The organism is Nonomuraea sp. KM88 (assembly GCF_052245635.1).
In the GTDB taxonomy this organism is placed as follows: Bacteria; Actinomycetota; Actinomycetes; order Streptosporangiales; family Streptosporangiaceae; genus Nonomuraea.
Genome location: NZ_JBQQCC010000006.1, coordinates 395,004 through 448,492, shown reverse-complemented (window position 1 = coordinate 448,492; position 53,489 = coordinate 395,004). Strand labels below are relative to the sequence as shown.

General features: G+C 69.8%; 63 protein-coding genes (2 of these 63 cut by a window edge). 45 read left to right on the top strand and 18 right to left on the bottom strand.

The features are described from left to right. The 21 genes from ACTWPV_RS21480 to truA form a co-directional block, all read left to right on the top strand. Nucleotides 1-123, top strand: partial view of a type Z 30S ribosomal protein S14 gene (locus ACTWPV_RS21480; RefSeq protein WP_132337023.1) — the 3' portion only. Its footprint begins 63 nt before the window's first position; only the last 123 of its 186 coding nucleotides appear in the window; the start codon falls outside the window, past its left edge; the stop codon is at nt 121-123. A 208-nt stretch (nt 124-331) separates the two neighbouring features. Continuing rightward, complete coding sequence (gene rpsH / locus ACTWPV_RS21475) at nt 332-730, top strand: 30S ribosomal protein S8 (protein WP_132509675.1); 399 nt, start codon at nt 332-334, stop codon at nt 728-730. Nucleotides 731-746: 16 nt separating this feature from the next. Beyond that, on the top strand, nt 747-1,289 hold the full coding sequence (gene rplF, locus ACTWPV_RS21470; RefSeq protein WP_347646478.1) for a 50S ribosomal protein L6: 543 nt from the start codon (nt 747-749) through the stop codon (nt 1,287-1,289). Between the two features lie 2 nt (nt 1,290-1,291). Beyond that, nucleotides 1,292-1,675, top strand: coding sequence for a 50S ribosomal protein L18 (rplR, locus tag ACTWPV_RS21465; RefSeq protein WP_132599495.1), 384 nt, complete (start codon nt 1,292-1,294; stop codon nt 1,673-1,675). A gap of 49 nt (nt 1,676-1,724) precedes the next feature. Then, nucleotides 1,725-2,354 carry a 30S ribosomal protein S5 gene (gene rpsE / locus ACTWPV_RS21460; RefSeq protein WP_132632155.1) on the top strand — a complete coding sequence of 210 codons (630 nt, stop codon included), beginning with the start codon at nt 1,725-1,727 and terminating at the stop codon, nt 2,352-2,354. A 2-nt stretch (nt 2,355-2,356) separates the two neighbouring features. Then, nucleotides 2,357-2,539 carry a 50S ribosomal protein L30 gene (rpmD, locus tag ACTWPV_RS21455; protein WP_080043226.1) on the top strand — a complete coding sequence of 61 codons (183 nt, stop codon included), beginning with the start codon at nt 2,357-2,359 and terminating at the stop codon, nt 2,537-2,539. Nucleotide 2,540: 1 nt separating this feature from the next. Further along, nucleotides 2,541-3,008, top strand: a complete 468-nt coding sequence (gene rplO / locus ACTWPV_RS21450) for a 50S ribosomal protein L15 (RefSeq protein ID WP_132509680.1) — start codon at nt 2,541-2,543, stop codon at nt 3,006-3,008. 169 nt (nt 3,009-3,177) lie between these two features. Then, entirely contained in the window at nt 3,178-4,482 is a 1,305-nt protein-coding gene (gene secY / locus ACTWPV_RS21445; protein WP_347646480.1) for a preprotein translocase subunit SecY, read from the top strand. After that, on the top strand, nt 4,482-5,132 hold the full coding sequence (locus tag ACTWPV_RS21440; RefSeq protein ID WP_347646481.1) for an adenylate kinase: 651 nt from the start codon (nt 4,482-4,484) through the stop codon (nt 5,130-5,132). The genes secY and ACTWPV_RS21440 overlap by 1 nt, the downstream gene beginning before the upstream one ends. 112 nt (nt 5,133-5,244) lie before the next feature. Further along, entirely contained in the window at nt 5,245-6,054 is an 810-nt protein-coding gene (map, locus tag ACTWPV_RS21435; protein WP_347646483.1) for a type I methionyl aminopeptidase, read from the top strand. 14 nt (nt 6,055-6,068) lie between these two features. Beyond that, nucleotides 6,069-6,494: a DUF1707 SHOCT-like domain-containing protein gene (locus ACTWPV_RS21430; protein ID WP_347646484.1), complete on the top strand. Its 426-nt coding sequence runs from the start codon at nt 6,069-6,071 to the stop codon at nt 6,492-6,494. A 90-nt stretch (nt 6,495-6,584) separates the two neighbouring features. Then, nucleotides 6,585-6,986, top strand: coding sequence for a VOC family protein (locus tag ACTWPV_RS21425; protein ID WP_443153141.1), 402 nt, complete (start codon nt 6,585-6,587; stop codon nt 6,984-6,986). Between the two features lie 85 nt (nt 6,987-7,071). Next, nucleotides 7,072-7,257, top strand: coding sequence for a DUF4236 domain-containing protein (locus ACTWPV_RS21420; protein ID WP_347646486.1), 186 nt, complete (start codon nt 7,072-7,074; stop codon nt 7,255-7,257). A 338-nt stretch (nt 7,258-7,595) separates the two neighbouring features. Further along, nucleotides 7,596-7,817: a translation initiation factor IF-1 gene (gene infA, locus ACTWPV_RS21415; protein WP_030451477.1), complete on the top strand. Its 222-nt coding sequence runs from the start codon at nt 7,596-7,598 to the stop codon at nt 7,815-7,817. Between the two features lie 24 nt (nt 7,818-7,841). Then, nucleotides 7,842-7,955 (top strand): 50S ribosomal protein L36, encoded by a 114-nt coding sequence (gene rpmJ / locus ACTWPV_RS21410; protein ID WP_003956441.1) that lies wholly within the window; start codon nt 7,842-7,844, stop codon nt 7,953-7,955. A gap of 221 nt (nt 7,956-8,176) precedes the next feature. Continuing rightward, nucleotides 8,177-8,557, top strand: a complete 381-nt coding sequence (gene rpsM / locus ACTWPV_RS21405) for a 30S ribosomal protein S13 (protein WP_132617274.1) — start codon at nt 8,177-8,179, stop codon at nt 8,555-8,557. 45 nt (nt 8,558-8,602) lie between these two features. After that, nucleotides 8,603-9,007 (top strand): 30S ribosomal protein S11, encoded by a 405-nt coding sequence (gene rpsK, locus ACTWPV_RS21400; RefSeq protein ID WP_132337049.1) that lies wholly within the window; start codon nt 8,603-8,605, stop codon nt 9,005-9,007. Nucleotides 9,008-9,028: 21 nt separating this feature from the next. Continuing rightward, nucleotides 9,029-9,655 (top strand): 30S ribosomal protein S4, encoded by a 627-nt coding sequence (gene rpsD, locus ACTWPV_RS21395; protein WP_132509686.1) that lies wholly within the window; start codon nt 9,029-9,031, stop codon nt 9,653-9,655. Nucleotides 9,656-9,788: 133 nt separating this feature from the next. After that, nucleotides 9,789-10,805 carry a DNA-directed RNA polymerase subunit alpha gene (locus tag ACTWPV_RS21390; RefSeq protein ID WP_132337053.1) on the top strand — a complete coding sequence of 339 codons (1,017 nt, stop codon included), beginning with the start codon at nt 9,789-9,791 and terminating at the stop codon, nt 10,803-10,805. Between the two features lie 180 nt (nt 10,806-10,985). After that, nucleotides 10,986-11,525 (top strand): 50S ribosomal protein L17, encoded by a 540-nt coding sequence (rplQ, locus tag ACTWPV_RS21385; RefSeq protein ID WP_443153140.1) that lies wholly within the window; start codon nt 10,986-10,988, stop codon nt 11,523-11,525. A 76-nt stretch (nt 11,526-11,601) separates the two neighbouring features. After that, complete coding sequence (truA, locus tag ACTWPV_RS21380) at nt 11,602-12,486, top strand: tRNA pseudouridine(38-40) synthase TruA (protein WP_443153139.1); 885 nt, start codon at nt 11,602-11,604, stop codon at nt 12,484-12,486. Here the strand turns inward: truA and ACTWPV_RS21375 are convergent. The 3 genes from ACTWPV_RS21375 to ACTWPV_RS21365 all read right to left on the bottom strand — a co-directional run bounded on the left by ACTWPV_RS21375 (nt 12,451) and on the right by ACTWPV_RS21365 (nt 16,346). Then, nucleotides 12,451-14,631, bottom strand: a complete 2,181-nt coding sequence (locus ACTWPV_RS21375; protein WP_443153138.1) for a hypothetical protein — start codon at nt 14,629-14,631, stop codon at nt 12,451-12,453. The two genes, truA and ACTWPV_RS21375, sit on opposite strands and share 36 nt — an antisense overlap. A 101-nt stretch (nt 14,632-14,732) precedes the next feature. Next, a complete protein-coding gene (locus ACTWPV_RS21370) occupies nt 14,733-15,638 on the bottom strand; it encodes a hypothetical protein (RefSeq protein ID WP_347646490.1) in 906 nt (301 codons plus the stop codon). Between the two features lie 24 nt (nt 15,639-15,662). Further along, nucleotides 15,663-16,346: a CAP domain-containing protein gene (locus ACTWPV_RS21365; RefSeq protein ID WP_443153137.1), complete on the bottom strand. Its 684-nt coding sequence runs from the start codon at nt 16,344-16,346 to the stop codon at nt 15,663-15,665. Between the two features lie 386 nt (nt 16,347-16,732). Here ACTWPV_RS21365 and rplM point away from each other — a divergent pair, with 386 nt between their 5' ends. The 3 genes from rplM to glmM all read left to right on the top strand — a co-directional run bounded on the left by rplM (nt 16,733) and on the right by glmM (nt 19,136). Further along, nucleotides 16,733-17,176: a 50S ribosomal protein L13 gene (gene rplM, locus ACTWPV_RS21360; RefSeq protein WP_132334437.1), complete on the top strand. Its 444-nt coding sequence runs from the start codon at nt 16,733-16,735 to the stop codon at nt 17,174-17,176. A 75-nt stretch (nt 17,177-17,251) separates the two neighbouring features. Further along, nucleotides 17,252-17,776, top strand: coding sequence for a 30S ribosomal protein S9 (rpsI, locus tag ACTWPV_RS21355; protein ID WP_347646492.1), 525 nt, complete (start codon nt 17,252-17,254; stop codon nt 17,774-17,776). Nucleotide 17,777: 1 nt separating this feature from the next. Next, nucleotides 17,778-19,136 carry a phosphoglucosamine mutase gene (glmM, locus tag ACTWPV_RS21350; RefSeq protein ID WP_443153136.1) on the top strand — a complete coding sequence of 453 codons (1,359 nt, stop codon included), beginning with the start codon at nt 17,778-17,780 and terminating at the stop codon, nt 19,134-19,136. Nucleotides 19,137-19,300: 164 nt separating this feature from the next. Here the strand turns inward: glmM and ACTWPV_RS21345 are convergent, their stop codons facing one another. The 6 genes from ACTWPV_RS21345 to coaA form a co-directional block, all read right to left on the bottom strand. Further along, on the bottom strand, nt 19,301-20,017 hold the full coding sequence (locus ACTWPV_RS21345; RefSeq protein ID WP_347646494.1) for an ABC transporter permease subunit: 717 nt from the start codon (nt 20,015-20,017) through the stop codon (nt 19,301-19,303). Then, nucleotides 20,017-20,931, bottom strand: a complete 915-nt coding sequence (locus tag ACTWPV_RS21340; protein WP_443153135.1) for an ABC transporter ATP-binding protein — start codon at nt 20,929-20,931, stop codon at nt 20,017-20,019. The genes ACTWPV_RS21345 and ACTWPV_RS21340 overlap by 1 nt, the downstream gene beginning before the upstream one ends. After that, nucleotides 20,928-21,785, bottom strand: coding sequence for an ABC transporter permease (locus ACTWPV_RS21335; RefSeq protein ID WP_347646496.1), 858 nt, complete (start codon nt 21,783-21,785; stop codon nt 20,928-20,930). Before ACTWPV_RS21335 ends, ACTWPV_RS21340 begins: the two co-directional genes overlap by 4 nt. Then, nucleotides 21,778-22,686, bottom strand: a complete 909-nt coding sequence (locus ACTWPV_RS21330) for an ABC transporter ATP-binding protein (protein WP_347646497.1) — start codon at nt 22,684-22,686, stop codon at nt 21,778-21,780. Before ACTWPV_RS21330 ends, ACTWPV_RS21335 begins: the two co-directional genes overlap by 8 nt. Nucleotides 22,687-22,725: 39 nt before the next feature. After that, on the bottom strand, nt 22,726-23,652 hold the full coding sequence (locus ACTWPV_RS21325) for a DUF389 domain-containing protein (protein WP_443153134.1): 927 nt from the start codon (nt 23,650-23,652) through the stop codon (nt 22,726-22,728). Between the two features lie 169 nt (nt 23,653-23,821). Then, complete coding sequence (coaA, locus tag ACTWPV_RS21320) at nt 23,822-24,724, bottom strand: type I pantothenate kinase (RefSeq protein ID WP_443153151.1); 903 nt, start codon at nt 24,722-24,724, stop codon at nt 23,822-23,824. A 160-nt stretch (nt 24,725-24,884) separates the two neighbouring features. Between coaA and ACTWPV_RS21315 the strand changes: the two genes are divergently transcribed. The 12 genes from ACTWPV_RS21315 to tsaD all read left to right on the top strand — a co-directional run bounded on the left by ACTWPV_RS21315 (nt 24,885) and on the right by tsaD (nt 35,435). Continuing rightward, complete coding sequence (locus tag ACTWPV_RS21315; RefSeq protein WP_443153133.1) at nt 24,885-26,297, top strand: PhoX family protein; 1,413 nt, start codon at nt 24,885-24,887, stop codon at nt 26,295-26,297. A gap of 10 nt (nt 26,298-26,307) precedes the next feature. Continuing rightward, on the top strand, nt 26,308-26,658 hold the full coding sequence (locus tag ACTWPV_RS21310; protein ID WP_347616766.1) for a holo-ACP synthase: 351 nt from the start codon (nt 26,308-26,310) through the stop codon (nt 26,656-26,658). A gap of 9 nt (nt 26,659-26,667) precedes the next feature. After that, a complete protein-coding gene (locus ACTWPV_RS21305) occupies nt 26,668-28,194 on the top strand; it encodes an NAD(P)H-hydrate dehydratase (RefSeq protein ID WP_443153132.1) in 1,527 nt (508 codons plus the stop codon). Between the two features lie 29 nt (nt 28,195-28,223). Continuing rightward, nucleotides 28,224-29,372, top strand: a complete 1,149-nt coding sequence (gene alr, locus ACTWPV_RS21300; RefSeq protein WP_443153150.1) for an alanine racemase — start codon at nt 28,224-28,226, stop codon at nt 29,370-29,372. Nucleotides 29,373-29,392: 20 nt separating this feature from the next. Beyond that, nucleotides 29,393-30,442, top strand: a complete 1,050-nt coding sequence (locus tag ACTWPV_RS21295; RefSeq protein WP_443153131.1) for an alpha/beta fold hydrolase — start codon at nt 29,393-29,395, stop codon at nt 30,440-30,442. Continuing rightward, nucleotides 30,442-30,900 carry a tRNA (adenosine(37)-N6)-threonylcarbamoyltransferase complex ATPase subunit type 1 TsaE gene (gene tsaE / locus ACTWPV_RS21290; RefSeq protein WP_443153130.1) on the top strand — a complete coding sequence of 153 codons (459 nt, stop codon included), beginning with the start codon at nt 30,442-30,444 and terminating at the stop codon, nt 30,898-30,900. The genes ACTWPV_RS21295 and tsaE overlap by 1 nt, the downstream gene beginning before the upstream one ends. Nucleotides 30,901-31,067: 167 nt before the next feature. Beyond that, entirely contained in the window at nt 31,068-31,742 is a 675-nt protein-coding gene (locus tag ACTWPV_RS21285) for a hypothetical protein (protein ID WP_347646504.1), read from the top strand. 3 nt (nt 31,743-31,745) lie between these two features. Next, on the top strand, nt 31,746-32,282 hold the full coding sequence (locus ACTWPV_RS21280) for a class F sortase (RefSeq protein WP_347646505.1): 537 nt from the start codon (nt 31,746-31,748) through the stop codon (nt 32,280-32,282). A gap of 32 nt (nt 32,283-32,314) precedes the next feature. Further along, nucleotides 32,315-33,241, top strand: coding sequence for an aminoglycoside phosphotransferase family protein (locus tag ACTWPV_RS21275; protein ID WP_347646506.1), 927 nt, complete (start codon nt 32,315-32,317; stop codon nt 33,239-33,241). A gap of 79 nt (nt 33,242-33,320) precedes the next feature. Continuing rightward, nucleotides 33,321-33,968 carry a tRNA (adenosine(37)-N6)-threonylcarbamoyltransferase complex dimerization subunit type 1 TsaB gene (gene tsaB, locus ACTWPV_RS21270; protein ID WP_443153129.1) on the top strand — a complete coding sequence of 216 codons (648 nt, stop codon included), beginning with the start codon at nt 33,321-33,323 and terminating at the stop codon, nt 33,966-33,968. 11 nt (nt 33,969-33,979) lie between these two features. Continuing rightward, nucleotides 33,980-34,411 (top strand): ribosomal protein S18-alanine N-acetyltransferase, encoded by a 432-nt coding sequence (gene rimI, locus ACTWPV_RS21265; RefSeq protein WP_443153149.1) that lies wholly within the window; start codon nt 33,980-33,982, stop codon nt 34,409-34,411. Then, entirely contained in the window at nt 34,404-35,435 is a 1,032-nt protein-coding gene (gene tsaD, locus ACTWPV_RS21260; protein WP_347646508.1) for a tRNA (adenosine(37)-N6)-threonylcarbamoyltransferase complex transferase subunit TsaD, read from the top strand. The genes rimI and tsaD overlap by 8 nt, the downstream gene beginning before the upstream one ends. A gap of 35 nt (nt 35,436-35,470) precedes the next feature. On the opposite strand, the gene ACTWPV_RS21255 is transcribed toward tsaD, so the two are convergent. Together ACTWPV_RS21255 and ACTWPV_RS21250 are read right to left on the bottom strand one after the other, a co-directional pair. Further along, complete coding sequence (locus tag ACTWPV_RS21255; RefSeq protein ID WP_443153128.1) at nt 35,471-37,282, bottom strand: hypothetical protein; 1,812 nt, start codon at nt 37,280-37,282, stop codon at nt 35,471-35,473. A 254-nt stretch (nt 37,283-37,536) separates the two neighbouring features. After that, nucleotides 37,537-38,715 (bottom strand): class I SAM-dependent methyltransferase, encoded by a 1,179-nt coding sequence (locus ACTWPV_RS21250; protein ID WP_443153127.1) that lies wholly within the window; start codon nt 38,713-38,715, stop codon nt 37,537-37,539. A gap of 402 nt (nt 38,716-39,117) precedes the next feature. Between ACTWPV_RS21250 and groES the strand changes: the two genes are divergently transcribed. The 3 genes from groES to ACTWPV_RS21235 all read left to right on the top strand — a co-directional run bounded on the left by groES (nt 39,118) and on the right by ACTWPV_RS21235 (nt 42,301). Then, entirely contained in the window at nt 39,118-39,429 is a 312-nt protein-coding gene (gene groES, locus ACTWPV_RS21245) for a co-chaperone GroES (RefSeq protein ID WP_043623565.1), read from the top strand. Between the two features lie 71 nt (nt 39,430-39,500). After that, nucleotides 39,501-41,120 carry a chaperonin GroEL gene (gene groL / locus ACTWPV_RS21240; protein ID WP_347646511.1) on the top strand — a complete coding sequence of 540 codons (1,620 nt, stop codon included), beginning with the start codon at nt 39,501-39,503 and terminating at the stop codon, nt 41,118-41,120. A 545-nt stretch (nt 41,121-41,665) separates the two neighbouring features. After that, nucleotides 41,666-42,301: a sigma-70 family RNA polymerase sigma factor gene (locus ACTWPV_RS21235; protein WP_132334441.1), complete on the top strand. Its 636-nt coding sequence runs from the start codon at nt 41,666-41,668 to the stop codon at nt 42,299-42,301. 109 nt (nt 42,302-42,410) lie between these two features. Here ACTWPV_RS21235 and ACTWPV_RS21230 read toward each other — a convergent pair whose 3' ends face one another. Both ACTWPV_RS21230 and ACTWPV_RS21225 read right to left on the bottom strand, forming a co-directional pair. Beyond that, on the bottom strand, nt 42,411-42,788 hold the full coding sequence (locus ACTWPV_RS21230) for a DUF5319 domain-containing protein (RefSeq protein WP_090930411.1): 378 nt from the start codon (nt 42,786-42,788) through the stop codon (nt 42,411-42,413). Nucleotides 42,789-42,827: 39 nt separating this feature from the next. After that, nucleotides 42,828-43,838, bottom strand: a complete 1,011-nt coding sequence (locus ACTWPV_RS21225) for a helix-turn-helix transcriptional regulator (RefSeq protein ID WP_347646512.1) — start codon at nt 43,836-43,838, stop codon at nt 42,828-42,830. A 474-nt stretch (nt 43,839-44,312) separates the two neighbouring features. Here ACTWPV_RS21225 and guaB point away from each other — a divergent pair, with 474 nt between their 5' ends. The 4 genes from guaB (at nt 44,313) to ACTWPV_RS21205 (ending at nt 48,449) form a co-directional block, all read left to right on the top strand. Further along, nucleotides 44,313-45,794 (top strand): IMP dehydrogenase, encoded by a 1,482-nt coding sequence (gene guaB, locus ACTWPV_RS21220; protein WP_347646513.1) that lies wholly within the window; start codon nt 44,313-44,315, stop codon nt 45,792-45,794. 16 nt (nt 45,795-45,810) lie between these two features. Continuing rightward, a complete protein-coding gene (locus ACTWPV_RS21215) occupies nt 45,811-46,920 on the top strand; it encodes a GuaB3 family IMP dehydrogenase-related protein (RefSeq protein WP_443153148.1) in 1,110 nt (369 codons plus the stop codon). Nucleotides 46,921-47,094: 174 nt separating this feature from the next. Next, nucleotides 47,095-47,238, top strand: a complete 144-nt coding sequence (locus ACTWPV_RS21210) for a hypothetical protein (RefSeq protein ID WP_443153126.1) — start codon at nt 47,095-47,097, stop codon at nt 47,236-47,238. Then, complete coding sequence (locus tag ACTWPV_RS21205) at nt 47,235-48,449, top strand: RNA polymerase sigma factor (protein ID WP_443153125.1); 1,215 nt, start codon at nt 47,235-47,237, stop codon at nt 48,447-48,449. Before ACTWPV_RS21210 ends, ACTWPV_RS21205 begins: the two co-directional genes overlap by 4 nt. 23 nt (nt 48,450-48,472) lie before the next feature. On the opposite strand, the gene ACTWPV_RS21200 is transcribed toward ACTWPV_RS21205, so the two are convergent. Then, nucleotides 48,473-49,039 carry a dihydrofolate reductase family protein gene (locus ACTWPV_RS21200; protein WP_443153124.1) on the bottom strand — a complete coding sequence of 189 codons (567 nt, stop codon included), beginning with the start codon at nt 49,037-49,039 and terminating at the stop codon, nt 48,473-48,475. Nucleotides 49,040-49,108: 69 nt separating this feature from the next. On the opposite strand from ACTWPV_RS21200, the gene ACTWPV_RS21195 reads away from it, so the two are divergent. Further along, the gene (locus tag ACTWPV_RS21195; RefSeq protein WP_443153123.1) at nt 49,109-49,681 is read left to right on the top strand and encodes a TetR/AcrR family transcriptional regulator; all 573 of its coding nucleotides are present in this window, start codon (nt 49,109-49,111) and stop codon (nt 49,679-49,681) included. Nucleotides 49,682-49,690: 9 nt separating this feature from the next. Continuing rightward, nucleotides 49,691-50,476, top strand: coding sequence for a phosphotransferase family protein (locus tag ACTWPV_RS21190; RefSeq protein ID WP_443153122.1), 786 nt, complete (start codon nt 49,691-49,693; stop codon nt 50,474-50,476). A 7-nt stretch (nt 50,477-50,483) separates the two neighbouring features. Here the strand turns inward: ACTWPV_RS21190 and ACTWPV_RS21185 are convergent, their stop codons facing one another. The 4 genes in view from ACTWPV_RS21185 to ACTWPV_RS21170 are tightly spaced (at most 13 nt apart) and all read right to left on the bottom strand, a layout consistent with a single transcriptional unit that may run on beyond the window. Further along, complete coding sequence (locus tag ACTWPV_RS21185; RefSeq protein WP_443153121.1) at nt 50,484-51,308, bottom strand: class II fructose-bisphosphate aldolase; 825 nt, start codon at nt 51,306-51,308, stop codon at nt 50,484-50,486. 13 nt (nt 51,309-51,321) lie between these two features. Continuing rightward, the gene (locus ACTWPV_RS21180) at nt 51,322-52,251 is read right to left on the bottom strand and encodes a 1-phosphofructokinase family hexose kinase (protein ID WP_443153120.1); all 930 of its coding nucleotides are present in this window, start codon (nt 52,249-52,251) and stop codon (nt 51,322-51,324) included. After that, complete coding sequence (nagA, locus tag ACTWPV_RS21175; RefSeq protein WP_443153119.1) at nt 52,248-53,384, bottom strand: N-acetylglucosamine-6-phosphate deacetylase; 1,137 nt, start codon at nt 53,382-53,384, stop codon at nt 52,248-52,250. Before nagA ends, ACTWPV_RS21180 begins: the two co-directional genes overlap by 4 nt. Continuing rightward, nucleotides 53,381-53,489: the end of an SIS domain-containing protein gene (locus ACTWPV_RS21170; protein ID WP_443153118.1), read on the bottom strand. The gene runs 770 nt beyond the window's last position; the window shows 109 of its 879 coding nt (coding positions 771-879); its start codon lies beyond the right edge, outside the window — the gene reads right to left on this strand; it ends in the stop codon at nt 53,381-53,383. Before ACTWPV_RS21170 ends, nagA begins: the two co-directional genes overlap by 4 nt.

Here is a 53,489-nt window from a genome sequence, read left to right as displayed (position 1 = left end):
ACTCGTTGCTCGCGCTGTGGCCGGCCGCGCGCCGTCTACCGCAAGTTCGGGCTGTGCCGCGTGTGCTTCCGCGAGATGGCGCACCGGGGCGAGCTGCCCGGCATCACCAAGTCGAGCTGGTAGTCCCGACGAGCGGTTTTTCCGTCGGATAACCTGTGGGCGGCCTTCGTGCCGCCCGCGGGTGACCACCCGCTTCCCATATTTCCGAAGAAGACCAGGATGTTCCCTCACGGGAACGTCCATGACCACGCCGAAGGTCCACCGGCAGAGAGCCCCCGGTCACGGGTGCTGCTTGGCCGACTGGAAACCGCGGCGAGGAAGGCCACTGGCCATGACGATGACCGACCCGATCGCAGACATGCTCACACGTCTGCGCAACGCGAATTCGGCGTACCACGAGAGCGTGGCGATGCCGTACTCGAAGATCAAGGCGCACATCGCCGAGATCCTCCAGCAGGAGGGTTACATCCAGGCTTGGACCGTCGAAGACGCCAAGGTTGGCAAGAACCTCGTGGTGGAGCTCAAGTTCGGGCCTACCCGTGAGCGGTCGCTCGCGGGCCTGCGCCGGGTTTCCAAGCCCGGTCTGCGGGTTTATGCGAAGAAGGACAACCTGCCTCGGGTCCTGGGCGGGCTGGGCGTCGCGATCATCTCGACGTCCGCCGGGCTCATGACCGACAAGCAGGCCGGCAAGCGTGGTGTAGGCGGGGAAGTCCTCGCCTACGTCTGGTAGAGGGGAGGAACACAGCATGTCGCGAATCGGACGGCTGCCCATCCCTGTGCCGAGTGGCGTAGACATCACGATCGACGGCCAGGATGTCCAGGTCAAGGGCCCGAAGGGCACGCTCACTCACACGGTCGCCGAGCCCATCGCGGTCGCTCGTGACGAGGACGGCAGCATCGCCGTCTCCCGGCCCAGTGACGAGAACAAGGTCCGTGCGCTGCACGGCCTGTCCAGGACGCTCATCGCCAACATGGTGCAGGGCGTCACCCAGGGCTACTCCAAGAGCCTTGAGATCGTCGGGGTCGGTTACCGCGTCCAGGCCAAGGGCCCGACGCAACTGGAGTTCTCCCTGGGCTTCAGTCACCCGGTCATCGTCGACGCCCCCGATGGCGTCTCCTTCCGCGTCGAGAAGCCGACCCTGTTCCACGTGGACGGCATCGACAAGCAGAAGGTGGGCGAGGTCGCGGCCAACATCCGCAAGTTGCGCAAGCCTGACCCGTACAAGGGCAAGGGCGTGCGCTACCAGGGCGAACAGATCCGCCGCAAGGTCGGAAAGGCTGGTAAGTAGGCATGGCTCCGAAGACTGCGTTCAGCAAGCACACGGCTGCCCGCACGGTCTCGCGGGCCCGCCGTCACCGCCGCGTCCGCAAATACGTCGTCGGCACGAGCGAGCGTCCGCGCCTGGTCGTCAACCGCTCGACCCGTCACATGTTCGTCCAGATCGTGGACGACACCGTCGGCCACACGCTGGTGAGCGCGTCCACCATGGACGCCTCGCTGCGCTCGCTGGAGGCGGACAAGACCGAGAAGGCCAAGAAGGTCGGCGAGCTCCTCGCTCAGCGGGCCAAGGACGCCGGGATCACCAAGGTCGTCTTCGACCGCGGTGGCAACCGGTATGCGGGTCGGATCGCGGCGCTGGCCGACAGCGCGCGCGAGAGCGGGCTCGAGTTCTGATGAGGGCCCGGGGATCGCAACTAATGGCAACTGAGATGAGGAACCACTGATGGCTGCAGCTCCGCGTCGCGGTGGCGGCACCGGTGGCGAGCGGCGGGACCGTCGTGACGATCGCCGCGGTGGCGCCGCCGACAAGGGCGTCTCGTACATCGAGCGCGTAGTGAAGATCAACCGAGTGGCCAAGGTCGTGAAGGGTGGTCGTCGCTTCAGCTTCACCGCCCTCGTCGTCGTCGGCGACGGCAACGGCATGGTCGGCGTCGGCTACGGCAAGGCCAAGGAAGTGCCCGCGGCCATCGCCAAGGGTGTCGAAGAGGCGAAGAAGCACTTCTTCAAGGTGCCTCGGATCCAGGGCACCATCCCGCACACCGTGCAGGGCGAGGAGGCGGCGGGCGTCGTCTTCCTCCGTCCGGCCTCGGCCGGTACCGGCGTCATCGCCGGTGGCCCGGTGCGTGCGGTCCTGGAGTGCGCCGGCATCCACGACGTGCTGTCCAAGTCGCTCGGCTCGGACAACCCGATCAACATCGTGCACGCCACCGTGGCGGCTCTGAAGGGCCTCTCGCGCCCCGAGGAGATCGCCGCCCGCCGTGGCCTGCCGATCGAGGACGTGGCCCCGGCCCGCATGCTCAAGGCGCAGCGTGAGGGCCTTGCCGAGGCCGCGGCCGCCAAGGCGGTGAGCTAGTCGTGGCACGCCTGAAGATCACTCAGGTTCGCTCGAAGATCGGTGGCAAGCAGAACCAGCGTGACTCGCTGCGTTCGCTTGGCCTGAAGCGAATCGGCGACGTCGTCGTCAAGGAGGACCGCCCCGAGATTCGCGGGATGGTCTCCGTGGTGACGCACCTCGTCGAGGTGGAAGAGGTCGATTGACGTGACTGACAGCTCCAACAACGCTGCTCCGCTCAAGATCCACGACCTGCGTCCTGCCCCTGGTGCCAACAAGGCCAAGACCCGCAAGGGCCGCGGCGAGGCGTCCAAGGGCAAGACGGCCGGTCGGGGCACCAAGGGCAGCCACGCCCGCACGACGGTCCCCCTCGGTTTCGAGGGTGGCCAGGTGCCGCTGCAGCGGCGTCTGCCGAAGCTCAAGGGCTTCTCCAACGCGCTGTTCAAGACGACCTACCAGGTCGTCAACCTGGACCGGCTCGGCGAGCTGTTCCCCGAGGGTGGCGAGGTCACCGTCGAGGCGCTGGTCGCCAAGGGCGCCGTTCGCAAGAACCAGCTGGTGAAGGTGCTCGGCACCGGCGAGATCTCGGTCGCGGTCAACGTGCAGGCCCACGCCTTCTCGTCGTCCGCGAAGGAGAAGATCGCCGCAGCCGGTGGTTCCGTTACCGAGCTGTAAGAGCTATTACGTGGCGTGGGGGCTTTGACAATGGGCCCCCACGCCCGTAGTGCGTTAGAGTTCGCCAGACGGCAGGATTCTGTCCGGCTCGTTTGACCTGAGACTTTCAGATGGCAGATCCCCGCACCATCGCATACTCACACCGCCGTAAAGGCGCGCAGGAGGGACCGTGCTGACCGCGTTTACCCGGGCGTTCCGGACACCGGACCTGCGCAAGAAGTTGCTCTTCACCCTGGGCATCATCGCGCTGTTCCGTCTCGGCTCGGTTCTTCCGACTCCGGGAGTCCACGTCGAGAACCTCGCCGCCTGTTTCGACCAGGCGCGCAGTGGAGAAACCGGCAACATCTACGGGATGGTGCAGCTGTTCAGCGGCGGCGCGCTCCTGAAGTTGTCGGTGTTCGCGCTGGGCATCATGCCTTATATCACCGCGAGCATCATTCTGCAGCTGCTCGTCGTGGTGATCCCGCGCCTCGAGGCGCTGAAGAAGGAAGGCCAGGCCGGTCAGACGAAGATCACGCAGTACACGCGTTATCTGACCATCGGGCTCGCCGTCCTGCAGTCGACCGCCTTCATCGCGCTGGCGCGCACCGGCCAGTTGTTCCCCAACTGTCAGCAGGACGTCCTGCTCGACCCGGACAACATCTTCGGCATCGTCACGATGGTCGTGATCATGACCGCCGGCACGTCCGTGATCATGTGGCTCGGTGAGCTCATCACCGACCGCGGCGTCGGCAACGGCATGTCCATCCTGATCTTCACCCAGATCGTGGCGGTCTTCCCCTCCGAGCTCGCCAACATCTTCCAGGCCAACAAGTTCACCTTCGCGGTCGTCATGGTGGTCGGTGTCTTCATGATCGCCGCGGTGGTCTTCGTCGAGCAGGGGCAGCGGCGCATCCCGGTCCAGTACGCCAAGCGGATGGTCGGCCGCAGGATGTACGGCGGCACGTCCACCTACATCCCGCTCAAGGTCAACCAGGCCGGCATCATCCCGGTCATCTTCGCGTCCTCGCTGCTCTATCTGCCGCAGCTGCTCACGTCGCTGTTCCAGACCAGCGACAACGTGGTCATCCAGTGGATCTCGCAGAACCTCGCGACGGGCGACACGCCGATCTACATGGCCACGTTCTTCCTGTTGATCGTTTTCTTCACCTACTTCTACGTGTCCATCACGTTCAACCCCACTGAAGTCGCCGACAACATGAAGAAGTACGGTGGTTTCATTCCGGGCATCCGCCCCGGCCGTCCGACGGCTGAATACCTGAACTTCGTGCTCACCCGTCTGACCGCGCCCGGCGCGCTCTATCTGGGTCTGATCTCCATGGTCCCGATCGTCGCGCTGGCGATCGCCGGTGCGAGCCAGAACTTCCCGTTCGGAGGGACGAGCATTCTGATCATGGTAGGCGTCGGCCTTGACACGGTGAAGCAGATCGAGAGCCAGCTGCAGCAGCGTAACTACGAAGGTTTCCTGAGGTAGTGCGTCTCGTCCTGGTCGGGCCCCCCGGAGCGGGTAAGGGGACACAGGCCCAGTACATCGCATCCAACCTGTCCATCCCGAAAATCTCGACAGGTGACATCTTCCGTGCCAACGTCTCGGGGGGCACGGACCTCGGCAAGCTGGCCAAGACGTACATGGACCGCGGGGACCTGGTGCCCGACGAGGTCACCATCGCGATGGTGCGTGACCGGCTGTCCGAGGACGACGCGCAGGACGGCTTCTTGCTCGACGGGTTTCCGAGGAACGTCGCGCAGGCCGAGATCCTGCGCGACATGCTCAAAGACTGGGGCCAGGCGCTCGACCTGGTTCTGGAGCTCGTCGTGGACGACGACGAGGTGGTCAGGCGGCTGGCCGGCCGGCGCACCTGCAGCCAGTGCGGTCGCATCTGGCATGTCGAGTTCGACGACAAGAAAGACGACAAGTGCGACGCGTGCGGGGGCGCGTTGTTCCAGCGTGACGATGACAAAGAGGAGACCGTCAGGCACCGCCTGGAGGTCTACCAGGAGCAGACGGCGCCGCTGGTCTCCTACTACGCGGACGAGGACATCCTGATCGGTGTGGACGCCACGGGCCCGGTCGAAGAGGTCACGCAGCGGGCCATGGACGCGATCAGGCCCTATATGGGCTGAGTTCCACTATCAACCGATTTGGGCGAGGTGGCACGGGATTCCGTGCCACCTCGCGGCTATTGTGGGGGAATTGGGCTCCCAGGTGGCCCGTTGAGACCCAGGGGGGCAGTACATGTTCAAGCGCAACCGCCACGGAATCCAGATCAAGTCGGCCGAGCAGCTCGAGAAGATGCGGGCGGCGGGCCTGGTGGTGGGTCGCACGCTCGACCTGCTCAGACGCTCTGTCGAGCCCGGCATGACACCCCTGGACCTCGACGTGATCGCCGAGAAGGCGATCAGGGACGAGGGCGCGATCCCGTCGTTCAAGGGATACCAAGGTTTCCCCGCGACGATCTGCGCGTCGGTCAACGAGGAAGTGGTTCACGGCATCCCGACGAACGCCCGCAAGCTACGCGAGGGTGACGTCATCTCGATCGACTGCGGCGCGATCCTCGAGGGCTGGCACGGCGACTCGGCCGTGACGGTGCCGATCGGCGAGGTCGACCCCAAGCTGACGGAGCTGATGCGCGTCACGGAGGAGGCCATGTGGCGCGGCATCGGCGCGCTGACCGTCGGCCGCCACCTGTCGGACATCGGCTACGAGGTCGAGCGGTACGTCAGGTCGCAGGGCCGCTACGGCATCCCTCAGGAGTACGGCGGCCACGGCATCGGCACCGAGATGCACATGGACCCGTGGATCGCCAACCACGGCAAGCCCGGCCGGGGCCCGGCGCTCGAAGAGGGCATGTGCCTGGCCATCGAGCCCATGGTCAACCTTGGGACCGACCGCACCCGCGTCCTGGCCGACGACTGGACCGTGGTGACCGTCGACGGCAAGCAGTCCGCACACTTCGAACACAGCGTCGCGGTGACACATAATGGTCCTTGGGTGCTTACCGCCCTAGATGGGGGCAAGGAGCGCCTTACCCAGCTGGGATTCTGACCGGGAGTGGTGGGATGGCGAAGAGCCCCGAGATGCGAGCGTCCGACGCCGACCGCGACCGGGTGGCCGCCGTCCTGCGCGAGCACACGGCGCAGGGCCGCCTCACGATGGACGAGTTCAACGAGCGGCTCGAACAGCTCTACCAGACCAAGACGTACGGCGAGCTCGCGCGGCTGACCTCCGACCTGCCCGACGTCGACCTGCGGAACCTCCCGGCCAAGGTCGAATCCAAGTCCGTCAAGAAGGGCGCGCACGCCGGCCTGGTGGCGGCCTGGCAGACGTGGGCCGTGGCCAGCGGCATCAACTGGGTGATCTGGCTGATCGTGAGCATCACCTCGAGCGATCTGGTCTATCCGTGGCCGCTGTGGGTCATGGGCCCGTGGGGAGTGGTCCTGCTCATGAGCACCATCTTCGGCGCCTCCAAACCCAAGACGGAATAGGGCGCAGCGTCGGCGGGATCGGGCGTGGCGGACCGGGGGCGCCGGGAAGTACGATGCGGCGGGTCGCCTCAACCGTAAGGAAAGCCTGATATGCCGCCTCGCCTTCAGTTGACCTCCGTGACCGTGGGCACGTCGCAGCCGCGCGAGCTCGCCCGCTTCTACGCCCGGCTGCTCGGCTACGAGGTGGTCGAGGAGGAGGGGCCAGGCCCCGACGAGCCCGAGCATGCGGCCTGGCTGCTGCTCCAGCCGCCGGCGGGCGGGAGCGGCCCGGGGGTGGGTTTCGAGTACGAGCGCTCCTACGTCCGCCCGGTGTGGCCGAGCGAGCCTGGCGCCCAGAACGCCTCGCAGCACCTCGACATCAAGGTCGACGACCTGTCCGCGGCCGTGGAGTGGGCGCTGGTCTGCGGGGCGGTCGAGGCGGCGTACCAACCGCAGGGGGACGTGCGCGTGATGCTGGATCCGGACGGGCATCCCTTCTGTCTCTACCTCTGAAAGAGCAAACAGACTGTTACCAAACCCGATATGTCGCTTTCTATTGGGTAGCTGGCAGGCCTCCCGCACTTTGGAGGCAAGCGACATGGGATGGAGCTATCGAAAGTCGATCAAGTTCGGGCCGTTCCGGCTGAACCTGTCCCGCCGCGGGGTGGGGCACAGCTGGGGCAACCGGCTGTTCCGGGTGACCCGCACGGCCGACGGACGCCGTACGGTCTCGGTCAACCTGCCTGGCGGCTTCCACTGGCGCAAGACCCGTAGCACTCGCTGACGGGTGGGGGATGTTGACGGGCCGGAGGCGCCGAGTCTCCGGCCCTTCCCCTACCCGTTCGGGTGGGCCTGCTCCAAACCGTTCGCGTGCTGGGCGTGCGGCTCCGGCCTGGCGGGCTGGGGCGCGGCAAACGTGGGGTAGACTGACACGTGGTTGTGTCAGGACACCTGGCACGCATTTCGCGTTCTAGGCTCAGGTGTCGTACACTCCTTAGTCGGCTCACTATGACCTACATGCGTCGGCGGTCTTTGCCGATCGCCGCTCTCTTCGAAGCGTGAGGTCGCGGCTGCTTAGTGAACCGGAGCCTCAGACGATCGATCAGTGAAACGCGAGGAATTTTGGCCAAGAAAGACGGCGCCATCGAGATCGAGGGCACTGTGGTCGAGTCGCTCCCGAACGCCATGTTCCGGGTGCAGCTCGACAACGGCCATAAGGTCCTGGCCCACATCAGCGGACGGATGCGGATGCACTACATCCGGATCCTTCCGGACGACCGGGTTGTTGTTGAACTGAGCCCCTACGACCTGACTCGTGGGCGGATCGTCTACCGATACAAGTAAGACGTCTGAGGAACACAAAGGACAATGAAGGTAAAGCCGAGCGTCAAAAAGATCTGCGACAAGTGCAAGGTGATCCGCCGGCACGGTCGCGTCATGGTGATCTGCGACAACCTGCGCCACAAGCAGCGCCAGGGCTAGTCGCCGCAAGGCTTCTCCGAGTCCGCCCCGTCAGGGAGCGGGCTCGACGCATGAGAAGCCTGAGTCAGTAATCGCGTGTCACACCCGGGCAGGCGGGCCTTTCGCGAAAGGTTCGAACCACTCGGGAGACCCCCGGTCGGAGGCCGGGGCCCTCACCCCGGGCATTGGGGAGGGGCAGTGAGGCGCAAGACCTCCGCCACAGAAGAAGGAGAATGCCCGCCATGGCTCGCCTGGTTGGCGTCGACCTCCCCCGCGACAAGCGGCTGGAGATCGCTCTCACCTACATTTACGGAATCGGCCGCACCCGCGCCCAGGAGATTCTCCAGGCGACCGGGGTCAGCGGCGACCTCCGCGTCCACCAGCTCTCCGACACCGAGCTCGTCCCGATGCGTGACTACATCGAGGCGAACTACAAGATCGAGGGTGACCTGCGCCGCGAGGTCCAGGCCGACATCCGGCGCAAGATCGAAATCGGTTGCTACCAGGGCATCCGGCACCGCAAGGGCCTGCCGGTCCATGGTCAGCGCACGCAGACCAACGCGCGCACCCGTAAGGGCAAGAAGAAGACCGTCGCCGGCAAGAAGAAGCCCGGTAAGAAGTAGTCCTCGCAGCCGCGGGACCGAAGACCTCAGGAGTTATGGCAAACAATGCCTCCTAAGAGCCGCCAGGGTGCGCCGAAGAAGGTGCGCCGCAAGGAAAAGAAGAACGTCGCTCACGGGCACGCCCACATCAAGAGCACGTTCAACAACACGATCGTCTCGATCACCGACCCGCTGGGCAACGTGATCTCCTGGGCCAGCGCCGGCCACGTGGGTTTCAAGGGCTCCCGGAAGTCCACCCCGTTCGCCGCGCAGATGGCCGCGGAAAACGCCGCTCGCCGCGCCATGGAGCACGGCATGCGCAAGGTCGACGTCTTCGTCAAGGGTCCCGGCTCCGGCCGCGAGACCGCGATCCGCTCGCTGCAGGCCACCGGCCTCGAGGTGGGCTCGATCCAGGACGTGACGCCGGTCCCGCACAACGGTTGCCGTCCGCCGAAGCGCCGCCGCGTCTGACATCCCAGGAGATATAGAGAAATGGCTCGTTACACGGGCGCGGACTGCAAGCTCTGCCGTCGCGAGAAGACCAAGCTCTTCCTCAAGGGCAGCAAGTGCGAGTCCGCCAAGTGCCCCATCGAGATCCGTCCTTACCCGCCGGGTGAGCACGGCCGAGGCCGTCCGAAGGACACCGAGTACCAGCTTCAGCTTCGCGAGAAGCAGAAGACCCGCCGCATCTACGGCGTCCTCGAGAAGCAGTTCCACAACTACTACGAGGAAGCCGCCCGCAAGAGCGGCAAGTCGGGTGAGGTGCTGCTCCAGATCCTGGAGAGCCGCCTCGACAACGTCGTCTACCGCGCCGGCTTCGCCCAGTCGCGTGACGCCGCCCGCCAGCAGGTGCGCCACGGCCACATCATGGTGAACGGCAAGAAGGTCGACATCCCGTCCTACCGCGTTCGCGAGCACGACATCATCGAGGTCCGCGAGACCAAGCGCAACCTGCTGCCCTACGAGGTGGCCCGCGCCACCGCCGGCGAGCGCACGATTCCCGCGTGGCTCGGCGTCGTGCCCGACAAGCTCCGCGTCCTGGTTCACCAGCTGCCGGTTCGCCAGCAGATCGACACCCAGGTCCAGGAGCAGCTGATCGTCGAGTACTACTCGAAGTAGTCACTCGCCTGCCCGGCCCGGATACGTTTCGCTGCCGTCGCGAGCTGCTCGCGGCGGCGCGTACCCGGGCTAGGCTGTTCATCGGAGTGGCGTCATATAGCGGGCGTCACACGAAAAAGGGGAGAACCCACACATGCTGATCGCTCAGCGCCCGACTCTTCTTGAAGAGTCGATCGACGACACCCGGTCCCGATTCGTCATCGAGCCGCTGGAGCCGGGTTTCGGCTACACCATCGGCAACTCCGTGCGCCGCACGCTGCTGTCGTCCATTCCGGGCGCGGCCGTGACGAGCATTCGCATCGAGGGCGTGCTGCACGAGTTCTCGACCGTTCCCGGGGTCAAGGAAGACGTCACCGACATCATCCTCAACCTCAAGGAACTGGTCGTCTCCTCCGAGCACGACGAGCCGGTCGTGATGTACCTGCGCAAGCAGGGCCCGGGTGAGGTCACCGCCGCCGACATCGCGCCGCCCGCCGGTGTCGAGGTGCACAACCCCGAGCTGCGCATCGCCACGCTCAACGGCAAGGCGAAGCTGGAGATGGAGCTGACCGTCGAGCGCGGTCGCGGCTACGTCTCCGCCGCCCAGAACAAGCAGCCGGGCCAGGAGATCGGTCGCATTCCGATCGACTCGATCTACTCCCCGGTGCTCAAGGTCACCTACAAGGTCGAGGCCACCCGAGTCGAGCAGCGTACCGACTTCGACCGCCTCATTCTCGACGTCGAGACCAAGCCCGCGATGAAGCCCCGCGACGCGGTGGCCTCCGCCGGCAAGACCCTCGTCGAGCTCTTCGGCCTGGCCCGCGAGCTCAACGTCGAGGCCGAGGGCATCGACATCGGCCCGTCGCCGACCGACGCCGCTCTGGCCGCCGACCTGGCGCTGCCCATCGAGGAGCTCAACCTCACGGTCCGTTCCTACAACTGCCTCAAGCGCGAGGGCATCCACACCGTGGGCGAGCTCGTCGCGCGCAGCGAGCAGGACCTGCTCGACATAAGGAACTTCGGCGCCAAGTCGATCGAAGAGGTCAAGCAGAAGCTGCACGAGATGTCGCTGGCGCTCAAGGACTCCCCGCCCGGGTTCGACCCGAGCGCGGTGGCCGGCGGTGGCTACGACGACGACGACAGCGCGTACGTCGAGACCGAGCAGTACTGACAACGTCCCGCGGTTCGTCAGCGCGTTCTCCGCGTGGACGGCGGCCGGTTCGCGGACCGGCCACCGCCCTCGCGAGGCGCGGGCGGGCGGGTGAACGTAACGGCGCCGCGCGACCGCGGCGCCGGCCCGACTCCGGTACCTGATACGGCCAGGGCGGGTTAATCCACAAGGAGAGATGACATGCCCAAGCCCACCAAGGGTGCACGTCTTGGCGGCAGCCCGGCGCACGAGCGGCTGATCCTGGCGAACCTCGCCACCGACCTGTTCCGCCACGGCAAGATCCGCACCACGGTCACCAAGGCCAAGCGCCTGCGTCCGGTGGCGGAGCGCCTGATCACCAAGGCGAAGAAGGGCGACATCCACAACCGTCGCCAGGTCCTGACCGTCGTCAGGGACAAGGGCGTCGTGCATCACCTCTTCACCGAGATCGCGACGACGTTCGCCGAGCGGCCCGGCGGCTACACCCGCATCACCAAGGTCGGCGCGCGCAAGGGCGACAACGCGCCGATGGCGGTCATCGAGCTGGTGACCGAGCCGATGAGCGGCGTCACCACCCGCCGCACCGAGGCCCCCGCCCCGGCGCCCGCCGCCGAGGAGACTCCGGCGGAGGAGGCCAAGGCCGAGGAGGCCAAGGCCGAGGAGGCCAAGGCTGAGGCCCCCGAGGCCGCCGCCGAGGAGACCCCGGCCGCCGAGGCCGAGGCGAAGAAGGACGAGGCCTGATCATTCAGATCGGCTGAAACGGGCCCGGACCCCTCTGCGGGGGTCCGGGCCCGTTTTCGTACGAAGGAGAATCATCGTGGTACGGCTCCGCCTCGACCTCGCGTACGACGGGACCGAATTCTCCGGGTGGGCACGGCAGCCGGGGCGGCGCACCGTCCAGGGCGAGATCGAGCAGGCGCTCGGCCGGATCCTGCGCCTCGGCGAGCCCGCCCAGCTGACCGTGGCCGGCCGTACCGACGCCGGGGTGCACGCGCGCGGCCAGGTGTCCCACGTGGACGTGCCGGAGGGCTCCATGGCCGAGCTGGACGGCAACAGGGGACCGCTGGGCGTCGATGAGCGGCTCGCTGCGCTCGTCAGGCGGCTGGGCGGGGTTCTGCCCCCGGACGTACGCGTTCATCGGGTCTCGGTGGTTTCTGAGGGCTTCGACGCCCGGTTCTCGGCTCTCTTTCGGCGGTACGCGTACCGGGTGAGCGACGCGGTGGGCGGCGTCGATCCGCTGCGCCGCCGCGAGGTCGTCTGGCACAACCGGCCGCTGGACGACGGCGCGCTCGACGCGGCCGCCGCGCGGCTGATCGGCGAGCACGACTTCGCCGCGTTCTGCAAGAAGCGCGAAGGGGCCACGACGATCAGGGAACTGCAGCGCCTCGACTGGGTCCGCGAGCAGGACGGCACTCTTGTGGCGACCGTCGTGGCCGACGCGTTCTGCCACTCGATGGTGCGGGCGCTGGTCGGCTCCCTGCTGGCCGCCGGTGACGGGCGGCGGCCGGTGGAGTGGCCCGGTGAGGTGCTCGGCAGGGCCGTACGCGACTCGGGCGTGCACGTGGCGCCCGCGCACGGGCTCTGCCTGGAGGAGGTGGGCTACCCCCCGGACGCGGAGCTCGCCGCGCGGGCCGCGGCCACCCGGCGCGTGCGCACGCCGGCGGGCTCAGCCGCCGTTGACGCGGCGCTCGAGGACGAGTGACGTCTCGTCGCGGAACGCCCCGCTCACCTTGGGCAGCGTCCTCTCGCCGGCCGACGGGGTGTGGCCGTCGGCGTGGGTGGCGTAGCTGAAGACGAGGTAGCGGCCCCACACCAGGCCCGCCGCGTAGCCGCCCGCGACGTGCACCCGCTCGCCGCCCGAGCCCTCACCGCCGGGAAGCGGGCGGAACCAGACGTTGCGCGACAGGTTCTTCGCCTGGTCGACGGCCTCGGCCGCGGTCTTGTCAGGAAGTACGGCGATGCCCGTGGTCACCGCGTAGCGCCGTTTCCTGTCGACGTACGTGGCCCTGAGCACGCGGCTGCACTTCTGCTCCTTGAGCGCGTCGGCGAAAGCACCCATGGCCGCCTTGTCGCAGGCCGTCTCGATGCCGGCCTTGACCCGCGTGAATGTCGCGCCGGCCGCGCTCACCTTCTTGTCGGGGAACGCCTCCGACAACGACAACTTCTGCGGGTCGGTCCGCTCGGAGTCGAGCGCGGACGCGCCCTCGGCGGGTGGGGAGGCGGCCGGCTCAGAACTCGGCTGGACGGACGCGCTCGGCCGGGCGGCGGCGGTCGTCGGCGCGGGGTCGCTCACGGCCTGCCAGGCGAAGAACCCGCCGGTGGCCACACCCGCCAGGGCCAGCGCGCCGAGTGTGACGAGCAGGGCGCGCCTGCTCCTGCCCGGCGGCGCGGGAGGCGGGGGCGGGGCCTGGAACGGGGGTTGTTTGAACGCTCCAGCCGGGAAGGCGGGGCTGCCCACCGGTGGTGTGGGCGCGTCGAGCGAGACCGGTTGTCTCTGGCCCCAGGTGTCCCGGGGGAAGGGGAGATCGGGAAGTTTCTCCTCTTCTGGGGGGAGGGGCGGCCAGACGGGTACGTCGCCCGGTTCGGGCGCGCGCGCCGACGGGTCGCCGGGCTCGGACGCCCTCTCCTGACGTGCGGCGTCACGCCTGGCGGCTTTCGGGTCGAAGTAGTGGGCCGGCTTCTTGGACTTCGTGACTTCCTGCCCGACCGGGCGGGCGATGTCGTTGTGGGCGATGGGCCGGGTGTCGTCGCGTTCGGCGGCGACCGGTGCCGAAAGGGGAGGCTCGCCGGACGCGTCGCCGGTCCGGGGCTTCGCGGTGCCCGGCGGCTCTGCGACGTCCGCGTCCCCTGCGGGCTGGGCCGTGCCGGACGGGGTGGTTCCCGGTTCGCCCGCTTCGACGGGGCCGGGGATGGTGGCTCGGGGTGCTTCTGGCCGGTCGGCGCCGGGCCGGGGGACTTCGGCCTGATCGGTTTCCGGGTGGCCCGCGTCGGCCGGGCGGGTGAAGCCCTCCGGGTCGGTGGCGTTCGGGTCGAAGGAGGCGGGCAGAGGGCCGGGCTCGTCGGGGTCGGGGTCGGCCACGAGCTCGCCGGTGGCGGCCGGCCACGGCGGCATGGCGTGGGGGTCGCCGGCGGGCGCGGGCCACACGGGCATGCCGGCCGCGGCGGCGGTGAACGCGGGTGGCGGCTCCCACGGCGGCGCGCTGGGCACCACCGGCTTGGCGGGCCAGCGGCCGGTCTCCTCCGGAGCGTCCCACGCCGGTGGGTCCTGCGCCTGCGGACCTCGTTCCTGTGCGTCCTGTTCGTGTGCGGACTGCATGCGCTCGGCCGGGGACCGGCGGGCCGTGGTGTGACCGGGGCGCGCGGGATCGGCCTGCTCGCGAGCGGTCCGCGGGCCGCTGAGGAGCTCACGCGCGGCCGAAGGGCGGCCGGGGAACGCCTGGTGGGCGTGCGGATGGTCGCCCCATTCCTGGTCGGCGGGGTCGACGCCGGTGTGGTCGGCGAACCAGTCGTAGGGCGCGGTGTCGTCGCCCGACACCTCCCACGGTTGGGCACCCGGCCGGTCGTCAGGCGCCGGCAGGTCGGGTGGCGGGCCCTGGAAGACGGGAATGGCGGGGCGCGCCCTGGTCGCCGCCGCTTCGCCGGAAGCGGCTCCGGTCGATGGGGTGCCGTAGGGGGCGCCGCCGTAAGGGATGCCGGTAGTGGTGTCGGATGGGGTGCCGGATGGGGTGAACGCCGGTGGAACGTCTCGCTCGTCGGTCTGGCCGAAGCTCGGCGGTGGCGTCGCTGGTGCGGCCGAGTTGTCGGCTTCCCTGCGATCGTGCTCAGACCCGGGTTCCTGGCCACGCATAGGGCGAGCCTAGCGAGAGAGACGAGATCGTTACGTCGGTATGAGCGTTCCCGAAAGGATCCGGCATCCCGTTTGGGGCGTTACGCGCGCGAAGACGGGTTTCAGATTCGCGGGCTTCCGGTGACCGACCGGTTGTCCAGCGCCTCGAACACCGTGGCCTTGGTGATGTCGTTCACGGCGGCGAAGAGCTGCTTGCTGCCCTTGTTGTCGGGCTTTGTGCCGTCCTTGTTCTGGAACCACACCATGATCGCGTAGTGTCCGTGCGTCAGGATCCTGGTGCCGCCACTGCCCGAGCCGATGAACTTGGTGACACTGTCCTTACCCGCCAGCGGTTTGACGTAGTTTTCCGTGTCGCCGACCTTGGCCACCTTGCTCGCGGCCTTGGTGCTGGTGAGGTTGGCCACGCCGATCGTGCCGATCACCTTGCCCGCCTTGTCGCGGAAGCTGGCGCGGACGAGCTGGGTGCACTTGCCGGACTTGAGCGCCTTCTTGAGATCGTCGCCCAGGGCGCCGTCGGAGCACTTCTTGTCCTTCTTGGTGATCGTCCGCTCGTACGAACGCTTCGACACGGTGATCTTCTTCTTGCTGCCGAAGATCTCCTTCACCGAGATCGGGTCGGGGTCCGTGGAACGGCTGGCGGCGAAGCCGTACTCGCCGGGAGGCGCGGACGGCAGGGGCGCGGCGGTCATGCGGGGCCTGCCGGTTTCGGTGGCGACGGGGTCGTCGGCGTTCCACATGAGCACCAGGCCGCCGCCGAGCAGGCCGAGCACGGCCACGCCGCTGATCGCGAACCACAACGGGGCACGCGAGCGCGAGCCCTCGTCGTACGGACTCCACCCGACCTTGCTCTGCGGGCTCTTCGGCGCCTGCTCCTGGGGCTCGCCGGCGGCGCGTTCCTTGCGGCGCGGGCGGCGGAAGGCGCTGCCCGGCTCCTCGGGCGCGTTCCCCATCCCGTAGGGGGCGCCGCCCGATCCGCTCTCACGTTCCCCGTTGCCGTTGGAAACCATGGGGCGACATTACCGTGATGTTCGTCATCGGGTTCCGAAGTCCTGGGTCCACCACGGGCCGTTGGGGCCGTCGGCGACGCCGACGCCGATGGCCTTCAGCCGGCAGTCGAGGATGTTCCTGCGGTGGTCGCGGCTGTCCAGCCAGCCGCGTACGGCCTCGTCGGGCGTGGTGTAGCCGGCGCCGATGTTCTCGGCGGCGCCCCAGTGGTATCCCGCGCGCTCCATGCGGTCCCACGGGGAGCCGCCGTCGGGGGAGTTGTGCACGAGCCGACCGGTGCGGGCCATCTCCAGCGAGTGCGTACGGGCGGAGCGGGTGAGCCCGCGGTCGACCCTGAGCGCCCCGCACCCATGCCTGGCCCTGGCGGCGTTGGTGAGCGAGACGACCCTGGACGCCATGCCCGCCATGACGCGCACGCCCTCGCCGTCGCTGCGGAGCTCGGCGGAGCCGTCGCCGTCGCTGGTGAACCCGGGAATCTGCCCGTCGGGCTTCTTGGTGACCTTGGGGGTCGTCCTGCCGCGCGGCGTGGGTCTGGTCGTGATCTCCCTGGGGATCCGCTGGGCGTGCGGCCGGGCCTTCTTCGAAGCCTTGGGCGTGGCGTGGCCGGTGGCGGCCGCGGGCGGGACGGTCTCTTCGAGGTAGACGTGGCGGGCGGGCTCGGCGTCGTCGGTCAGCCGGCCGATCAGCACGCCCGTGAACAGAACCGCCATCAGGCAGGTCAGCACACCCAGGTGATTCCGGCGCCGAGCGCCCCGCTGGGTTGGCCGGGTGTGAGAGTTCTGCCACATACCGCCATCAACGATAGGGATGTCTGGTCCTGGGAAAGAAGAGGTCCCAGGGAAACGAAATCGAACCGTTCTGCGGTCGGGTAGACTCGTCCGAGGTTACCGGTCTTTTGACCAGCGCGCCTCCGGGCGGGTAGCCTAATCGTTCGTTGTGTGCATAGGTCCAGCGTGACCAATGCGCGGCGCGTCCGGCGTCATCTCCCGTGTTGCGGAGACGGAAGGTCCGGGCCGTCGTGTGCCCGCACCGACCGACCAATGTTGCTGTCGCATCCGACAGCGCCGAAGACGCGAGCATAAAGAAGGCTACGACCGTGCGCACGTACTCACCGAAGCCCGCCGACGTCCAGCGTCAGTGGTACGTCATCGACGCGACCGATGTCGTGCTGGGCCGGCTGGCCAGCCACGTCGCGACCCTGCTCCGCGGCAAGCACAAGCCGATCTTCGCCAACCACGTCGACACCGGTGACTTCGTCATCGTCATCAACGCGGACAAGATCGCGCTGAGTGGCAACAAGCTCGAGCAGAAGAAGGCGTACCGTCACTCGGGTTACCCGGGCGGTCTGCGTTCCGTCAGCTATGGCGAGCTCATGGAGAAGCGGCCGGAGAAGGCCGTCGAGAAGGCCGTCAAGGGCATGCTGCCGAAAAACTCCCTGGGCCGGAAGATGGCGAAGAAGCTGAAGGTCTACGCGGGCTCCGAGCACCCGCACCAGGCCCAGCAGCCGGTGCCGTTCGAGATCAGCCAGATCGCCCAGTAAGTAGACCCGCGGGGGAGACCCCGTCGCATGCCCTCGCAAGGGGTAGCGCCGAGTTTCGAAAGTAAGAGGAGAACCGTGGCTGAGCCCACCGGTGTCGAGACGGCCGTCGAGACGGCCGAGGCGGAGGACTTCTCCAGCGAGGAGTTCCCGTCCGAATACACCACAGAATCCACCGCCAGCGCTGACGCTCCCGTGCGCAAGCCCGTCACCACGGGCAACTCGTACGGCACCGGCCGCCGCAAGGAGGCGATCGCCCGCGTGCGCATCGTCCCCGGCACCGGTAAGTGGACGATCAACGGTCGTTCGCTGGACGTCTACTTCCCGAACAAGGTCCACCAGCAGATCGTCAACGAGCCGTTCGTGGTGCTCGGCGCCGAGGAGGCGTTCGACGTCATCGCTCGCATCGACGGCGGCGGCGTCACCGGTCAGGCCGGCGCCCTGCGCATGGGCCTGTCCCGCGCCCTGGCGATCCTGGACGTCGACGTCAACCGCCCGCCGCTGAAGAAGGCCGGCTTCCTCACCCGTGACGCCCGCGCCACGGAGCGGAAGAAGTACGGCCTCAAGAAGGCCCGCAAGGCTCCGCAGTACAGCAAGCGCTGAGTTGGCGCGCCTTTTCGGCACCGACGGGGTACGCGGGGTCGCGGGTCGCGACCTCACGGCGGAGCTCGCCATGGACCTTTCGGTCGCGGCGGCTCATGTCCTCGGCGATGCGGGCGCGTTCTCCGCTACCGGCCCCAGCCGTAAGAGCAGGCCGGTAGCGGTCGTAGGCCGGGACCCACGCGCCTCGGGAGAGTTTCTCGAGGCCGCGGTGGTCGCCGGCCTCGCGGCGTCTGGAGTGGACGTGCTGCGCCTCGGCGTGCTGCCCACCCCGGCCGTCGCCCACCTCACGGCCGCGCTCGGCGCCGACCTCGGCGTCATGTTGTCGGCGTCGCACAACCCGGCGCCCGACAACGGCATCAAGTTCCTGGCCCGCGGCGGCTTCAAGCTGTCCGACGCGGTCGAGGACGAGATCGAGCGGCGGCTGGGCGAGGAGTGGAGCTTTCCCGTCGGCTCGGCCGTGGGCCGCGTGCGCGACGCGTACGGTGAGGCCGACCGCTACATCTCCCACGTGCTGACCACGATGAGCGCCTCACTCGACGGCCTCGACATCGTGGTCGACTGCGCGCACGGCGCCGCCCACATGGTGGCGCCCGAGGCGCTCGTACGCGCGGGGGCCAGGGTCGAGGCCATCGGCTCCAGGCCCGACGGGCTCAACATCAACGCCGGCCACGGCTCGACCCACCTGGACAAGCTCCAGCAGGTGGTCGTCTCGCGCGGCGCCGACCTGGGCGTGGCCTACGACGGCGACGCCGACCGCTGCCTGGCCGTCGACCACACCGGCTCGATCATCGACGGCGACCGCATCATGGCCGTGCTCGCCGCAGCCATGCACGGCGAGGGACTGCTGGCGAAGGACACCGTGGTCGCGACCGTGATGTCCAACCTCGGTTTCAAGCTGGCGATGCGCGACGCGGGCATCACCGTGGTCGAGACCGCCGTCGGTGACCGCTACGTGCTGGAGCGCATGAAGCACAACGGATACAACCTCGGCGGCGAGCAGTCGGGCCACGTCATCATGCTCGACCACGCCACCACCGGCGACGGCCTGCTCACCTCACTCCACCTGCTGGGCGTGGTGGCCAAGACGGGCGTGCCGCTGAAGGAGCTGGCCTCGGTGATGACGCCGCTGCCACAGATCCTGATCAACGTCAAGGACGTCGACAAGGGCAAGGCCTCCGTGCCCGAGCTCGTCGCCGCCGTCCAGCAGGCGGAGGCCGAGCTGGGGGAGACGGGGCGGGTGCTGATCAGGCCGAGCGGCACCGAGCCGATGATCCGGGTCATGGTCGAGGCCGCGTCGGAGGAGCACGCCACCCTGGTGGCCGGCCGCCTCGCCTACGTGGTGCGCACGTCCTGCGTCTGAAGGTTTCTCACGTCGGGTACGGCACGCGGTGCCGTACCCGACGCTCATGAGCGGGACCTGAGCTGCGCGTCCCGCCCGTCAGGCAACCGCGCGATATGCTTGCCGGCTCCGATCACTGTGGTCACGGGGCTCAGACGGCAGTCGCGGGAGCAGATCAAAGGTGTCTACTCGTCGCCGGTGAGCGAGAAGGCCCGCAGCCTGCGGCCCGCCCAGAAGACGGCGGCGACCGTGACGATGATCAGCGCCGGCACGGCGAAGCCGAGCGTCACGTCGGCCTTGAGGAACGCCGAGTCGGAGATCTGGTCGGCGATCGACTTGCCCCACTGCTGGATCGAGAACTTGCGGGCACCCGGCAGGAACCCGCCCACCAGGGTCTCCCACACCAGGGCGTAGATGATGCCGATCGCCACCGCGTGCCGCGTCAGGACGCCCAGCAGGAGGAAGACGGCTGCGTAGGCGATGCCGGCCAGCAGCGCCCCCAGGGCGAACCCCGAGGCGATGCCGTCCTCGTTGCTGACCAGGAGCCAGGCCGACACGTACGTCGGGATCGCCCCGAACACGGCCAGCAGCGACGCCGCCACCAGGAACTTCGTCCGGATGATGACAGGACGGGAGATCGGCTTGGACAGCAGGTGGATGATGGTGCCGTCGTCGATCTCCGGGGCGATGACGCCCGTGCCCGCGATCAGGCCCAGGAGGGGCAGCATCGTGTTGATCGCGAAGTTGTCCATCAGCAGCATGGCCGAGCGCTGGCCGGTCTCGCCGAACAGACGCAGCAGCACCGCCAGGGCGATGAGACCCAGCGGCAGCACCAGCAGCAGGATGATGCGCCGGCGGCCCAGCAGGGCGCGGTACGTGATGCCCGCGACCACGGTGTTCATCAGGTGCTCCTGGTGATGAGGTAGGAGAAGACGCTTTCCAGGTCCTCGTCCGCGGGGGAGATCTGGTGCAGGTGCACGCCTTCCTCCTTGGCGACCCTGGGGAGGAGCCGGGCGAAACGGCGGAACTCGGTGGCCTGGACCTCCAGGCCGTCGGGGCGGAGGGTGATGCCGCCGGCCGAGGGGTCGCGGATGAGCGCGGCTGCGAGCTTCCTGTCGTCGCTCGAACGGATCATGAACAGGTGCGGCCGGTCGGTCATCAGGCGGCGGATCTCGCGGAAGTTTCCCGAGGCCGCGTGGCGGCCCGCCACCAGGACCTCGATGTGCTGGGCGACCCGTTCGACCTCCTCCAGGATGTGGGAACTGAACAGGATCGTCTTGCCCCCCGCCCCCATGGAGCGGATGAGGTCCATCAGCTGGAGGCGCTGGCGGGGGTCCATGCCGTTGAACGGCTCGTCGAGCAGCAGCACCGGCGGGTCGTGGACGAGCGCCGCGGCGACCTTGACGCGCTGGCGCATGCCCTTCGAGTACGTCTCGACGCGGCGGTCCTTCGGCTCCTCCATCTCGACGGTGGCCAGGGCTTTGCGGGCGGCTTCCGCGGGGTCGGGCAGGCCGTGGAGCCGGGCGGCGGAGAGCACGAACTGCCAGCCGGTCAGGAAGCCGTACACGCCCTCACGTTCTGGAACGAGGCCGATATTTCGGTAAATGCGGTGGTTCTTCCAGACCTTGGTCCCGTCCAGCGTGACCGAGCCGCCCGAAGCGGCCAGGAAGCCCGCCATCATGTGCAGGAGCGTCGACTTGCCCGCGCCGTTGGGCCCGAGCAGGCCGGTGACGCCTGGGCCGATCGTCATCGTCACGTCGTTGACCGCCACCACGTTGCCGTACCAGCGGGAGACCTGCGAGAGCTCGATCTTCATCGCGCGGCCGCCTTCCTGTAGCGCAGCGCGAGGGCGGCCAGCCCGGCGCAGATCAGCACGACGAGGATCGCCGCCGAGGCGGGGCCGTTCGGGTAGTCGCCCTCGATGGAGTGGGGCGGCGTGCCGAACACCCACGACTGCACGGAGTCGACCAGCCAGAACGGGTTGATCAGCCATGCCCAGGCGGCCTGCGACTCGTTGCCGGTGGAGGCCAGCGTGCCGTAGATCACCGGGACCGCCGCGAACGACAGCAGGTAGACGGTGATCACCGACGCCACGCCGAGCCCGCGCCGGGGCGTGAACGAGGCCAGTGCGAGGCCGAATGCCGACAGGAGCAGCGCCAGCACGAGCGCCATGGTCATGGAGCCGGCGTATTCGCCGGTGGCCGGCGGGCCGGGGAGGTCGATCACCAGTTCGCCCACGTACATCAGCGTGAGCGGCGCGGCGACCAGCAGGAACACCGCCGCGGTCATCGCGGCGACCTTGGCCCCGACGTACTCGTTGATCGCCACGGGCCGTGACAGGTAGAGCGGCAGCACGCGGTAGCGCAGGTCGGGGGCGACGACCGTGGGGGCCTGCGAGGCCAGGAAGATCGCCACCACGGCCTGCATGATGACCGCGTAGCCGCTGTAGGGGATCTCGCTTCTCCTGAGCAGGGCCATCAGCGCGATGTTGACGATCGCCGGCACCAGCATGATGGTGGCCAGGGAGAACGGCATGATCTTGCTGCGGGCCGGGCGGCCGAGGCCGAAGATGCCGCGCAGGCTGTGCAGGGTCAGGGCCCTGGTGGCGTAGCCGCGGCCGAGCCGGGGGCCGTCGTAGTGCCGGTAGCCGATGTCGTAAATTTCAGACACTTGTGCTCTCTTCCCGGAAGACGTCCTCGATGCGGTGACGTCCCTGTTCCAGGCGGATGAGGCAGAGGTCCAGGTCGACGGCGGCGTCGCGGATGGCGTCGTACGTCTCGGGCCCGAGCACCTTGACCACCAGCATGCGGCCCTGTGGCGAGACGGTCTGGCCGTCGCCGGTCAGGCGGGCGGTCAGCGCGTCAAGGCCCTCGTCGACCTCGACCGTGACGGTCTGCGTCGCCTGGGTGAACTCGCCGATCGTCGAGGAACGCAGCAGCCGCCCCGCGTCGATGACGATCACGTGGTCGCAGATGCGCTCCAGCTCGCCCAGCAGGTGGGAGGTGACGAGCACGCTGATGCCGAACTCGGTGCCGATGCGCCGGATCAGCGTCAGCATCTCGTCGCGGCCGCGCGGGTCGAGCCCGTTGGTTGGCTCGTCGAGGAAGATCAGTTTCGGGTCGTGGACCAGGGCCTGGGCCAGCTTGACCCGCTGCTTCATGCCGGTCGAGTAGCCGCCGACGGGACGGTAGCGCTCTTCCGCCAGGCCGACGTGGCGCAGGACGTCGGCGGCGCGCTCGCGGGCCGCCGTGCGCGGCAGCCCGGACATCTGGGCGAGGTGGACGACTAATTCGGTGGCGGAGACGTCGGGCGGAAGACACTCGTGCTCGGGCATGTAGCCGACGAGCCTGCGGATCTCCGCGCCCTGCGCGGTCACGTCCAGATCGAGCACCCGCGCGGTGCCGCCGGAGGGCGGCAGCAGACCGAGCAGGATCTTGATCAGTGTCGACTTGCCCGCGCCGTTCGCCCCGACCAGGCCGGTGACACCGGGCCCCACGGTGACGGAGAGCTGATCGACCGCCGTGACGGTGGGAAAGCGCTTGGTCAGCCCCTCGGTAGCGAGGATGTGCATGTGCCGGACACTACCGGGCGATCAGCGCCGTGGCCTCGTTCAGACGGATGAACGGCGTCCTACTTGAGGCCAGAATTTCCGCTGGACCATCAGGGTCGTGGTGCCTGCCAGGATCATGCCGGCCACGTTCATCGACAGCTGCGACACCGAGCCCGCGACCTGCGCCCACTGGCCGAGCGCGAGCGCGACGGCCAGGTAGCCGGCGGCGGGCACCGTGGTGACCGAGATGAAGACGCCGATCAGGGCCGTCGACTTGCCCGCCGTGATCGACAGCACTCCGGCCACGCCCGCGAGCAGCGCCACGATGAACGACCACCGGTCGGGCGTGACGATGAACCTGACCTCCTCGCCGGTGGCGAGGTCGCCGGGGCCGATCCAGCCGAGCCAGTGGGAGACGAGCGCGCAGGCGAAGGTGACGGCGATCGCCGCCGCGAACCCGGTGATCAACGTACGGAGCGCGTGGACGACCAGCCGCCACCTGCGGCGCAGCAGGCCGAAGCAGACGGCCGCGATCGGGCCGAACTCCGGGCTGAGCACCATCCCGCCGATGATGAGGATGACGGAGTTCTGCAGCACGCCGATGCCCGCCAATTGTGTGGCGATGGCGAGGAAGACCAGGAACGCCCACGTGATGCCGGACTCGCCCTGCACCCGGTGCGCGAACTCCTCCCAGATGACCGCGTCGTCGGGCTCGCCCGGCGCCTCCTCGACCGCCTCCTCCGCCGTCCTGGACAACGACAGGTCGACGTGCTCGATGGCGATCGAGCCCTCCTTCTCCAGCCACTTGAGTCGGCCCAGCACCTCGTTGGCCGACTCCCTGGCGGCGTCGCAGAGGATCACGTCGCCGCTCGGCAGGCGGGCCGCCCCGGAGAGGACGACGATGTTGGTGACGCCAGGGCAGTCCTCCAACACCGCCGTCACCTCGTCCGCGCGTGAGGGCGGGCTGATCAGCCGTAGATGGAGCATCCGGCCATTGTCGTCGATCGGACGTTGACGTGGTTTTGACACGTGTGCGCGAGGGTTTCCCGCATGTGCCGCTTCAGCTGTCACGACCACGGTGAGGAGTGCTGGTTCGCCGGCATCGACGACCAGGAGTGCGGGGGCAGGTTCGCGCGTTACCTGTACGAGGAGGCGTTCAGGTCTGGCGGAGCCGTACGCGCTGCACCGAGTGATCGGCGCCCTTCTTGAGCACGAGGTCGGCGCGGCCTCTGGTGGGGGCGATGTTCTCGACGAGGTTGCGTTCGTTGATGTCGCGCCAGACGTTGACCGCGAAGTCCGTGGCCTCGTCGTACGACAGCTCCGCGATGTGCCGGAAGTACGACTTCGGGTCCTCGAAGGCGGTACGGCGAAGCTTGTGGAACCGTTCGACGTACCAGGTGCGGATGTCCTCGACCTTGGCGTCGACGTAGATGGAGAAGTCGAAGTAGTCGTTGACGGCGAGGGAGGTGGGTGGGGCGGGCTGGAGGACGTTGAGGCCCTCGATGATCAAAATGTCCGGACTTTTCACGGTCTGGTGTGCGCCGGGGACTATGTCGTACTCGAGGTGGCTGTAGACCGGCGCCCGCGTCGCCGCCGCCCCGGCCTTGACCTCCGCCACGAACCTGACCAGCGCCCGCCGGTCATAACTCTCGGGGAAGCCCTTGCGATGCATGATGCCCTTCTTCTCCAGCACCGCGTTCGGGTAGAGGAAGCTGTCGGTGGTGACCAGTTCCACGTGCATGTGCTCGGGCCAGCGGGCGAGCAGGGTGTGCAGCAGCCGCGCCGTCGTCGACTTGCCGACCGCGACGCTGCCCGCGATGCCCAGGATGTACGGCACCCGCTGCTCGTCACGCCCGAGGAAGGCGCTCAGCACGCTGCTGCGCTGTTTGGACCCGGTGAAGTGCAGGTTCAGCAGCCGGGTCAGCGGGAGGTAGATGTCGGTGACTTCGGTGAGGTCGATGGGGTCGTCGACGCCGCGCAGCTCTTCCAGCTCGTCTGCGGTGAGAGTCAAGGGCGTGTTCTTGCGGAGCTCGCTCCACTGCTCCCTGCTCAGTTCCACGTAGCCGTTGTTCACCTTGGCAGCGTAGCGATGGAGGAAAGAGCGGATCTTGGCGGGTCCTGGCCGGTCGTCCACAGGTTGTGGACGACGGCCGGAGATTACCGCTGATTCCGGTATGCGAAGGTTTGTCGAGGGCTACTGTTGCTGGCGGGAGGCTTCCGTGGACCGTCGTCGTTTCATCACCAGCGTGGTCGCCGCTGCCGGCGTCGCGGGCCCCTTCGCCGGGGTCGCCTGCGCGGGCGCCCAGGGAGGGGCGAAGCCGGTCCGCGCGTACGGGCCGCTGCGTCCCGTGAAGGATCTTCGTGACGGCAAGGTGCGCCTGCACCTGCCCGGCGGGTTCAAGTACCGCTCGTTCAGCCCCGCCGGCGACCGGTTCGGCGACGGCTCGGCCGTGCCCGGCAGGCACGACGGCATGGCGGCCTTCGCCGGCCCCGGGGGCAGCGCTGTCCTGGTCCGCAACCATGAGGTCAACGGGCCTGTCGGCGCGTTCGGCGACAAGGGCAGGGCGTACGACCCCATGGCAGGGGGAGGCACTTCGACGCTGCAGGTCACCCGCTACGGAGAGGTGATCAAGAGCGGCCCCTCGCTCAGCGGCACCATGATGAACTGCTCGGGCGGCCCCATGTCGTGGGGGGCCTGGGTGACCTGCGAGGAGACGGTCAACGGCCCCGACGTGGGCGACGACTTCTCCGGCGGCGACAACTCCAAGCTCACCCGCCCGCACGGCTACATCTTCGAGGTGCCGCTCGACCGCCCCGCCGCCGCCCGGCCGATCAGGTCCGCGGGGCGTTTCCCGCACGAGTCGGCCGCCTTCGACCCGTCCACGGGCGCGATCTACCTCACCGAGGACAACTTCGGCTTCCCGTCCGGCTTCTACCGCTACCTCCCGCCCAGACATCCCGCCGTGGCGGGGCGGCTGCTCGACGGCGGCAGGCTGCAGATGCTCGCCGTCAAGGGCGCCAAGCGCAAGGATCTGTCCGAGGGCCAGGAGCCGGGCGCCTCGTACGCCACCACGTGGGTGGACATCGACGAACCCGATCCCCGCTTCATGGGCACGCCTTCCAACGACGACGCCGTCCAGGCGGTGGGCCGGCAGGGCAGGGCGGCCGGCGCGGCGATCTTCTCCCGGCTGGAGGGCGCGGTCTGCCACCAGGGGACGGTCTACTTCGTCTCGACGCAGGGCGGGGCCACCGCGTCCGGTGACACGCCGCCCGACGGGTTCGGCAAGGGACGGGGACAGGTGTGGGCGTACGAGACGTGGAGCGGCCGGCTCAAGCTCGCATACGAGTCGCCGCGCTCGGAGGTGCTCGACCTGCCCGACAACGTGACGGTCAGCCGCCGCGGCACGCTGGTGTTGTGCGAGGACGGCGACGGCGCCAACTACCTGCGCGGGCTCAGCAGGGCAGGGAAGATCTTCGACTTCTGCCGCCTGGAGCCGATCCCCGGCGACGCGGGAGCCGAGTTCGCCGGCTCCACGTTCGGGCCCGGCGGCCACACGCTCTACGTCAACATCCAGGCCGAACACGGCATGTCGATCGCCATCTGGGGGCCCTGGGAGAAGGGGCTGTTCTAGGCTTGGTGCGGTGATCCTGGGCATCGGGGTGGACATCGTGGACATCTCCCGCTTCGAGGCGACGCTGCGCCGCACGCCGCGCCTGCGCGAGCGGTTGTTCACCGAGGCCGAGCGGCCGCTGCCGGTGCACTCGCTGGCCGCCAGGTTCGCCGCCAAGGAGGCCGTGGCCAAGGCGCTCGGGGCTCCGCAAGGGCTGGGGCACCAGGAGGCCGAGGTGCGCTGCGACGACCTCGGCAAGCCCGAGCTGGTGATCACCGGGCGGGCCGCGGAGGTGGCGTACGAGCTCGGGATCAAACGCTGGCACCTCTCACTCAGCCACGACGCGGGCGTCGCCGTGGCCTACGTGATCGCGGAGGGATAGCTTCGGATCATGCGCACCGCCTACACCGCCGACCAGATCCGTGGCGCCGAGCACGCGCTCATGGCCCTCCTGCCGGAGGGCACGCTGATGCAGCGGGCCGCGTCGGGGCTCGCCGCCGTCTGCGCCGACCTCCTCGGCCGGGTGTACGGCCGGCGCGTCGTGCTCCTCGTCGGCAGCGGCGACAACGGCGGCGACGCCCTCTACGCGGGCGAGCGGCTGGCCCGGCGAGGCGCCAGAGTAGGCGCGGTCCTGGCCGGGTCCAAGACCCACGAGGCGGGCCTGCTCGCCTTCACGCGGGCGGGCGGCCGGGTCGTCGACCGGGCGGCGATCGACGACGCCGACCTGATCATCGACGGGCTCGTCGGCATAGGGGCGGCGGGGGCGCTGCGGGAGCCGTACGCGGAGCTCGCCGCGCAGGCCAACGCCGCCCGCGCCGCGATCGTCGCCGTGGACGTGCCGAGCGGGGCCGACGCGAGCAGCGGCCGGGTGCCGGGCGCGGCCGTGCGGGCCAAGGTGACCGTGACGATGGGGGCGTACAAGACCGGGTTGCTCGTCGATCCCGGCGCGGCCTGCGCGGGCGCGGTCGAACTGGTGGACATCGGGCTCGGCGACCACCTGCCCGATCCCGACGTGGCCGCGCTGACCGGCTGCGACGTCGACGTCCTGCTGCCGCGACCGGCCACCGAGTCGGACAAGTACCGCAGGGGAGTCCTGGGGGTCGCGGCGGGCAGCGACCTCTACACCGGCGCCGCCGTGCTCGCCGTGGGCGGCGCGCTGCGCGCCGGGGCGGGCATGGTGCGCTACGCGGGACGGCACGCGCCCGTCGCGCAGGTGCGTGCGCACTGGCCCGAGGCGGTCGTCACCGAGCTGGACCGGCCCTCGATCGACGGCGTCGGGCGGGTGCAGGCATGGGTGCTCGGGCCGGGGCTCGGCACCGATGACTGGGCGCACGAGCTGGCGGCCAAGGTGCTCGCCTCCACCGTGCCCGTACTGATCGACGCCGACGGGCTGACGCTGGTGGCCAGGGACCGCGGGCTGCTGCGCCGCGGCGCGCCCGTGCTGATCACCCCGCACGCGGGCGAGCTGGCGCGGCTGATCAGGGCCGAGCGCGACGACATCGAGGCGGCCCGGCTGGAATACGCCCGCAGGGCGGCGGCGGAGCTCGGCGTGACGGTCCTGCTCAAAGGCTCCACCACGGTGGTGGCCGAGGACGCGCGGCCGGTGCGGGTCAACGTCACCGGCTCGCCGTGGCTGGCCACAGGGGGTACGGGCGACGTGCTGTCCGGGGTCGCGGGCTCGCTGCTCGCGCAGGGTCTGAGCTGCTACGACGCCGCGTCCTGCGGCGCCTACCTGCACGGGCTGGCCGGAGGGCTGGCCGCCGTGGGCGCGCCGCTGACGGCGGCCGACGTGGCCACCGCCGTCCCCGCGGCCATCCGCGCCGTGAGCGGCGGCCCACCAGGCGGCTCACCAGGCGGTACGGCCTGGCGGGCGGCGGGGGCCGTGGGAGAGGATAATCGCGCTCGACCACGTGCGTGACCTGCCACACTAGAAGGATGTACTCCCCGATGACCACGCCCGCGCAGGCTCGGGTCGACCTGGCCGCGATCAGGCACAACGTGGCCCTGCTCAAAGAGCGGGCCGGCGGCGCGGAGCTGATGGGCGCCGTCAAGGCCGACGCCTACGGCCACGGTCTGGTGCCTGTCTCCGAGGCGGTCCTGGAGGGCGGCGCGAGCCGGCTCGGCACCGCGTTCGTCGGGGAGGCGCTCGCGCTGCGCGAGGGCGGCGTGACTGCGCCGATCCTGTCCTGGCTCCTCACCCCGGGAGAGCCGCTCGACGACGCCGTGCAGGCCGACGTCGAGCTGTCGGCCTCCGACGAGGGGATGCTCGGCGAGATCGCCGCCGCCGCACGGCGCACGGGCCGCACCGTGAAGCTGCACCTGGAGGCCGACACCGGCATGAGCAGGGGCGGCTGCCCGCTCGCCGCCTGGCCGGCGCTGCTGGCCGCGGCGCTGCGGTTGCAGGCCGAGGGCGCCGTCGCGATCGCCGGGCTCTGGTCCCATCTCGCCTGCGCCGACATCCCCGGCCACCCGTCGATCGGGCGGCAGCTGGAGGCGTTCGAGGCGGCGCTGAAGCTCGCCGAGCAGGCGGGCGCGGCCGGTTCCCACGTGATCAGGCACATCGCCAACTCCGCCGCCACCGTGACCCTGCCCGAGGCCCGCTACGACCTGGTCAGGCCCGGCATCGCGATCTACGGCCTGAGCCCCATCCCCGAGCTGGGCGACTTCGGCCTCAGGCAGGCCATGACGCTGGTGGCCCGGGCCGGGCTGGTCAAGCGGGTCCCCGAGGGCTCCGGGGTGTCCTACGCCCACCTCTACGTCACCGGACGCGAGACCACGCTCGGGCTCGTGCCGCTCGGGTACGCCGACGGCATCCTGCGGCACGCGACGGGAAAGGCCGAGGTCCTGGCGGGTGGGCGGCGCAGGACGATCGCCGGCCGGGTGTGCATGGACCAGTTCATGATCGACATGGGCGACGACGCGCTGTCGGCGGGCGACGAGATCGTGCTGTTCGGGCCGGGTGACGAGGGCGAGCCGACCGCTCAGGAGTGGGCGGATACTCTCGGCACGATCACGCATGAGATCGTGACCAGGATCGGTTCGCGTGTGCCGAGGGTCTACGCGCACAGGACTCGGAGCACCTCGCGGCGGGCATGAGCGGGAGAAGGGTCGGGGAGATGACGACGACAAGACGGCGCAGGGTGGGGATCGCCGGCGCGCTCGTCGGTGCGGCTTCCGCCGGTGTCGCGGCGGCGGCGCTGGCCAAGCGCTATGCGGTCGGCCGCATCAGGCTGCGCCCCGACGACGAGGCCAGCGAGCCGTTCGGCGAGTTGCGGGGCAGGGAGCGCACGCTCGTCACCTCCGACGGCAAGGCGCTGCACGTCGAGATCGACGGGCCGGACGACGCGCCGCTGACCATCGTCTTCTGCCACGGCTACTGCCTCAGCCTGGAGTCCTGGCACTACCAGCGTAAGGATCTGCGGGAAAACTACCGTCTCGTGCTGTGGGACCAGCGCTCCCACGGCCGCTCGCAGCGCGCCGGCTCCGACGACAGCACGATCGACCGGCTGGGCGACGACCTGGCCGAGGTGATCGAGGCCCACGTGCCCGGCCCGTGCGTGCTGGTCGGCCACTCCATGGGCGGCATGACGATCATGGCCCTCGCCGACCGCCGTCCTGAGCTGTTCGGCGAGAGGATCCGCGCGGCCGCGCTCGTCGCGACCTCGGCGGGCAAGCTGGCCGAGCTCACCCTCGGCCTGCCCGCGCTGGTGTCCAAGGTCGTGCACAAAATGGCCCCCACCACGGTGTCGATGCTGGGCAAGCGGGGCGCGCTGGTCGACCGCACCCGCCACGCGGGCAGCGACATCGCCTTCCTGATCACCCGCTACATGGGTTTCGGCGACTCCAAGAACGTCAGCCCGACGCTGGTCGACTTCGCCGAGTCGATGATCAGGGCGACGCCGACCGAGGTGGTCGCCGACTTCTACCCCGCGCTGATGAACCATGACAAGCTCTCCGCGCTGCACGTCCTCGACCCGGTGCCCACCGCGATCCTGGTGGGCGACAGCGACTGGCTGACGCCGCCCGAGCACAGCAGGGCCATCGCCGCCGCGCTGCCCAAGGCGCAGCTCACCGAGGTGCCCGACACCTCCCACCTGATCCAGCTGGAGCGCCCGGGCATCGTCAACGACGCGCTGCGTGACCTGGCGAAGAGGGTGGAGCTCTAGTGCGGCTCGCGACCCCTGAGGACATGCGCGCCTATGGCGCCCGCCTGGCCGTACGGCTGCGCCCCGGAGACCTGCTGGTCCTGTCGGGCCCGCTCGGCGCGGGCAAGACCACGCTCGTGCAGGGCATCGCGGAAGGCCTCAAAGTACGCGGCCCGATCACCTCGCCCACCTTCGTGATCGCCAGGGTGCACCCGTCGCTGCGCCAGGGGCCGCCGCTCGTCCACGTCGACGCCTACCGGCTGGGCGGCGATCTCGAGGTCGACGACCTCGACCTGGACGCCTCGCTGGAGGAGTCGGTCACCGTCGTCGAATGGGGCGAAGGGCTCGTCGAGGGCCTGGCCGACGACCGGCTGGAGATCCACATCGACCGCGAGGCGGGCGACGAGGCCCGCCTCGTGACCCTGCGCGGCGTGGGCGAAAGATGGGCCGACACGCCGTCTGAGCCGCCGGAAGAGTAAAACGGCGGTCAAGCTCCGGCAATGCTGGCACCCTTGACGTACCCGGCCGATGATGTAAATCATGATCGTTGACTAGGGTTCGCCCAGAATTTCTGGGTATCAGGAGGGGCGACATCCATCTCTTTGGTGGATGCTGGGGTGTAACACGGCAAAGTGGGGTGCGGCCGGTGCTCAGGGTCAGGCGAGTCGCGTACGCGGGAGCCATCGTCATTCTCGGTCTGACCGGCTGCACAGCCTCGGCCGAGACCGATCCGACAACGACACCCTCGCCCACGGCCAGCGGCACCACCGCCGCCCCGACCGCCAGCGGCAGCCCGAGCCCCACGGCCACCAGGCAGACCATCTCGGTGCAGCTCAACCCCGACCGCGTCACCGCGGGCGAGACGTCCACGGTGTGGATCCTGGCCAACTGCCCGGTTCCGACCGGCGGCCCCGCCCACACCGGCACCGCGACGTCCAAGGCCTTCATCAACGGCGTCACGCTCAACCCGGTCCCCGCGGCGTCGGTGACCCCCACCCCGACCGCCACCCCGGCCAACGGCTCGCCGTGGGTGCGCGGCGAGGCACAGGTCTCCGGGACGGTCAAGCGTGGCAGCTACCGCGTCGACGTCAAGTGCGACGGCACCAACGACATGGGCAGGGCCACGCTCAGGGTCGTCGCGGCCGAGCCCGACGACGACCCGACCGGCGTGCCCACCAAGGCGCCCAAGGCAGGCGGGGGTGGCACGTACGCGAAGGACGCCGACGAAGAGTCGTCCATCCCGCTCGGCCCCGCCGGCGCGCTGGTCGCGCTGGCGCTGGCCGCCGGCGTCGGCATAGCGGTCAAGCGCCGTAAGGCATAGACCGTGGCCCGCCCAGGACGGGTGGTGCTCGCGGGCGCCGTGACGGGACTGCTGCTGGTCGCGTTCGGCAACAATCTCAAGACCGGCACCACTCCAGCACAGGCCGTCGTTCCGGAGAGCATCGACATCCCGTCGATCGACGTCGAGGCCCCGCTGATGGAGCTCGACCTGCTGAAGAACGGCGAGGTCGAGCTGCCGCCGTACGAGAAGCCGAAGACGGCCGGCTGGTTCACCGGCAGCGCGGTGCCCGGCGAGAAGGGCGCCTCGGTCATCATCGGCCACGTCGACACCAAGACGGCGCCCGCCGTGTTCTACAAGCTCAGGAACTTACGCAAGGGCGAGACCGTCAAGGTCGAACGCAGCGACGGCAAGACCGTGACGTTCAAGGTCGACGGGATCGAGCAGGTGCACAAGGACGACTTCCCCGCCAAGCGCGTCTACGTCGAGGACGGGCTCAAGCTCGTCACCTGCGGCGGCAAGTTCGACTATGCCAAGGGCGAATACCTGGACAACATCATCGTGTACGCGTCCCGGGCCTGAAATCCGCTTGCGTCCCCCGGGACGATGAAGACATGAGTGCGGACACCATTCCGCCCGCGTCCGGCGCCCGTGTGCCGTGGCACGACGTGCACCCGCCGGTACGCGCGGCGGTCGAACGTTTCCTCGGCGGGCGCGTGGCGGAGGCGACGACGCAGCCCGGCGGCTTCACGCCGGCGGCCGCCGTCCGGCTGCGCACCGAAGGCGGACGGCGGGCGTTCGTCAAGGCCGTCGGCCCCGAGCCGAACGCCGACAGTGTTCGCATGTACCAGAACGAGCTCGAGATCGCGGCAGCCCTGCCCGCGTCCGTGCCGGCGCCCCGCCTGCTGACGGGTTTCGAGCTGGACGGCTGGGTGGCGCTGGTCTTCGAGGACGTCGAGGGCGCGCATCCCGAGCTGCCGTGGCGGCGTGACCAGCTCGACCGGGTGCTGGACGCCCTCGACGAGATGTCGGCCGCGCTCACACCCTCACCGATCGACGTGCCGCGGTTGGGCGAGACGTTCGGCTCGTTCGACGGCTGGCGCAGTCTGCTCGACGAGGACACCACCGGCCTCGACCCGTGGGCGCTGCGCCACCTCGATGAGCTGGCCGGGCTGGAGTCGGGCTGGGCGGCGGCCGCGGCAGGAGACACCCTGGTCCACGCCGACGTGCGGGCCGACAACATCCTGCTCACCGACGAACGTGTCTACTTCGTCGACTGGCCGTGGGCCTGCCTGGGCGCGCCCTGGGTCGACCGGGTCTACCTGCTGCCGTCGGTCGGCATGCAGGGCGGGCCGCCGCCGTACGAGCTGTGCACCGACCCCGATCCCGCCGTGACCGCGACCGTCGCGGCCATGGCCGGCTATTTCGTCCACCACGGCCGCCTGCCCGATCCGCCGGGGCTGCCCACGGTCAGGGCGTTCCAGCGGGCGCAGGGCGTGGTGGCGCTCGACTGGTTGCGGCGGCGTACGGGCTGGGCCTGACACTGTCCCGCACCGGCTTGTCGCCGGGCGTGCCGGTAACGGCCGGGAGAGACCTTTACGGCGGGTACGCTAGACAGTCGTGCTGGTCCTGGCCTTTGATACCGCGACACCCGCCGTCACCGCCGCCCTCCACGACGGGGAGCGGGTGCTCGCCGAGTCGACGACGATCGACGCCCGGCGCCACGGCGAGTTGCTCGCCCCCACCATCGAGCGTGTCCTGGCCGAGTCGGGGGCGTCGCTGCGCGACGTCACGGCCGTCGTGGCGGGCAGTGGCCCCGGGCCCTACACCGGGCTGCGTGTCGGCCTGATGACCGCGCAGGGGCTGTCCACGACGCTGGGCGTGCCCTCCTACGGCGTGTGCACGCTCGACGCGGTCGCGTTCGGCAGTGGCCTGGCAGAGCCGTTCCTGGTGGCCACCGACGCGCGGCGCAAAGAGGTGTTCTGGGGGCGTTATGCCGACATGCGCACCCGGGCCGAGGGGCCGTTCGTCAACCGGCCCGCGGAGGTGCCGGTGGAGGGGCTGCCGATCGTGGGAGCGGGTGCTGCGCTATATCCCGAAATGTTGGGAAACGGGGGCGACGTGCCCCCGTACCCCAGCGCGGGGGCGCTGGCCGCGCTCGCGGCCGAGCGGCTCGCCGAGGGCGCCCCGCTCGATCCGCCCCGGCCGATCTACCTGCGCAGGCCCGACGCCGTGGTGCCGGGCGCGCCGAAGAGGGTGACGGCGTGAAGCTCAGGCCGATGACCGAGGCCGACCTGCCGGCGGTCATGGCGATCGAGCAGGCCACCTTCCCGCTCGACGCGTGGAGCGAGGGCATGATGCGCGGCGAGCTGGCCGACATGCCGCGCACGCGCCACTACGTGGTTGCCCTGGTCGACAGCGCGATCGTCGCCTACGCCGGGCTCGCCGCCGCGGCCGACCAGGCCGACGTCCAGACCATCGCCGTGCTGGAGAAACACCAGGGCACCGGCATCGGCAGCGCGATGCTCACCGAGCTGCTGGCCGAGGCGCAGCGCAGGGGAGCGCGGGAGATCTTCCTGGAAGTACGCGCCGACAACGCGCGCGCGCAGACGGTCTACCGGCATTTCGGGTTCGAGGAGATCGGCACCCGCCGCCGCTACTACGACGACGGCACCGACGCGATCATGATGAGAAGGAAGCTCGATGGCTGACGAACCGCTGGTCCTGGGGATCGAGACCTCCTGCGACGAGACCGGCATCGGCATCGTCAGGGGTCACACGCTGCTGGCCAACACCATCGCCTCCAGCATGGAGGAGCACGCCAGGTTCGGTGGCGTGGTGCCCGAGGTCGCCTCGCGCGCCCATCTGGAGGCCATGACGCCGACCGTGGAGGCCGCCCTTGCCGAGGCCGGGCTGAGGTTCTCCGACATCGACGCCGTCGCCGTGACCGCGGGCCCCGGGCTCGCCGGCGCGCTGCTGGTCGGGGTGGCCGCGGCCAAGTCCTACGCGCTCGGCCTCGGCGTGCCCCTCTACGGCGTCAACCACCTGGCCGCCCACGTCGCCGTCGACCAGCTGGAGCACGGGCCGCTGCCCAAGCCGTGCGTCGCCATGCTGGTCTCGGGCGGCCACTCGTCGCTGCTGCTCGTGCCCGACGTCGCCGAAGACGTGATCTCGCTCGGCTCCACCGTGGACGACGCGGCCGGTGAGGCGTTCGACAAGGTGGCGCGGGTGCTGGGGCTGCCCTTCCCTGGCGGGCCGTACATCGACAGGGCCGCGCGCGAGGGCTCCGGCGAGGCGATCGCGTTCCCACGCGGCAAGCTCGACGACGGCACGCTCGACTTCTCCTTCTCCGGGCTCAAGACGGCCGTGGCGCGCTGGGTCGAGGCCCGCGAGGCGTCAGGGCAGGCCGTGCACGTGCCCGACGTCGCCGCCTCGTTCCAGGAGGCCGTGGTCGACGTGCTGACCCGCAAGGCGCTGCAGGCGTGCAGGAAATACGGGGTGGACGATCTGCTGATCGGCGGCGGTGTGGCGGCCAACTCCCGGCTGCGCGCGCTGGCGCAGGAGCGCTGCGAGGCGGCCGGTGTGCGCCTGCGGGTGCCGCGGCCCGGGTTGTGCACCGACAATGGCGCCATGGTCGCCGCCCTGGGCTCCGACCTGGTCGCGGCCGGCATCACCCCCTCGACCCTGGAGATCCCGGCCGACTCCTCGCTCCCGATCACGACGGTGCACGTGTAGGGCGCGGGCAGGCCGGCGCGTGCCCGCGCGAGCGGTCAGTCTTTCGCCCTGGTCGGGCGGAGCAGGGCCTCGGCCAGCGCCAGCATGGTCTCCTCCAGGGCGCCGAGACGCTTGTTGAGGTCTTCGGCGGCTGGCTGCACGATGCCGGTGACCGTCTCGGCCAGCTCGTCGCGGTCGGGACGTGTCCTGACCAGCTCGGTGAGCGCGGTGGCGGCGGTGGTCAGCCGCTCGGCCTGGTCGCCGGTCTGCGAGCGGATCAGCTCGCCGATCCGCTCGGGGATGGCCAGGGTGGCGGGCAGCTGGCCGACGCGCTGGTTGACCGACTCGATGCGGTCGTCGACGGACTCCAGGTGCTCGCTGGCCTGCTCGGCGCGGGTGACCAGGCTGTTGACGTGGGTGTCGAGGACGTTGAAGCGGTTGTCGAGCCCTCCGAGGTGGCCGTCGATGGCGTCGAAGCGGCTGCTCAGGTGCTCTTCGGCCTCGCCGAGGCGCTCGTCGATGGCGTCCATCTGGCCGTCGAGCCGGTTGAAGCGGCCCTCGGCGCGGGTCGTGCTCTCGCCCACGCGCTGCTCGGTGCCGGACATGCGCTCGTCGAGCGCGGTGAAGCGGGCGTCGACGCGTACGTCGAGCGCGTCGAAGCGGTCGTCGTGGCGGCCCAGATGGCCGTCGAGGATGCCGAGGCGCTTGTCGACCGCGCCGAGCTGGCCGTCCATCGACGCGAGGCGCTTGTCGACGCCGCCCACCCGGGCGTCGAGGCCGTCGATCCTGGTGTCGATGTCGGCCAGGCACTCGTCGGCGGACTCCAGCCGGCCGCCGAAGTCGGCCACCCTGGTGTCGAGGCCGGAGAGCGCGCTTTCCGCCCGGTCGAGCCTGGCGTCCACGCCGCCGAGCCGGGCGGTCAGGCGCTGCTCGCTCTCGCCGAGTTGGACGGCGAGGTGGCGGTCGGTCTCGTCGAGCCTGGCGGCGAGCCGCTGCTCGATGTCGGAGAGGTGGCCGGTGAGCTGGTCGTCGGCCTCCTTGAGCCGGATGGCGAGCCGCTCGTCGGCCTCGACGAGGCTCCTGGCCAGCCTCTGGTCGGTCTCGTCGAGCCGGGCGGTCAGGCGCCGGTCGGTGCCCTCCAGGCGCACGGTGAGCCGCTCGTCGGTCTCGTCGAGCCGGGTCGTGAGGTGCTGGCCCGCCTCGTCGAGCCGGGCGGTGAGGCGCTGGTCGGTCTCGTCGAGGCGGGCAGCCATGCGCTGCTCGGCGGCGTCGAGGCGGGCCCGCGTCTGCTCGGTCGAGTCGGCGATGCCCTCGGACAGGTCGCTGATCACGCCCTCGACGCGGTCGGTGCGGGTGGCCAGCTCGGCCACCGACCGGTCGAGCCTGGTGAAGCGGCCGGCGGCGGCCTCCATGCTGGAGCTGAGCGTGGTCAGCCTGGTGGCGAAGTCGGACATGCCCTTGGTGATGCCGTCGGCGGTGTCGAGCACCGCCTGCAGGCGGTTGAGCGCCTCGTCGACGCCCTCGCCGACGGTGCCGACGCCGGCCTGCAGGCCGGGCAGCTCGGACATCGGGGCGACACGGGCGTCGACGCCGCTCACCCGCTCGCCGACGGCGTCGACGTGGTCGCGGACCGCCTCCACGTGCTGCGCCAGGCCCTCGGCCCACATCGGCGGCTTGGCGGTGATGTCGTCCAGCCGTCCGTTGACCGCCTCAAGGGTGCCGCTCAGGCCGCCGAGCTCGCGCTCGCGCACCTCGCGCAGGAGCCACTCCATGCCTTCGAGCCGCTGGCGGATCTCGTCGAGCATGGCGCCCTGGGTGCGCTGCTCGTAGACGTGATCCTGGGAGGCGCGCTGCAGCAGGTCTCGCATTCTCTCTGAAATGGCCAGATGGCCGCCTGCCTGAAGAAGGGTGGTGTGGTTGGAATGATCCACCGAAAGCTCCTTCGCTCGCCGACGGTCTGCCGCGCAGCGGTGGGGTAGGTCAGGTTTGCAGATGAAAGAGCGAGAACACGGTTAACCGCACTGGGGAGAACTCCCGCCCGCCCACCTTAGCCTTTTGATCAAGGTCCGTCAGCGCCGAATGGAAAGATCGCTCGAAACCGAAGAATGCCCGAGATGCCAGCTCAGCGGGGTGATGGTGGATTGCAGATGATGACCGATGGTTTATCAAGAATGCGGGTCAGGATGACGACGGCTGTTCTGTCCCCGTTGAGTCGCAAATCGCTGCGCAGGCGTTCGATGTCGACGGCTGAGGCGCGCTTCTTGATGGTGACATTTCCGATTTTCCGCTCTCGGAGTGCGGCGCGTAGTTTCTTCAGCGAGAACGGAAGTACGTCGTCTATCTCGTACCTCGCCGCCCATGGGGTGTCCACGGGGTCGTCGCCCGTGATGTACGCGATCATCGGGTCGAGCAGGCGGCCGCCGACGATCTCGGCCACCTCGCCCACGAGGTGCGCGCGGATGGCGGCGCCGTCGGGCTCGTAGACGTACCGGCCCGGCGGGCCCGTGGCGGCCCGGACGCCCGTGGCGGTGAGGGTGTGGCCGCCGGGCAGCAGGGTGGCCCGGCGGTCCGACTTCCGGCCGGCCCCGGTCCAGAGCGTCGCCTCCTTCACCTCGCCCTTGAAGGACACCCACTCGGCCTCCGCCCCTTCGGGGATGAACGTGTAGGGGATGCCGGGGGCGACCTTGAGACAGGCCGCACGAGCCCTGGAGACGAGGTCGAGCACCACCGGCCAGGGCGGCGAGTAGGCCATGGGGTCGAACGTGCGGCCCCTGCTCGTACGCCGTGCCGGGTCGGCGAAGAGCACGTCGTAGCGCTCCGGCTCGACGCCGGCCGCGTCGGCCACGCGCACCGTCACCCGGTCGCCAAGCCCGAGCGCCTCGGCGTTGGCCCTGGCCACGGCGGCGGTCAGCGGGTCGGTGTCGACGGCCTCCACGGCGCAGCCCGCGCGGGCCAGTGCCAGCAGGTCGCCGCCGATGCCGCAGCACGCGTCCGCGACTCTCGGCTCCGGGGCGCGGGCGGCCACCAGGCGGGCGGCGCGGTGCCCGGCGACCTCCGTCCTGGTGGCCTGCTCCAGGCCGTGCGGCGTGAAGTACATCAGCCGGGCGTCCTCGCCGAACTTGGCCGTGGCGCGCTCCCTGAGCCCCGCCTGGGTGAGCGCCGCCGAGGTGAGCGCCGCGTCATACGTCCTACGCAGCCTCGTGGCGGCGGCCACCGGGTCGGCGCCGGCGAGCTCGCCGGCCTCCGCGAGCGCCCGCCGCCCGCGCGGGGTCAGCAGCTCGTTGAAGGCGTCGAGGTCCACGTCACACGACGTTAGCGGCACCGGGGACGTACCCGCGGCGCGGGGATCCGGCCGGAGCGGTGGGGCGCGGGGGATAGCGTGGAACGGTGGCCCGGTCGCTTACCAGAAGATGCCGGGTCGTCAGGACGGCGCGACACGCGCGCTCGCGAATCTCGCGGCAGGAAGATCTTTACGAACCCCTGTATGACCGGCCATTACGCTGATAGCGCCTTGTTGCCGGCACCCTGATCGCTCTCAGCAGACGCGTTCGTGTTGACTGTCAAGCCCCTCTTGCATATGTTTCCTGTTGGCACTCTCCCCTTGAGAGTGCCAACGTGCGACGAGGCAGGTCTGACACCCGCGACGGCAGGCCCAGCTGGTCGCCTCTTCTAGATCATTCAAATCTGAAGGGGAGGTCCGATCGTGACGACCGCCACCAAGGTTCCCGTTAAGCCGCTCGGCGACCGCATTGTGGTTCAGCCGCTTGAGGCCGAGCAGACCACCGCTTCCGGCCTGGTCATCCCGGACACCGCCAAGGAGAAGCCGCAGGAGGGCAAGGTCCTCGCGGTGGGCCCCGGCAACTGGGACGAGGACGGCGACAAGCGGATTCCGCTCGACGTCTCCGAGGGCGACATCGTCCTCTACAGCAAGTACGGCGGCACCGAGGTCAAGTACGGCGGCGAGGAGTACCTCGTGCTCTCCGCCCGCGACGTTCTCGCGATCATCGAGAAGTAAGCCGGTGCGTCGAGCCCCGGGCGCTCCAAGGGGCGACCGGGGCTTTCGACGCTAGGAGAGGACTTTCAGCTATGGCGAAGATCCTGGAGTTCGACGAGGACGCCCGCCGCGCGCTAGAGCGTGGCGTGAACGCCCTCGCGGACGCCGTGAAGGTGACCCTTGGCCCGCGTGGCCGCAACGTCGTCATCGACAAGAAGTTCGGTGCGCCGACGATCACGAACGACGGTGTGACCATCGCTCGTGAGATCGAGCTGGACGAGCGCTACGAAAACCTCGGCGCCCAGCTCGCCAAGGAAGTTGCCACCAAGACCAACGACATCGCCGGTGACGGCACCACCACCGCGACGGTGCTGGCCCAGGCGATGGTCCGCGAGGGCCTGCGCAACGTGGCGGCCGGCGCCTCGCCGCTGTCGCTCAAGCGCGGCATCGACAAGGCCGCCAAGGCGATCAGCGACAAGCTGCTCGCCACCGCCCGGCCGGTCGAGGACAAGAAGGAGATCGCCAACGTTGCGACGATCTCCGCCCAGGACGCTCAGATCGGCGACCTGATCGCCGAGGCGTTCGACAAGGTGGGCAAGGACGGCGTGCTCACCGTCGAAGAGTCCAACGCCATGGGCATGGAGCTCGAGTTCACCGAGGGCATGCAGTTCGACAAGGGCTACCTGTCGGCCTACATGGTGACCGACCCCGAGCGGATGGAGTCCGTCCTCGAGGACGCCTACATCCTGCTCACCCAGGGCAAGATCGCCTCCATCGCGGACTTCCTGCCGCTGCTGGAGAAGATCGCCCAGACGAAGAAGCCGCTGCTCGTGGTCGCCGAGGACGTCGAGGGCGAGGCCCTGGCCGTTCTCGTGACCAACAAGATCCGCGGCACCTTCACCTCCGTGGCCGTCAAGGCCCCGGGCTTCGGCGACCGCCGCAAGGCGATGCTGCAGGACATGGCGATCCTCACCGGCGGCCAGGTCGTCAGCGAGGAGATCGGCCTCAAGCTGGAGCACGTCGGTCTCGAGGTGCTCGGCCAGGCCCGCCGCGTCGTGGTGACGAAGGACAACACCACCATCGTCGACGGCGCCGGCGACGCCCAGGCCATCGAGGACCGCGTCAAGGAGATCAAGATTGCCATCGAGCAGTCCGACTCCGACTGGGACCGCGAGAAGCTGCAGGAGCGCCTGGCCAAGCTCGCCGGCGGTGTGTGCGTGCTGCGTGTCGGCGCCGCCACCGAGGTCGAGCTCAAGGAGAAGAAGCACCGCCTCGAGGACGCGATCTCCGCGACGCGCGCCGCGATCGAGGAGGGCATCGTCTCCGGCGGCGGCACCGCGCTGATCCACGTCGCCAAGGGCCTCGACGACCTCGAGCTGTCCGGCGACGAGGCCACCGGCGTCGGCATCGTGCGCCGCGCGCTGGTCGAGCCGGCCCGCTGGATCGCCGAGAACGCCGGTCTCGAGGGTTACGTGGTCACCCACAAGATCGCCGAGCTGGAGGCCGGTCACGGCCTCAACGCCGCGACCGGCGAATACGGCGACCTGCTCGCGCAGGGCGTCATCGACCCGGTCAAGGTCACCCGGTCGGCGGTGCAGAACGCCGCTTCGATCGCGGGCATGCTGCTCACGACCGAGGCGCTCGTGGTGGACAAGCCCGAGGAGGAGGCCCCGGCCGACGGCCAGGGTCACGGTCACGGCCACGGCCACTGACCGCTTCTCCCGTTTCGCGACACGGCCCGCATCCCCAGGGGGGTGCGGGCCGTTCGCGTTCGCTGAGCTCCTGGCCGGCCCCGGCGACGACGCCCTCCGGGCACGGGCGATCCCTGCGTCGACGCGGTCAGTGGCGTTCATGGCGGCTTGTCCCGGGGTGGAGCGTGGGTCTGTCCGCGGAGGCGGCAGAGGCGGCCCTGGAAGGCGATGGGCCTGCGGTGTCCTTGTCGTGCCCGCCTGGGACGTGCCGTGGTGGGCCTCGCCCTTGCTCGTTCGGATGGGGGCGGTGGTGAGGGCTCGCGGCGCGGGTGGGCGCAGGGTTCTGGGGAGAAGTGGGGGAAAAGGTGGAATAATGCAGTAAACCGGGAGAGGGTGATATGCGTCGGCGGTCTGACAAATGTCGTGCATTCCCGGTTATGGGATGAAACATTATGCCAGCCGTTTCGCCGTAGTGTGCCCATTTGATTACCGATAGTTATCGTCGCTTCAATGTGACCAATCCGTAGCCGTTCGCCATGACGACAGGCCGGATCAGTGCGGGCATCATGCCTATCGTGAGCGAGGGAAGCGTCGCCGACGCCAAAATTGGGGTAAGGCTCGCGTCGAGACTTCCGGCACGGACGGATGACTCCGACCTTAGGGAACTGACGAGCCTCGCCGTGCAGGGAGATCGCAGTGCGATCGAATCTCTGCTCGGCGAGTTGCGTCCGATGGTGGTGCGGTATTGCCGTGCCAGGCTGGGCAGGGTTTCTGGGCAATATCACATTGCCGATGACGTCGCCCAGGAGGTGTGCATCGCGGTCCTGTCCGCGCTGCCGCGTTACCGCGACATGGGGCGGCCGTTCGCCTCCTTCGTGTTCGGGATCGCCTCGCACAAAGTGGCCGACGCGCTGCGGAGCTCCGTGCGCTCGGCCGTTCCGACCCAGGACCTGCCCGACGGGCCTGACGACGGGCCTGGGCCCGAGGAGACGGTGGTCCGCTACATCGAGGTGGAGCACGCGCGCAGGCTGCTGGCCAGGCTGCCGGAGAACCAGCGGGAGTTGTTGCTGTTGCGGGTGGTGTCGGGGCTTTCGGCGGAGGAGACCGGTAATGTACTCGGCATGTCACCGGGTGCGGTCCGCGTCGCCCAGCATCGGGCGCTGGCCAGGTTGCGGCAGATGGCCGAGCTGGAGTCGGCTTGACTCCAGAGCACGAGACCGACGCGCTGCTCGACGCGCTCGGTCGTGGAGAGATGCCTGACCCAGGCGATCCGGCCGCACGGTTGCTGGCCGTGCTGCTCGACGACGTGGATCAGCGGCGCTCCTCCGTGTCGATGACACCATCGACATAGCCTCTGGCGTATTCCCAGCTGACATAGTCGGCCGGGTCAGGGTGGAAGGCCGGCTCGTGGACCTGCGGCTGGCCCTTCTCGATCATCTGTCGCAGGTTGCCGCGCAGCAGCTCCCAGTCGAAGAAGTGCTGCTCGCCGCATTCGGGGCAGTCGAGCACGAGGCCCAGCACTCCCTGCGGTTCGAGCAGGGAGCGGAAGACCTCGACGTCGGCGAGGTCGGTGATGGCCTCGTCGCGTTCGGCCGCGGTGAGTGGTTCGGCGTCGTCTAGGGCGCCCATCGCCGAGGAAGGGTCGTTAGGGTCGTCCGCGAACGGGTCGCGGGGGACGTCTTCCAGCACCTTCCCACCATATGACCGATGCGGCCCGAGCGGTGGATATTACCTCAGCCATCCGCGCCTGGCGGCCTCCACGCCTGCCTGGAAGCGCGATTGGGCGCCCAATTCGGCCATGGCGCCGGCGAACCTGGCGCGTACCGTCCTGACCGAGATGCCGAGCTGGCGGGCTATCGACTCGTCGCACAGGCCCTGGGCGGCCAGGCGCAGCACCTGCGCCATCCCGTCGATCCCGCGCCCCCACGGCAGGGGCGTGGCGCGGCCCCACAACTCGTAGAAGAGCGCGCGGAGCATGCCCACCACGATCGGCGTGCGTACGAGGTAGAAGTGGTAGGCGTGGTCGGGCAGGTTGCCGCCCCAGAACGCGGGCAGGCCGGCCACGTCGGCGCCGGCGGCCATGAACCAGGTCGGCACGCGATCCAGAGTGCGCACCTTGCCGCCGGCTTCGACCAGGCGGGTCAGCAGATCGCGTACGCCTGGGAGTGTCAGCGCGGAAACCGGCAAGATCACATGAACGGCAAGAAGATTTCGTTGCTGCGCATCAATCCATGGATCCGCAAATTTACGAGCAAAATCGCTCATCGTTCGTTCATCCGGGATTGCTGTGTGCAATTCCAGCGTCGGTGACTGCACGGCCATGCCGACCACGCTTTCGAACAGGACGTCGGCCCCGTTCAACATCTCCACCGTGAATGGACCGCTCTGGTAGTCGCGTCCGGCGTCGTAGTCGTGGATCAAACCCCGGATGGAGGCGAGCGCCGAATCGATCATCCGGCTCTCCTCGGCCAGCCGATCGAGCCGCTCGGCGATCACCTGCCCGAGCGCCGCCGCGGGGTGGCGGGCCAGATATTCGCCCGACCGTTCGTCCACCACGCCCAGCTTGACCAGGTCGTCGAGCTGGCTGGTGACCTTCTCGACGGGGCCGTCGATGGCCTGCGCGAGGTCGGTGCGGGTGGCTCTGTGCAGGCGCAGCACCGTCGAGTAGAGAGCCCTCTGGGCAGGGTCGAGGCCCAGCGTCTCGTAGGGGTCAGACGCGGCTCTGGGCTCGTTGCGCATCGTGGGCGGCTCCGTAGGGGGGACACGGGCGTGCCGCGAGAATAACGCCGCATTGCGCCCGTGTCCGCTCGTTCCGCCGACTGGCCGGGGGGAGTGTGCAACTTCGTGCAGTTGCACGTTTTGACCTTGCGATGTGCCGGTGAGTGACCCAGGCTTTACCTAGCGTCGGCATCCCGAAACAGGCATGGCTGCGCCGCCCATCAGGACGCGGAGGGGGGTTCGGTGGTGCGTACGCGCCGCCACGCCTGGATGCCGGTGGCTGGGGGATGGGACGGGTCACCGACCGTTCATCGCCCAGCGCTGTGAGATGCCGGGAGTACGACGGACCGTGGGGGTCATCGTGCTCCCGGCACCAGCGCCGAGCCGTGAGGCCGGGAAAACTTTCTCCCGCGCCGGGCCCGAGGCCATGAATGCGCTTTTGGAGGCAGGCCCTAGACTTGGCTGCATCAGCGCATCGGCAGGAGGGGCCGCAGCATGTCCAAGTTCACCGAGACCGGTCTGACCTTCGACGACGTGCTGCTGGTGCCCGGCTATTCCGATCTCCAACCAGGTGACGCCGACACCAGGTCCCGCCTGTCCCGCGGGGTCACGCTGTCCATCCCGCTGGTCTCCGCCGCCATGGACACCGTGACCGAGGCCCGGATGGCGGTCGCCATGGCGCGGCAGGGCGGCATCGGCATCCTGCACCGCAACCTGTCGGTCGACGAGCAGGCCCAGCAGGTCGATCTGGTCAAGCGCTCGGAGGCCGGCATGGTCACCAATCCGGTGACGTGCAGCCCCGACGACACGCTGGCCGACGTCGAGCGCTTGTGCGCGACCTACCGGATCTCGGGGGTGCCCGTCACCGACGTGTCGGGCACGCTGGTCGGCATCGTGACCAACCGCGACATGCGCTTCGAGACCGACCAGTCACGGCCCGTGCACCAGGTCATGACCAAGATGCCGCTGGTCACCGCGCCGGTGGGGGTGTCGCGTGACGACGCCTTCGCCCTCCTCAGGAAGAACAAGATCGAAAAGCTGCCCCTCGTCGACGCGGAGGGCAGGCTGCGCGGCCTGATCACGGTCAAAGACTTCACCAAGAGCGAGCAGTACCCTCTCTCCACCAAAGACGCCGACGGCCGGCTCATCGTGGGGGCGGCCGTCGGCGTCGGCGGTGACGCGGAGGTGCGGGCCAAGGCGCTGATCGAGGCCGGGGTCGACGTGGTGGTGGTCGACGTGGCCCACGGCCATTCCAAGGGCCTGGCCGAGATGATCGCCAAGATCAAGGCCAACAGCAAGGTCGAGGTCATCGGCGGCAACATCGCGACCAGGGCAGGCGCGCAGATGCTGGTCGACGCGGGTGTCGACGCGGTCAAGGTGGGCGTGGGCCCTGGCTCCATCTGCACCACGCGGGTGGTCGCCGGGGTCGGCGCCCCGCAGGTGACCGCCATCCACGAAGCCTCCAAGGCGTGCGCGCCCGCGGGCGTGCCGGTGATCGGCGACGGTGGCCTGCAATACTCCGGTGACATCGTCAAGGCGATCGCCGCCGGCGCCGACACGGTCATGCTGGGCTCGCTGCTCGCGGGGTGCGAGGAGTCGCCCGGCGAGCTGATCTTCATCAACGGCAAGCAGTTCAAGTCCTACCGAGGCATGGGCTCGCTCGGCGCCGTACGCAACCGCGAGCGCGGCGGCGCCTCCTTCAGCAAAGACCGCTACGCCCAGGCCGACGTCGGCGGCGAGGACAAATACATCCCCGAGGGCATCGAGGGTCAGGTGCCCTATCGCGGTCCGGTGGCGGCCGTCGCCCACCAGCTCATCGGCGGGCTGCGCCAGGGCATGTGGTACGCCGGCTGCCGCACGATCTCGCAGATGCACACCGACTGCGAGCTCATGCCGATCACGGCGGCAGGTCTCAAGGAGAGCCACCCCCACGACATCCAGATGACGGTGGAAGCTCCGAACTATCACAGAAGGTAAGTTGATGACTCAGCAGGTGGAGATCGGCCGGGGCAAGACCGGGCGGCGGGCATACTCGCTTGACGAGATCGGGCTGGTGCCCTCGCGGCGCACCCGTGACCCGGAGGAGGTCTCGATCGCCTGGCAGATCGACGCCTACCGGTTCGAGTTGCCCGTGGTGGTCGCCCCCATGGACAGCGTGGTCTCGCCGGCCACCGCCATCGCGATCGGGCGGCTGGGCGGGCTGGCCCCGCTCGACCTCGAAGGGCTCTGGACCCGTTACGAAGACCCCTCGCCGCTGGTGGAGGAGTGCGCGGCCCTCGACGCGGCGGCGGCGACCAAGCGGCTGCAGGAGATCTACGCGGCGCCGATCCAGGAGGAGCTGATCGGCCGGCGGATCGAGGAGATCCGTGCCTCCGGGGTCACGACCGCCGTGCGGCTGTCGCCGCAGCGCACGGTCCAGTACCACAAGGCCGTGATCGACGCGGGCGTCGACATCTTCGTCATCCGCGGCACGACCGTCTCCGCCGAGCACGTGTCAGGGCGGGCCGAGCCGCTCAACCTCAAGCAGTTCATCTACGAGCTCGACGTGCCGGTCATCGTGGGCGGCTGCGCGACCCACACGGCCGCCCTGCACCTGATGCGCACCGGCGCGGCGGGGGTGCTGGTCGGCTTCGGCGGCGGCGCCTCCCACACGACGCGCAACGTGCTCGGGGTGGCCGTGCCGATGGCCACCGCGATCTCCGACGTCGCCGCGGCCCGGCGCGACTACATGGACGAGTCGGGCGGGCGCTACGTGCACGTGATCGCCGACGGCGGAATGGGCACGTCGGGCGACATCGCCAAGGCCATCGCCTGCGGAGCCGACGCCGTGATGGTGGGTTCGCCGCTGGCCCGTGCCGCGGAGGCGCCCGGCCACGGGTTCCACTGGGGGTCCGAGGCGCACCACCCCGATCTGCCCAGGGGGCGGCGGGTGGAGTTCGGGACGGTGGGGACGCTGGAGCAGATCCTGCACGGGCCGTCGAGCGTGGCCGACGGCTCGATGAACCTCATGGGCGCGCTCAAGCGCACCATGGCCTCCACCGGCTATTCCGACATCAAGGAGTTCCAGCGGGTCGAGGTCGTGGTCGCCCCGACTCATCCCTGACCAGTCATCGTCCCGTCACCGCGGCCCTGCCCGCCCGGCCGCGGTGAAGCTAGTGTTTCGGGCATGGAATCCCTCGAATAGAGAATTGCCCGGCTGGAGACGCAGATCGCCTACCTTCAGCGGCACCTCGGCATCGACCCCGCGCTGATCGACTCCGTTGACCAGGGTTCGCAGTTGCCGCCCGACTTTTACGTGGCGTTGCGGAAGGGGAAGACGATCCAGGCGATCAAGATCTACCGTGAGGCCACCGGGGCGTCGCTGCTGAACGCGAAGAACGCGGTCGAGCAGATGGAGCGGCAGGTCTCCGGCCGGAGGTGAGCTTTTCCGAGGCTGAGCGGGTCTTCCGCGAGGAGTACGGCCGGGCCGTCGCCGTGCTCGTCCGCTCCTTCGGCGACATCGACCTCGCCGAGGAGGCGGTCCAGGAGGCCTTCACCGTGGCGGTGCGCCAGTGGCCGTCCGCGGGGCCGCCGCCGAGCGCGGCCGGGTGGATCATCACCACCGCGCGCAACTGGGCCATCGACCGGCTGCGCAGGGAGTCGGCGCGGTCCGGCAAGCACGCGCAGGCCGCGCTGCTGAACACCGCCGGCGAGCCGGTCGAGCAGGGTCCCGTGCGGGACGACCGGCTGCGGCTGATCTTCACCTGCTGCCACCCCGCGCTCGCGCCCGCCGCCCGGGTGGCGCTGACGCTGCGGCTGCTGGGCGGGCTCGCGACGGCGGAGATAGCCCGCGCGTTCCTGGTGCCCGAGCCGACCATGGCGCAGCGGATCGTGCGGGCCAAGCGCAAGATCAGGGACGCGGGCATCCCTTACCGGGTCCCGTACGAGGCCGACCTGCCCGAGCGGTTGCGGGCCGTGCTCGCCGTGATTTACCTGATCTTCAACGAGGGGTACACGGCCAGCTCGGGTGACCGGCTCGTCCGCGACGATCTCTGCGCGGAGGCCATCAGGCTGGGGCGGTTGCTCGCCGGGCTCATGCCGGAGGAGCCCGAGGTCATGGGGCTGCTGGCGCTGATGTTGCTGATCGAGTCGCGGCGCGCCGCGCGTACGGGGCAGGCCGGCGAGCTGGTGCCCCTGCCCGAGCAGGACCGGACGTTGTGGGACCGGGCGCTCATCGACGAGGGTCAGGCCATCGTGCGGTGGTGCCTGGAGCGGGACACGCCGGGCCCCTACCAGATCCAGGCCGCCGTCAACGCCGTGCACGGCGACGCGCGAACCGCCGAGGACACCGACTGGCGGCAGATCGTGCAGCTCTACGACCTGCTGACGGACTTCGATCCCGGGCCGGTCGTGGCGGTGCACCGGGCGGTCGCCGTGGCCGAGGTGGAGGGTGCGGAGGCGGCGCTGAAACTGCTGGACGGGCCGGCGGCGGACGACTATCACCTGTTCCATGCCGTACGCGCCGATCTGCTGCGGCGGCTGGGACGCGAGCCGGAGGCGGCCGAGGCGTACGCGGCGGCGATCGAACGGGCGAGCAACGAGGTGGAGCGGGACTTCCTGCGGAGCAGGGCGGGAGGGCCCTTCCGCGGGTGATCCGCGAGACCGCCCGGCGTGCGTCAGCGGGTGTAGGTCGTCAGGAGAATGCCGTTGCTGAACGTCTCGGTGCAGGTCAGGGTGAACGTCGTCGGCCGGAACCCGCCGTGGAAGGCGGGGATGCCCGCTCCCGCCACCACCGGGTAACACTTGACGATCAGCTCGTCGATCTCGGGCAGGAGTTGTGCGGCCACGTTGCCGCCGCCGCACAGCCAGATGTCGAGCCCGTCCTCCTGCTTCAGCCGCCGCACCAGGCCGAGCGGGTCGTCCGCCACCAGCTCGACGGCCGGCTCGTCGACGCTCTTGATGGTGCCGGAGATGACGTACTGCTTCATGTGGGCGTAGGGGCTGGTCACGCCCGCCGGCAGGCCGAGCTCGTACGTGCCTCTGCCCATGATCACGGTGTCGAACCGCTGGTTGGGGGCGTCGATGCCGGCCTGGGCCCGGAGCTGGGTTGGCACCGTCTCCGGCATGCGCGTGTTGATCCAGGTCGCCAGGTCGTCGGCCACCGGGTAGAAGTCGTATTCGCCGTTGGGCCCTGCGATGTAGCCGTCGATGGAGGTCGCGACGTAGTACGTGAGCTTGCGCACAACTACTCCTTTTAAAGTACTATGTCTGAAGTGCTTCAAACATAGTACTACAACTGGAGTGATGTCAAAATGGTCAGGCAGAACGTCGCCCGGCGGGCGGCACTGGTCGATGCCGCGATCGAGGTGCTGGCCGAGGAAGGGGCCCGCGGGCTGACGTTCAGGGCGGTGGACGCCCGGGCCGCCGTGCCGACCGGCACCGCGTCCAACTACTTCGCCAGCCGCGACGACCTGCTGACCCAGGCGGGCGGCCGGATCTACGAGCGGCTGCAGCCCGACGCCGCGACCATCGCGGCGAGCCTCGACGGGCCGCGCGACCGCGGCCGGGTGACCGCGCTCATGCACGAGCTCGTCGACCGTATCTCGGCGTTCAGGTCGGGCTATCTGGCGCTGCTGGAGCTACGGCTGGAGGCGACCAGGCGGCCCCGCCTGCGCGAGGTGCTGACCGAGCGGATCCGCGCCGACGTCGAGGCCAACGTGCGCCATCACCGCGAGGCGGGCCTGCCCGGCGACGACACCACCGTGGTGCTGCTCTACCTGGCACTCAACTGGCTGATCGTCGAGCGGCTGACGCTGCCGGACGTGTTCGGCGAGGGGGAGGTGCACGCGCTCGTGAGCGCCGCCGTCGAACGGCTGCTCCCCTAGCATGCGGGGATGGCTGATCATCGGCACACGCACGAGCTCGTCCAAGAAGGCGATCTCATCACCAAGCGGTACGTGGACGGCAAGCCAGGCGCGGCCGAGCGCGAATGGCGGGCGCTGACCCTCCTGGCCGAGCACGCTCCGGGGCTGGCCCCCGAGCCCGTGGCCTTCGACGGCCGCTCGGTCACGATGACCAGGATCGACGGGCTGCCGATGCGCGGGATCGAGGTGCGGGCCGAGCACGTCGCCGCCATGGCCGAGGCGCGCGCCCGGCTGCACGCCGCCATCCCGTACGGAGTCCTGCGGGACGTTCCCGTGCGCCCGTGGTCGAACACGGCGGTCGCCGACTGGATCAGGCAACGCGCCGCGGCCTGGCAGCCCAGGGGACCGCTGGACGGCAAGGCCGTCGACGAGGGATCGCGGTGGCTGGAGAGCTGGTCGCCGGGCGAGTCGGGGGTCACGCCCGCGTTCGGGGCGGGAGACGGCAACCTGGCCAACTTCCTATGGGACGGTTCCCGCGTCCGCCTGGTCGACTTCGAGGACTCCGGGCGCAGCGACGTGGCGTACGAGGTGGCGGAGGTGGCCGAGCACGTGTCGATGTGGGTGGACGGCGAGGTGGAGATCGCGTCCGCGTTCGGCCTGAGCCCGCAGGAGGAGCGGCGGACCCGCGAGCATCGCAGGCTGCACGCCCTCATGTGGTTGTTCCTGCTGTCCCGCGACTCCCCCGACTCGCCGCGCAACCCGCCCGGCACCTTCGAGCGGCAGGCCGAGCGGGTGCTGGCGCGGCTGGGAGCGTGAGCGCGGCTCAGCCCGTGAGCACGCCCAGCAGGTGCGTGACCTCCCTGGACACCGCGTCGCGCCCGGCCTTGAGATATTTCCTGGAGTCGACGACCCGCTCGTCGTGGGCCAGATAGTCGCGGACGGCGCCGGTGAACGCCTTGTTCAGGTGGGTCGCCATGTTGATCTTCTTCATGCCCTTCCCGACGGCCTCGCGCAGCACGTCGTCAGGCACCCCCGACGAGCCGTGCAGCACCAGCGGCACCGGCACCGCGGCCCGCAGCTCGGCGATGAGCTCCAGGTCGAGCACCGCGTCCTTGGACGTCATAGCGTGCGAGGTGCCCACCGCGACGGCCAGCGCGTCGACGCCCGTCCTCGCCACGTAGTCGACGGCCTCATGGGGTTTGGTGCGGGCGCCCGGCGCGTGCACGCCGTCCTTGCCCCCGACCTCGCCCAGCTCGGCCTCCACCCACACGCCGCGCCCATGGCACCAGGCGGCCACCTCGGCCGTGGCGGCGACGTTCTCCTCGTCGGGCAGGGCCGAGGCGTCGTACATCACCGAGCCCAGCCCGAGCTCCACCGCCTCCTCCACGAGCGCCCTGTCGGTGGCGTGGTCCAGGTGGACCGCGACCGGCACCTCGGCCCGGCGGGCGACCGCGAGCGCGGCCAGCGCGACGGGCTCCAGCGCGCCGTGGTAGCGCACGCAGTTCTCGCTTATCTGCAACACGACCGGCAATCCCAGCGCCTGCGCGCCGGCCACGATGGCGGTGGCGTGTTCGAGCTGGATCACGTTGAACGCGCCCACCCCTGCGGGCGACTGGCTGACGATGTCGCCGATGGCGGCGAGGGGCATGGCACGTGCTCCTTTACGTGATGATGATCTTCGGTTGGATGTCGGCGTACACGTCGGGGTCGAAGTCGCCGGCCACGGGCGCGGCCACGGCCGCCGCGCCCAGCGCCGCGGCCCGCCTCAGCCTGTCCGGCCACGGCGCCCGCTCCACCAGCCCCAGCGCCAGCCCGGCGACCAGCGAGTCGCCCGCCCCGGTCGGATTTCCCCCCACGGTGTACGGCATGCGAGCCCTGAACGTTCCCTCCCCGGTGACCGCCAGCAGCCCGCCCGCGCCCATGGACACCACCACGGCCTCGGCCCCCCGCTCGCGCAGAGCCTGGGCGCTCTCGGCGGGGTCGCCGCCGGGCACCGCCCTGGCCAGCTCCTCCGCGTTGGGCTTGACGACGGAAGGGCGGCCCTCGGGCGCGTGGCGCAGCGGCTCGCCGTCGGCGTCGACGATCGCGGGCACGCCCTTGCCGGCCGCGATCGCGGCGAGGGCGGCGTACGTGTCGAGGGGCACGCCGCGCGGCAGGCTCCCCGACAGGACGACCGCGTCGGCGGCGGCCACGAGCGGCTCGTAGCGCCGCACGAAGCTCTCCAGTTCGCCGGGGGTCACCTCGGGCCCGGGCTCGTTGAACAGCGCCGTACGTTGTGTCCCGGCCTCGCCCGCACCGGCGGGTGCCTCCGTGACGGCCAGGGTGGTGCGGGAGTCGGCGGCGATGGGCGTCAGGGCGCTCGGCAGCCCGGCCGCGCGCAGATCGCCTTCGATCGCCTGCCCCGTCGGCCCGCCCGCCAGGCCGGTGACCAGCACCTCGTGGCCCAGCGTCGCCAGCACGCGGGCCACGTTGACACCCTTGCCGCCGGCCCGCCGGTGCACCGCGCCGACCCGGTTGACGCCGTCCCAGTCGACCTCGGGGAGCCGGTAGGTCACGTCGAGCGCGAGGTTGAGCGTCACGGTGAGGATCATCCGGGCTCCGTCACCCAGACGCCGTCCTTCATCACCCCGGTCACCTCCAGCGCGTCGGACATCACCACCAGGTCGGCGGCCTTGCCGACGGCGATCGAGCCGATCCGGTCGGCCAGGCCGAGCACCCGCGCGGGCGTCAGCGAGGCCACCTGCACGGCGTCGGGCAGCGACATGCCCACCTCCCGCACGCTGCGCCGGAACGCGACGTCCATGGTCAGCGTGGAGCCCGCGATCGAGCCGCCCTCGACGAGCCTGGCCACGCCGCCGTCCACGCGCACCGCCATCGAGCCGAGCACGTAGTCGCCGTCGCCGAGGCCGGTGGCCGACATCGCGTCGGTGATCAGCGCGGTCCGGCCGGGGCCCGCCACCTCGTAGGCCAGCCGCAGCATGGCCGGATGCACGTGCACGCCGTCGTTGATCAGCTCGATCGTGACCCGCTCGTCGTCGAGCAGCGCGGCGATCGGCCCGGGGGCGCGGTGCCCGAGCGGCGGCATCGCGTTGTAGAGGTGGGTGGCCACGCTCGCGCCGGCCTCGATGCCGGCGATGGCCTGGTCGTAGCCGGCGTCGCTGTGGCCCACGGCGGCGATCACGCCCTCGGAGACGGCCAGCCGGATCGTGTCGAGCGCGCCGGGCAGCTCGGGCGCGATGGTGACCATGCGCACATGGCCGCGCCCGGTCTTGACCAGCTCGGCGAACTCCTGCGGCGAGGGCTCGCGCAGCAGCTCGGGGTCGTGCGCGCCGCAGCGGGCCCTGGAGATGTAAGGGCCCTCGAAGTGGATGCCGGCCAGCAGCCCCTCGTCGCAGAGCTCGGCCAGCGCCGACGCCGCCCTGAGCAGGTTGTCCGGGGTCTCGGTGACCAGGCTGGCCATCGTGGTGGTGGTGCCGTGGCGCCGGTGCAGCGCCACGGCGTCACGGGCCCGGTCGAGCTCGCCGGCCGGGAAGGAGCCGCCCGCGCCGCCGTGGTTGTGGATGTCGACGAATCCGGGCACGACGTGCTTCCCGCCCACGCTCAGGCCGGGACCGGGGGCGGATCCGTGGCCGACATGCGTGATGCGGCCGTCTTCGATGGTCAGCCACCCCTCGTGAACTCCCGCGGGTGTCACGATCCTGGCGTCGGCAAGAGTAAGGCTCATGGAGACAGAATCACAGATCGCGTGAGGTGCATGGGTTCGTCGGGGTTCAGCTGCTGGGCGAACGCGCGCGCGACGGCCACCCGCTGGGCGCGGATCAGCTCGGCC

What these genes read in the sequence shown, in the direction of transcription:
- rpsH (WP_132509675.1), top strand. Translation starts at nt 332, where the DNA reads ATGACGATGACCGACCCGATCGCAGACATGCTCACACGTCTGCGCAAC.
- rplF (WP_347646478.1), top strand. Translation starts at nt 747, where the DNA reads ATGTCGCGAATCGGACGGCTGCCCATCCCTGTGCCGAGTGGCGTAGAC.
- rplR (WP_132599495.1), top strand. Translation starts at nt 1,292, where the DNA reads ATGGCTCCGAAGACTGCGTTCAGCAAGCACACGGCTGCCCGCACGGTC.
- rpsE (WP_132632155.1), top strand. Translation starts at nt 1,725, where the DNA reads ATGGCTGCAGCTCCGCGTCGCGGTGGCGGCACCGGTGGCGAGCGGCGG.
- map (WP_347646483.1), top strand. Translation starts at nt 5,245, where the DNA reads ATGTTCAAGCGCAACCGCCACGGAATCCAGATCAAGTCGGCCGAGCAG.
- ACTWPV_RS21430 (WP_347646484.1), top strand. Translation starts at nt 6,069, where the DNA reads ATGGCGAAGAGCCCCGAGATGCGAGCGTCCGACGCCGACCGCGACCGG.
- ACTWPV_RS21425 (WP_443153141.1), top strand. Translation starts at nt 6,585, where the DNA reads ATGCCGCCTCGCCTTCAGTTGACCTCCGTGACCGTGGGCACGTCGCAG.
- ACTWPV_RS21420 (WP_347646486.1), top strand. Translation starts at nt 7,072, where the DNA reads ATGGGATGGAGCTATCGAAAGTCGATCAAGTTCGGGCCGTTCCGGCTG.
- rpmJ (WP_003956441.1), top strand. Translation starts at nt 7,842, where the DNA reads ATGAAGGTAAAGCCGAGCGTCAAAAAGATCTGCGACAAGTGCAAGGTG.
- rpsM (WP_132617274.1), top strand. Translation starts at nt 8,177, where the DNA reads ATGGCTCGCCTGGTTGGCGTCGACCTCCCCCGCGACAAGCGGCTGGAG.
- rpsK (WP_132337049.1), top strand. Translation starts at nt 8,603, where the DNA reads ATGCCTCCTAAGAGCCGCCAGGGTGCGCCGAAGAAGGTGCGCCGCAAG.
- rpsD (WP_132509686.1), top strand. Translation starts at nt 9,029, where the DNA reads ATGGCTCGTTACACGGGCGCGGACTGCAAGCTCTGCCGTCGCGAGAAG.
- ACTWPV_RS21390 (WP_132337053.1), top strand. Translation starts at nt 9,789, where the DNA reads ATGCTGATCGCTCAGCGCCCGACTCTTCTTGAAGAGTCGATCGACGAC.
- rplQ (WP_443153140.1), top strand. Translation starts at nt 10,986, where the DNA reads ATGCCCAAGCCCACCAAGGGTGCACGTCTTGGCGGCAGCCCGGCGCAC.
- ACTWPV_RS21375 (WP_443153138.1), bottom strand. Translation starts at nt 14,631, where the DNA reads ATGCGTGGCCAGGAACCCGGGTCTGAGCACGATCGCAGGGAAGCCGAC.
- ACTWPV_RS21370 (WP_347646490.1), bottom strand. Translation starts at nt 15,638, where the DNA reads ATGGTTTCCAACGGCAACGGGGAACGTGAGAGCGGATCGGGCGGCGCC.
- ACTWPV_RS21365 (WP_443153137.1), bottom strand. Translation starts at nt 16,346, where the DNA reads ATGGCGGTTCTGTTCACGGGCGTGCTGATCGGCCGGCTGACCGACGAC.
- ACTWPV_RS21345 (WP_347646494.1), bottom strand. Translation starts at nt 20,017, where the DNA reads ATGAACACCGTGGTCGCGGGCATCACGTACCGCGCCCTGCTGGGCCGC.
- ACTWPV_RS21340 (WP_443153135.1), bottom strand. Translation starts at nt 20,931, where the DNA reads ATGAAGATCGAGCTCTCGCAGGTCTCCCGCTGGTACGGCAACGTGGTG.
- ACTWPV_RS21330 (WP_347646497.1), bottom strand. Translation starts at nt 22,686, where the DNA reads ATGCACATCCTCGCTACCGAGGGGCTGACCAAGCGCTTTCCCACCGTC.
- ACTWPV_RS21325 (WP_443153134.1), bottom strand. Translation starts at nt 23,652, where the DNA reads ATGCTCCATCTACGGCTGATCAGCCCGCCCTCACGCGCGGACGAGGTG.
- ACTWPV_RS21305 (WP_443153132.1), top strand. Translation starts at nt 26,668, where the DNA reads ATGCGCACCGCCTACACCGCCGACCAGATCCGTGGCGCCGAGCACGCG.
- alr (WP_443153150.1), top strand. Translation starts at nt 28,224, where the DNA reads ATGACCACGCCCGCGCAGGCTCGGGTCGACCTGGCCGCGATCAGGCAC.
- ACTWPV_RS21295 (WP_443153131.1), top strand. Translation starts at nt 29,393, where the DNA reads ATGACGACGACAAGACGGCGCAGGGTGGGGATCGCCGGCGCGCTCGTC.
- ACTWPV_RS21275 (WP_347646506.1), top strand. Translation starts at nt 32,315, where the DNA reads ATGAGTGCGGACACCATTCCGCCCGCGTCCGGCGCCCGTGTGCCGTGG.
- rimI (WP_443153149.1), top strand. Translation starts at nt 33,980, where the DNA reads ATGACCGAGGCCGACCTGCCGGCGGTCATGGCGATCGAGCAGGCCACC.
- tsaD (WP_347646508.1), top strand. Translation starts at nt 34,404, where the DNA reads ATGGCTGACGAACCGCTGGTCCTGGGGATCGAGACCTCCTGCGACGAG.
- ACTWPV_RS21255 (WP_443153128.1), bottom strand. Translation starts at nt 37,282, where the DNA reads ATGCGAGACCTGCTGCAGCGCGCCTCCCAGGATCACGTCTACGAGCAG.
- groL (WP_347646511.1), top strand. Translation starts at nt 39,501, where the DNA reads ATGGCGAAGATCCTGGAGTTCGACGAGGACGCCCGCCGCGCGCTAGAG.
- ACTWPV_RS21235 (WP_132334441.1), top strand. Translation starts at nt 41,666, where the DNA reads ATGCCTATCGTGAGCGAGGGAAGCGTCGCCGACGCCAAAATTGGGGTA.
- ACTWPV_RS21225 (WP_347646512.1), bottom strand. Translation starts at nt 43,838, where the DNA reads ATGCGCAACGAGCCCAGAGCCGCGTCTGACCCCTACGAGACGCTGGGC.
- guaB (WP_347646513.1), top strand. Translation starts at nt 44,313, where the DNA reads ATGTCCAAGTTCACCGAGACCGGTCTGACCTTCGACGACGTGCTGCTG.
- ACTWPV_RS21195 (WP_443153123.1), top strand. Translation starts at nt 49,109, where the DNA reads ATGGTCAGGCAGAACGTCGCCCGGCGGGCGGCACTGGTCGATGCCGCG.
- ACTWPV_RS21190 (WP_443153122.1), top strand. Translation starts at nt 49,691, where the DNA reads ATGGCTGATCATCGGCACACGCACGAGCTCGTCCAAGAAGGCGATCTC.
- ACTWPV_RS21185 (WP_443153121.1), bottom strand. Translation starts at nt 51,308, where the DNA reads ATGCCCCTCGCCGCCATCGGCGACATCGTCAGCCAGTCGCCCGCAGGG.
- ACTWPV_RS21180 (WP_443153120.1), bottom strand. Translation starts at nt 52,251, where the DNA reads ATGATCCTCACCGTGACGCTCAACCTCGCGCTCGACGTGACCTACCGG.
- nagA (WP_443153119.1), bottom strand. Translation starts at nt 53,384, where the DNA reads ATGAGCCTTACTCTTGCCGACGCCAGGATCGTGACACCCGCGGGAGTT.